This is a genomic window from Patulibacter sp. (assembly GCF_030655195.1).
Lineage (GTDB): Bacteria > Actinomycetota > Thermoleophilia > Solirubrobacterales > Solirubrobacteraceae > Patulibacter.
Map to the genome: position 1 here is coordinate 1 of NZ_JAURWA010000006.1, position 54,006 is coordinate 54,006.

Below are 54,006 nucleotides of genomic sequence, written 5' to 3' on the forward strand. Positions count from 1 at the left end.
CGCTGGGCCGAGCTGCCGCTGTGGGACGGCGACCCGCCGGCCGCGCGGGCCGCACAGCGCGAGGCGCTGGCGGCCGGCGACGCCGACGGACTGGCGGCCGCGCTACGCGGTCTGGGTGCGGGCGCGGTACCCGCGGTGGGGCCGCGCCTGGGGGCGCTTGCGGCTCCGCTGACGGTCGTCGTCGGTGCTCGCGACGATCGTTACCGGGCGATCGGCGCGCGGCTCCTGCGACTTGCGGCGCAGCCGGCGGGCGAGGTCGTTGTTGCCGACGCCGGCCATGGCCTGCTGCGCGAGGCGCCTGCCGCGGTGGCCGCGGCGCTGTCGTCCTGCGGGTGAGAGCTCGGTCTGCTGTTGGCTCATTGGGGGATCCTTCGGTGGGGGACTGTCGATCCTGTACCCAGGAGCTCGTCGGCCGTCACCGCGTCGACGAGACCGTCGGCGCGGAGGCCGCGGGCGGCCTGCCAGCGGGCGACCGCGGCACCCGTCCGCGCGTCGTAGGCCCCCGACGCGTCCGACGCGTCGAGGTACCCGTCGGCGACCAGCCGGTGCTGCACGCGCTCGGCGGCTGCGGCCGGCGCGGCCGACAGCCCGATGCTCGACAGGGCCACGACGCCGGCGACGGCGATCGGGGTGGCGGCGGCACGCACGCGACCTGATGCGCGGCGGACGGGATGGCGGGCGGGGTTCTGGCTGGAGGACACCGATGACTCCTGGGGAGGGAATCGATCTGCGTCCATCCTGCCCCCGGGACATGAAGCGGACCTATGCGTTGCCGGTCGGGCCCGTGAATGTTTCCGGGACGCGGCGTCCCGCGTCGGTGCTCAGGCCAGACCGCGGGCCGCGCGGCCCTGCTCGCGCAGCCGCTTCGCGATCTCCATGTCGGCGATCTCCGGCGCCTTGCCCTCCACGCCGGGCCCCTCGAAGATCACGGGCATGCCCGCGAACCGCGGCTCGCTCAGCAGGGCGGCGATGCCGTCCTCGCCGATCTCGCCGGTGCCGAGCGGGGCGTGCCGGTCCTTGTTGGATCCCAGCGGCGTCTGCGAGTCGTTGACGTGCATGCAGCGCAGCCGGTCCAGCCCGAACGCCGCGTCGGCCTCCGCGAGCACCCCGTCGACCGCCTCGCGCGTCGTCACGTCGTAGCCCGAGGCCAGGAGGTGGCAGGAGTCGAGGCAGAAGCCGATCCGCTCGTGGCCGCCGGAGACCTCGAGCAGCGTCCGCAGCTGCTCGAACGAGCGCCCCAGGGTGCCGCCCGCACCGGCGGTGTCCTCGAGCAGCAGCGGGCAGTCCTCGGACTCCGCCAGGGCCTCCTTGAAGACGTCGCCGCAGCGGTCCAGCGCCTCGCCGACGTGGCCGTCCTTGGCGGACCCGGGGTGCAGGACGACCCCGACGGCGCCGATCTGCGCGCCGACCCGGAGCGAGTGCGTGATCGCGGTGAGCGACTTCGCGCGCAGCTCGGGATCGTCGGTGCCCGCGTTGGAGAGGTACAGCGCGTGGATGACGACGCACTCGATCGTCGAGGCCGCCAGGTCCTCGCGGAACTGCGCGATCGACTCGTCGCTGTGCTTCGTGGGCGCCCACTGCCGCGGGCTCTGGGTGAAGATCTGGATGCTCTCGCAGCCGCGTTGCACCCCGCGCTCGACGGCTTTGGGCAGGCCGCCGGCGGGCGAGACGTGGAGACCGAGGAGGGGGAGGGCGGCGGTGTCGGACATCGCGCGGGCACGTTAGCGAGACGGCCCAGGCACGGCGGGGCCCGGTCCCCCTCCGTCCGGCGTCAGACGAGGCCGGGGGTGCGCGGGACGCTGATCGTCCCGTCGCGCGCGGTGAGCCGGGCGGCCAGGTCGCCGAGGCTCTGGTCGCCGACGCCGACGGCGTCCAGCGCGGCGGGCTCGAACATCGTCAGCGTCGCCAGTCCCGAGGCGTCGCGCAGCCGCAGCGCCGCGGCGGCGTGGACCGCACCCGCCACCGCGAGCGGGCCGTCCCACGCCGAGGCGAGGATGACGTCCGCCCGCGTGGACCGGGCGAGGGTGGCGCGGGCGAGCAGGCCGCCGATGCCGCCGGAGCGACCGATCTTCAGGACGACGGCGTCCGCGGCGCCCGAGGCGATCGCGCCCGGGACGTCGGCGGTCTCGTCCATCGCCACGCGGACCGGCAGGCGGTCGCGGACGGTGCGGATCCGCTCGATGCCGTGGACGGGCTCCTCGACGAGCTCGACGCCGTAGGGCGAGAGGGTGGCGATCGCCGCGATCGCCTCGTTGACGCTCCAGGCGCCGTTGGCGTCCAGGCGCAGCGCGACGTCGGGGCCGATGGCCTCGCGCACGGCCCCGACCCGCGCCTCGTCGTCGGGCAGCCCGACCTTCAGCTTCACGGTCTCGAAGCCCGCGTCGGCGCACTCGCGGGCGAGCTCCGCGGCCTCCTCGGGCTCGAGGCCGCCGATCGTCGCGTTGACGGGCACCCACCGGAAGGGGTCCTCGGTGAGCATGGACGCGACGGACCGGCCCTCGCGGCGGGACGCGCGGTCCCAGAGCGCCAGGTCGATCGCCGCCAGGGCGTGCGGGGAGTCGGCGACGGAGCGCGTCAGCTCGAGCGCCTCGGCCCCGGTGATGCCGCGGGTGTCGCGCAGGGCGTCGCGGCAGATCTCCAGGGCGTCGCGGACGTCGGACAGCGGGACGCCGTCGTAGGGCTCCAGCGGCGACGCCTCGCCGTAGCCGACGAGTCCGTCGTCGTCCTCGAGGGCGACGAGCAGCAGGCGCCGCTCCGTCATCTCGCCCCACGCGGCGCGCATCGGCTGGGCGAGCCGGAGCGCGACCTCCTCGATGCGCAGATCCACGTCGGGCAGCGTATTCGGCCCGCGCGGGACGGGTCGTCCGGGGGCGGGGCGACCGGGCGCCGGGCGCCCCGGTCAGGACAGCAGGATGCCGACGGAGAGCAGCACGCAGAAGACGAGCTCGAGCCGGCCGGTGCCCGCGAGGGCGCCGTTGAGCGTCGGGCCGTCGGTGTGCGTCGCGACGGTCCGGGCGAGCTGCACCGACAGCGGGATCCCGAGCAGCGAGATCAGCAGCCACAGCGTGAGGTCGGCGTCGATCGCGCCGATCAGCGCGGTCACGACGTAGGCGGCGACGTGCATCCCGGCGTAGAGCTGCCGGGTGCGCTGGCGCCCCAGGCGCACCGCGAGGGTGTTCTTGTTCGCCCGGCGGTCCGTGTCGATGTCGCGCACGTTGTTGACGACGAGGACGGCGGCGGCCATCAGCCCGACGGGGACGGCGAGCGCCAGCGCGGTCCCGTCGAACTCCTCGGTGAGGCAGTAGTGCGTCCCGGTGACGGCGACGAGCCCGAAGAAGAGGAAGACGAAGAGCTCGCCGAGTCCCGCGTAGCCGTACGGACGGGGCCCGCCGGTGTAGAGCAGCCCGGCGACGATCGACGCCGCGCCGATCGCGAGGATGACCCAGCCGGCGACGGCGATGAGGTAGATCCCGCAGAGCACCGCGACGCCGAAGGTCAGGTACGTGGCGAGCAGGACCTGCCGCGGCGGCACGAGGTCGCCGGCGGTCACGCGCAGCGGGCCCAGCCGGTCGTCGGAGTCCGCGCCGCGTCGCGCGTCGGAGTAGTCGTTGGCGAGATTCGCCCCGACCTGGATGAAGAGCGCGCCGAGCAGCGCGGCGAGGAACGGCAGGAACCGGAACGCGTCCTGCTGGATCGCCAGGGCGGTGCCGACGAGCACGGGCGCCAGGCCGACCGGCAGCGTCTTGGGGCGCGCCGCCAGGAACCAGATGCGCATCGGGCTGGGGCGGGATCCGCCGCCTCCGGCGTCGGCGGCGTACTCGGCGTGGGTGCTCATGCGGGGCTCGTGGCGATCGGTGAGGGTGGGCGGAGGGCCTGCGAGGGATCAGGCCCGGCGCGGGAACTTCGAGAAGTCGGGAGTGCGCTTCTGCTTGTACGCGTCGCGGCCCTCCTGCGCCTCCTCCGAGCCGTAGAAGAGCAGGTTGGTGTCGTGCGCCAGCTGCTGCAGCCCGGCGTACCCGTCCTCGGCGGCGTTGAAGCTCGCCTTGAGCAGGCGCAGCGCGAACGGCGAGTTGGCGAGCATCTCGTCGCACCACTGCACCGTCTCCTCCTCGAGCCGCTCGAGCGGGACGACGGTGTTGACGAGGCCCATGTCCAGCGCCTCCTTCGCGGAGTACTGGCGGCAGAGGAACCAGATCTCCTTCGCCTTCTTCGGCCCGACGAGGTCGGAGAGGACGCTCGCGCCGAAGCCGCCGTCGAACGAGCCGACCTTCGGGCCGGTCTGGCCGAAGCGGGCGTTGTCGGCCGCGATCGAGAGGTCGCAGAGGAGGTGCAGGACGTGGCCGCCGCCGATGGCGTACCCGGCGATCATCGCGACGATCGGCTTGGGCGTCCGGCGCATCTGGACCTGCAGGTCGGTGACGTGGAAGCGCCCGACGGACGAGCCGGACGGCTGACGGTCCGGGTTGTCGGGGTCCGTCAGGTAGCCGGAGTCACCGCGCACCTGCTGGTCGCCGCCGGAGCAGAAGGCGAGCGGCCCCTCGCCGGTCAGGACGATCACGCCGACCGCCGGGTCCTCGCGGGCCACGTCCATCGCCCGGGAGATCTCGATGATCGTCTGCGGGCGGAACGCGTTGCGCACCTGCGGCCGGTCGATCGTGATCTTCGCGATGCCGCCCCGGTCGGACGGGCTGTCGCCGTCCCCCGAGGAGATCTCGTAGCGGATGTCGGTGTAGTCGCTGCCCGCGGGGGCGTTCCAGGTGACGGTCACGGTGCTCCTCGGTTCTCCGGTACGGCCGCCCGGAAGGCTAGTGCCGCGCTCGTCCCTACGGCGGGTGGGGTGCGGGCGGACGCGCGGCGGACCGACGTCACGCGCGGGGCGCGGGCATGGGGGATCCGCCGAGGCCGGTCGCCGGCTGCCGGCTCCGGTCGTCCGGGCATGGCAGGCGTGCGTCGTGCGGCAGAGCCGTCCGACGTCCGGCGGACGTGACGGTTCGGGCACGCCGTCCCGGCGCACGATCCGACGTCCGTGGCCGGCCGGATAGCCTCGGCGGGTGTCCGTCGTCGAGTCCTGGCTCCTGCGCGCGGCCCGTCGCCGGCCCGACCACGAGGCCCTCGTCGGGACGTCGTACGCGGCGCTGCTGCGCGAGGTCGACGACGTCGCCGCGCGCCTCTGGGCCACCGGGGTCCGGCCCGGCGAGCCCGCCGGGCTGCAGCTCGGTCCGGGGCGTCCGTTCGTCCTGGCCCTCCACGCCCTGCTGCGGATCGGTGCGCTCGTCGTGCCGCTGGACCCGCGCCTGGCCCCGGCCGAGCGCGACCGGCGGCTGACGGGGGTGGCCGACGCGGCCGGCACCGGGTCGTCGCCGGGCGCGGCGCCCGGGCGCCCGGGACCGGCTCCGGGAAGGACCGTCCCGGTGCTCGACGAGGCCGCGTGGTCGTCGCTGCCCGCACCGTCCGCGGACGCGCGCCTGCGCGACGAGCACGAGCTCGACGACGTCGCCATCGTCGTCCACACCAGCGGCACGAGCGGCCCCGCGAAGGCCGTCCCGCTGACCTACGGCAACTGGCTCTGGAGCGCGCTGGGGTCGGCCGCGACGCTCGACTGCCCGCCCGGGGAGCGGTGGCTCTGCGCCCTGCCGCTGAACCACGTCGGCGGCCTCAGCGTGCTGCTGCGCAGCGCGATCGCCGGGACCACGGCCGTCGTGCACGAGGGCTGGGACACCGACCGCGTCCTGGCCTCCCTGACGGGCCGGCTCCCCGAGGAGGGGCCGCCGCCGACCGTCGTCTCGGTCGTCCCGACGACGCTGCGGCGCCTGCTCGACGCCGGCCTGCGCCGGACCGACGCGATGGCGCTGCGCTGGGTGCTGCTCGGCGGGGCGTCGATCCCGGCCGGGATGCTCGAGGAGGCCCGCGCAGCGGGGATCCCGGTCGCCCCGACCTACGGCATGAGCGAGACGACCAGCCAGATCGCGACGCTCGGGCCGCCGCTGTTCTGCACGACGGTCGAGATCGCCGGGGCCGACGGCTCCCCGACGACCGAGGCGGGCGTCGTGGGGGAGGTCCTCGTCCACGGCCCGACGGTCAGCCGCGCCGTCCTGGCCGCCGACGGCCGGCTGCACACCGGCGACCTCGGCGTCCTCGACGACCGCGGCCACCTGACGATCGTCGGGCGCAGCTCGGACACGATCATCACCGGGGGCGAGAACGTGCTGCCGCTCGAGGTCGAGCGCGTGCTGGAGGCCGACCCCACCGTGGCCGAGGCCGCGGTCTTCGGTCGGCCGGACCGCGAGTGGGGCGAGCGCGTCTGCGCCCGGATCGTCCCGGCGGCCGGTGCGACCGTCGACCTCGACGCGCTGCGGCGCGCGGCGGCGGCCGGGCTGCTGCGCCACCAGGTGCCGCGCGAGATCGAGGTCGCCGACGAGCTGCCCCGGACGGCGTCGGGCAAGCTGCTGCGCCGCGCGCTGACCTGACCGGCGGCCTCGCCGCGACCTGTGGCCCCGGGTCGCGCCGCGCCCACCGCTCGGCCGTCGGTGACCCACAGCGGCACGACCCGCCGGCCGCCGCCGGCGACCGTGCTCCGGTGCCTGCGACCATGGGCGGGTGAGCGACGTCCCCGATCCCGCCCCGACCCCCGACGACCTGCGGGCGCGGTCCCGCGAGCGCTGGGAGCGGCAGGCCGAGATCTGGGAGCGCCGTCGCGACTGGTTCCAGGCGGCCGTCGCCCCGGTCTCCCACGCGATGATCGAGGCGCTGAACCCGCAGCCCGGCCATGTCGTCCTCGAGGCCGCCGCCGGCCTGGGGGACACGGGCCTGCTCGCCGCCGAGCTCGTGCACCCCGGCGGCAAGGTGATCATCAGCGACGGCGCCGAGGGCATGGTCGAGGCGGCCAAGCGCCACGCCGCCGAGCGGGGCATCGTCAACGTCGAGGTGACGCCGATGGAGCTCGAGTGGCTCGATATGAGCGCCGCGTCGGTCGACGGCATCCTCGTGCGGTTCGGCTACATGCTCGTCCCCGACCCCGAGACGGCGCTGCGCGACGCGCGGCGCGTGCTGCGGCCGGGTGGGCGCATCGCGCTGGCGGTCTGGGACCGCGTCGAGGACAACCCGTGGCTCGGCCTGGGGACCGGGGTCCTCGCCGACCGCGGCCTGACGGAGCGCTTCTCGCCCGAGAACGTCGAGCCCGGTCCGTTCTCCCTGGCCTCGGCCGACCAGGTCGTCGAGCTGCTCGGGTCGACCGGCTTCGTTCTGCCCGAGGTCGCCCGGGTCGACGTCGCGTTCCGCTCGCCGAGCGCCCAGGACGCGCGGAGGAACTTCCTCGAGTTCTCCGACCGCGCGACGACCGCGCTGAAGGACGTCGAGCCCGAGCTGCGGGACGAGATCCACGCGGAGATCGAGTCGGCCTTCGCCGCGCACCCCGATCCCGAAGGGCCCGAGGGCGCGATCGCGCTGCCGGGCGCGGTGCTCGTCGCCGCCGCGGACGCCTGAGCGCCCGGCCGGCCCGGCCCGGGCTCGGCCTGCCCCGGAGCGACGGCGCCGCCCCGGCGTCAGGGCACCGCCGGAGACGCCCTCGGCGACCGGGATACGGCACGCCCGGAAGGGATGCCGTACGGACGGTCGTCACAGCGGCCGTCCGGGCGGACCGCGCCGGGCGTCGGGCCCGGCGTAGTATCCGCCCTCATGTTTTACGACGACGACGCAGACCTGACGCTGCTCGACGGCAAGACCGTCGCCATCATCGGGTTCGGCTCCCAGGGCCACGCCCACGCCCAGAACCTCAAGGACTCCGGGGTCTCGGTCGTCGTGGGTCTCCGCGAGGGCTCCTCGTCGGTCCAGAAGGCCAAGGACGCCGGCCTCGAGGTCCTCTCGATCGCCGACGCGGCCTCGAAGGGCGACGTCGTCCAGTTCCTCGTCCCCGACGAGCTGCACCGCGACGTGTGGGCCGAGGCCAAGGACGGTGTCGCCGCCGGCAACCTCGTCCTCTTCGGTCACGGCTTCTCGATCCTCTACGGCGAGGTCGAGCCCCCGGCCGACGTCGACGTCGCGCTCGCGGCCCCGAAGGGCCCGGGCCACCTCGTCCGCCGTCAGTACCTCGAGGGCTCCGGCGTCCCCGGCCTCATCGCCGTGCACCAGGACGCGACGGGCAACGCCCGCGACCTGACCCTGGCCTACGCCAAGGGCATCGGCTGCACCCGCGGCGGCGTCATCGAGACGACGTTCAAGGACGAGACCGAGACCGACCTGTTCGGCGAGCAGGCCGTCCTCTGCGGCGGCACCTCCGCCCTCGTGCAGACCGGGTTCGAGGTCCTCACCGAGGCCGGCTACTCGCCCGAGATGGCCTACTTCGAGGTCCTCCACGAGCTGAAGCTCATCGTCGACCTGATGTACGAGAAGGGGCTGGCCGGCATGCGCTACTCCATCTCGAACACCGCCGAGTACGGCGACCTGACCCGTGGTCCGCGCGTCGTCAACGCGGAGACCAAGAAGGAGATGCAGAAGATCCTGGGCGAGATCCAGGACGGCACCTTCGCCCGCGAGTTCATCGCCGAGCACCGCGCCGGCAACGAGAACTTCGACCGCCTCCGCAAGGAGCAGGCGGCGTTGCAGATCGAGAAGACCGGCAAGGAGCTCCGCTCCAAGATGGACTGGATCGACGACTCGGGCTTCGCCCAGGGCTGAGGGCGCCGCCCGAGGCACCCGGCGCCGTCCGGGCCCGCCGCCCGAAGGCCCCGCCACGGCGGGGCCTTCGTCGTTCAGCGGACCGCGTCCACGAGGGCCGCCAGGACGACGACCAGCGCCGCCCGCGCGTCACGGTCGACCGCGACGCCGTCCACGACGTCCGCCCGGTGCACCGGGACCGCGACGCACGCGGCGTCGACGAGCCGGGCGTCCGTGTAGGACAGGACCGTGCGCAGCTCCTCGTGCGCGCCGGTCGCCCCGCCCGGTCGGCCCGAGGCGTTGACCCACCCGAACGGCTTGCCGCTCGTCTCCGTCCCGCCCACGGTCCAGTCGAGCAGGTTCTTGAACGACCCCGGCAGGGCGCCCGCGTACTCGGGCGTGCAGACGAGCACCGCGTCGGCCTGCGCGATCGCCGCCCGCATCCGCGCGACCGGCGCGGGGAGGGGATCGACGTCGTCGTCGGGATCGAAGTGCGGCAGCTCCGTCAGGCCGGCCCACAGCGTCGCGCGGACGTCCTCCGGGGCGACCTCGGCGGCGGCGCGCAGGAGCGCCGTGTTCGTCGAGGCCGCCCGCGTGCTCCCCGTGAGCAGCAGGATCCGTACGTCGCTCACAGGTCGTAGAGCGCGCCGTACTTGTCGTTCAGGTACCGCAGCAGCGGCACCGGGTCCAGGCCGCCGCCGGTGACGTCGCGCAGGATCTCATCACCGGTCCTCGTCCGCCCGTGGCGGTGGACGTGCTCGCGCAGCCACTCGCGCAGGGTGGCCAGGTCGCCGTCGGCGATCCGGGTGTCGAGGTCGGGGATCGCGACGTGCGCGGCCTCCCACAGCTGGGCGGCGATCATCGTGCCCAGCGCATAGGTCGGGAAGTAGCCGAAGACGCCGTGGGCCCAATGGATGTCCTGCAGCACGCCGTCGGCGTCGGACGGCACGGTGACGCCCAGGTACTCCTCCATGCGCGCGTTCCAGGCGGCGGGGAGGTCGTCGACCTCGAGCTCTCCCTCGAACAGCGCGACCTCCAGCTCGAAGCGCAGCAGCACGTGCAGGCAGTAGGTCGCCTCGTCGGCGTCGACCCGGATCAGCGACGGCCGCACCGCGTTGATGCGGCGCAGGACCTCGTCGACCTCGAGCCCGTCGAGCGGCACCGGGAAGAGCTCCTTGGCGCGCGGCAGCCAGCGCGACCACTGCGCGCGGGACCGGCCGACCATGTTCTCCCACAGCCGGCTCTGGGACTCGTGCACGCCCAGCGACGTGCCGGTGCCGACGGTCGTGCGGTCCCATCGCGGGTCGATCCCCGCCTCGTACAGACCGTGGCCGGTCTCGTGGAGGACGCCGAAGAGGCCGATGGCCAGGGTCGACTCCTCCTCCTCCTTCGTGGTGATCCGCACGTCCTCGCGGCCCATGTTGGCCATGAACGGGTGGGCCGCCTCGTCGATCCGCCAGGCGGCGTCGTCGTACCCCATGGTCCGGGCGATCTCGAGCGCCAGGGTGCGCTGGTCGGCGGTCGGGAACGGCCCGGTCAGGTCGCCCGGGTCGGGCTTGGCCGCGATCGCGGCGATGAGCGGGACGAGTCCCTCGCGCAGCTGCGCGAACGCGGCGCGGACGCTCGCGGTGGTCGCGCCCGGCTCGTACCGCTGCATCAGGGCGTCGTAGGGGTGCTCGGCCTCGGGGAAGCAGGCGGCGTAGCGGCGGCAGAGGTCCACGTGCCGGCGCAGGAACGGCGCGAACGCCGCGAAGTCGGACGCGGCGCGCGCGGCCTCCCAGGCCCCCTGGGCCTCGGCCGCGACCTCGGCCATCTCGCCGACCAGCTCCGCCGGGACGCGGGCGGCCTGCGCGTGGTCCTCGCGCACCGCCCGGACCAGCCCCGGGTCCTCGCCGGCGGCCTCGGCCGCGTCGAGCAGGTCGGCCAGTACGGGGTCGGCGATCCGCTCGTGCGCGAGGCGCTCCAGGGTCCCTCCGGCCTGCCCGCGCGCCTGCGCGCCGCGGGCGGGCATGTGGGTCTGCTGGTCCCAGTGCAGGAGCATCCCGGCGTGGCCGAGGTCCGAGACCACCGCCAGGTGCTCGCGGAGGGCGTGGATCGCGTCGTCGGTCACCGGGGCATCCTCCCGCGCCCGGCGGACCGACCCTCCACGCGGGCGTCGTGGCCGACGCGTGGGGGTCGGGGCCCGCGTCGTGACCGGTCGGTGAAGCCGACGCGCCGCACGGGGGCGCCGCCGGTCCTCTTGTAGACTCGGCCGCGCCGTCGCGACTGGCGTTGCACCAGGTGGAACTGACCACCGGGGAGCGATGGCGTATACCGCCGCGCGCCTGGGCACCGACCGTCTTCCGACTCCGAGGAGCAGCATGACCGGACCCAGCAGCACGACCATCGAGATCCCCGACGACCTGAAGCCGGTCGACGGCCGCTTCGGCGCCGGGCCGTCGAAGGTCCGCCCGGAGCAGGTCGAGGCCCTCGCCGGCGCGCGCACCGCCTCCGGCGCCCACATCATCGGGACGTCGCACCGCCAGGCACCCGTCAAGGACACCGTCGCCCGCGTCCGCAGCGGCCTGGCCCAGCTGTTCCAGCTCCCCGACGGGTACGAGGTCCTGCTCTCCAACGGTGGCACCACCGCGTTCTGGGACGCCGCGACGTTCGGGCTCGTCGACCAGCGCGCCGCCGCGCTGGTCAACGGCGAGTTCTCCTCCAAGTTCGCCAAGGCGAACAAGGACGCCCCGTTCCTCGAGGACCCCCTGGTCATCGACGCCGCGCCCGGCACGACCGCGAGCGCCGCGGAGATCGACGCCGCGCTCGACGGCCAGGAGTTCGACGTCGTCGGCTGGGCCCACAACGAGACCTCCACCGGCGTGCAGACCCGCGTGGCCCGCCCGCAGAACGCGGGCGACGCGCTCGTCCTGATCGACGCGACCTCTGCCGCCGGCGGCCTGCCCGTCGACGTCGCCGAGTCCGACGTCTACTACTTCGCGCCCCAGAAGTGCTTCGCCGCGGACGGCGGCATCTGGTTCGGCCTGTTCTCGCCCGCGGCGATCGAGCGGGTCGAGCGGATCGCGAAGTCGGACCGCTGGGTCCCCGCGTTCTTCGACCTCGGGACCGTCCTCGACAACTCGCGCAAGGAGCAGACGTACAACACGCCCGCCCTCGCGACGCTGCTGATGATGGCCGAGCAGATCGACTGGTTCAACGAGCACGGCGGCCTCGACTGGGCCGCGGGCCGCAGCGCCGCGTCCTCGGGCCACCTGTACTCGTGGGCCGAGGCGTCGAGCTACGCCACTCCCTACGTCGTGGACGCGGAGCACCGCTCCGGCGTGATCGCGACCATCGACTTCGACGACGCGGTCGACGCCGCGCAGGTCGCCAAGACGCTGCGCGCGAACGGCATCGTCGACGTCGAGCCCTACCGCAAGCTGGGCCGCAACCAGCTGCGCGTCGCGACCTTCCCGGCGATCGAGACCTCCGACGTCGAGCGCCTCACACAGGCCATCGATTACGTCGTCGAGCGCCAGACCGCCTGAGACCCGAAGGAACAGAGCAGATGAGCATCACACCGAAGGTCCTGGTCAAGGAGAAGGTCGGTCCGTCCGGCATCGAGGCGCTGCAGGAGGCCGGCTTCGAGGTCGACCTCGGCCTGGACTGGGACGACGAGACGTTCCTGGAGCGACTGCCCGAGTACGACGGCGTCCTGATCCGGTCCGCGACGACGTTCACGCCCGAGCTGATCGAGCGCGCGACGAACCTCAAGGTCATCGGTCGCGCCGGGGTCGGCGTCGACAACGTCGACATCGCCGCCGCGACGAAGCGCGGCATCATCGTCGTCAACGCGCCGCAGTCCAACGTCGTCACGGCGGCGGAGCACACCGTCGCGCTGATGATGTCGCTGGCCCGCAACATCCCGCGCGCCAACGAGGGCATGCACGCCGGCCGCTGGGAGCGCTCCAAGCTCTCCGGCGTCGAGCTCTACGGCAAGACGCTCGGCGTCATCGGCTTCGGTCGCATCGGCCAGCTCGTGGCCGAGCGGGCCAAGGGCCTGGCGATGAACGTCATCGCGTACGACCCCTACGTCTCCGCAGAGCGGTACCGCGAGATGGGCGTCGAGAAGGCCGCGGACTCCGACGGCGTCTACGCCGTCGCGGACTTCATCACGATCCACCTTCCGAAGACGCCGGAGACCGCCGGCTGGCTCGGCACCGAGGCCTTCACGAAGACGAAGAAGGGCGTCCGCGTCCTCAACGTCGCGCGTGGCGGGCTGATCGACGAGGAGGCGCTGAAGGTCGCCCTCGACGACGGCCGGGTCGGCGGCGCCGCGCTGGACGTGTTCGCGTCGGAGCCCGAGACGAACCACATCCTCCGCGGCTACGACAACGTCATCCTCACGCCGCACCTCGGCGCGTCGACCGCCGAGGCCAACGACCGCGCAGGGTTCCAGGCGGCCGAGCAGATCGTCGCCGCCCTCTCCGGCGGCACGGTGACCACCGCGGTCAACGCCCCCGCCGTCGGCAAGGAGGACCTCGAGGTCCTGGCGCCGTTCGTCCCGTTGGCCACCAGCCTCGGGCGGATCGCCGTGGAGCTCGCCGGCGGCTCGTCCGTCGAGCGGATCGAGGTCGAGGCGCTCGGCCGCATCGGCGACCGCGACGTCCGTCCCCTGTCGCTCGCCGTCCTGCGCGGGGTGCTCTCCGGGCGCACCGAGGAGGCCGTCAACGACGTCAACGCGCCGGGCATCGCGAAGGAGCGGGGGATCGAGATCTCCGAGACCACGCGCACCCAGGCCCGCGACTTCATGGACCTGGTGCGGGTCACCGTCGTCTCCGGCGGCGAGCGCCATCGCGTCGTCGGCACGACGCTGGGTCGCCAGGACCGCCCGTACCTGCTCGAGGCGTGGGGCCAGCGGTTCAACCTGCAGCTCGAGGGCAACCTGCTGATCCTGCGGTACGTCGACCAGCCCGGCATGGTCGGCCGGATCGGGCAGTTCCTGGGGGAGAAGGGCGTCAACATCGAGCAGGCGGCCGTCGGCTACCATCAGGACGCCGAGGGCACCCGTGGCGGCCACGCGGTGATGTTGATCACCACGGACCAGCCGGTCTGGGCCGACACGCTGCAGCAGATCCTCGCCCTGGACGGCGTCCAGGACGGGCGCACCGTCACGCTCTGAGACGCACGGGCACGCTCGTCCCGGGGCCGGTGGAGGACGTCCCGCCCCGGGCGCCGGCGCCGGGCCGCGCGGCGGTCGCCCGCCGGGTCGCGGGCGTCGGCCGTCGGCCCGTCCTCGGTCCTCGTGAGCGAGCGTCCTTGGGCGGCAGTGGGACGCCTAGTCCCGACGTGTCCCACGTTCGTCGTGCGGTGGAGACATGCCGGTCGCCGGCGGTCAGGATCGCGCGATGAGCACGCCGCCCTTCGTGTGCGGGTCGGTCCGGGGTCCGCTCAGACGGTCGTGACGACCTCGTCGTGCTCGAGCCGGGGGAGGCGGTCCATCCAGGCGTCCGGGCCCGGGTGGCCGATGTTCACCACGAGGAGCGACTTCACGGTGCCCTCGGGGAAGAACTCGGCGTCGACGCCGGCCTTGTCGAACCCGGCCATCGGCCCGGCGGCCAGGCCGGCCGCGCGCACCCCCAGGAGGAAGTACCCGGCCTGCAGCGCACCGTTGAAGCGCGCCATGCCCTCGGCGTCCGGCGAGCCCTCGAAGGAGGCGCCGCCGCCCTTCTTGTACGGCAGGAGGCGGTCCCAGTGGTCGAAGAAGCGGGTGTCGGCGGCGAGGATGGCGGTGACGGGCGCCGCCGCGGTCTTCTCGCGGTTGCCGCCGCTCATGAGGGGCAGGAGCCGCGCCTTCGCCTCGCTCGAGCGGACGACCACGATGCGCAGCGGCTGCGTGTTGGCCGCGGACGGCGCCCACCGCACGAGGTCCCAGATCGCCCGGATCTGGTCGTCGGTGACCGGCTCGTCGGTGAAGGTGTTCGCGGTCCGCGCCTCGCGGAAGAGGAGGGACTGGGCGTCGGGGGCGAGCGCCAGATGGGCGGGGGTGGGGTCGGGACCGGTCATGGCCCCAGGCTACCGAAGCGGACCTGGGTCCGCTTAAAGCGCCTTCCGCAAACTCTCACGATTGCGGGAGTTTCGTCGGAAGTGCCGCGGGTAGGGTCTCCAGGGAGACCGTCGGATGCGCGTAGCAGCGCGCCCCGACCTTCCGCCGGGGGGAGCCTCGGCGCGGTGGACCGGGATCGCGGCGGCGGAATCGTCGTCGCGGTGCATCCGATCCGATACCCGCGTCGTTTCCACCCACGAGAACCCCGGGAGCCGCGTCGCGGCGCCCGAGTACCAACCGATTCTCAGGAGCACACCTGTGTCGCAGCAGATCAACCTCGACAAGCTCGACGTGAACGGCGACGTTCGCGAGAACGCCGAGGCCGCGGGCTTCGACCGCAGCACCTTCCTCAAGACCGGTGCTGTCGGCGCCGTCGGTGTCGCCGGCGTGTTCGGCCTCCCGTCGCTGGCCAACGCGGCCATCTCGACGAAGCGCCCCTCGGCGAAGAACGACGTCAAGATCCTCCAGTACGCGCTGACGCTGGAGTACCTGGAGGCCGCGTTCTACGCCGCCGCCGTCAAGCAGGACAACTTCGCGTCGCCGGAGCTCAAGCAGTTCGCCCAGGTCACGGCGAACCACGAGGCCCAGCACGTCAAGGACCTCAAGAAGGCCATCGGCCGCTCCGCGGTCAAGTCCCCGACGCTCGACTCGACCGCCGTCGCGGCGATCATCGCCCCCGACGCGTTCGGCCCCACCGCCGCGCTCCTCGAGGACACGGGCGTCTCGGCCTACGCCGGCCAGGGCCCGAACCTGAAGCAGCGCGCGGTCGTCCAGGTCGCCCTGGCGATCCACTCGGTCGAGGCCCGTCACGCGGCCTGGATCCGGTACATCCTCGGCGGCGGCGCCGTCGGCGCGAAGGCCTCCTCGTACCCCGCCCCGCGCGCGTACGACAAGGCCAAGACGCAGGGCCAGATCCTGAAGGCCGTCACCGGCCTCAAGGGCGGCGGCAAGACCCTCATCACGAAGGCCGACACCTCCAAGTTCTAGGAGGCCCTTCGACCCGGCCGCGCAGCGGTCGGGTCACCGGGACCTGACGGGCCCCGATCGCTCCGGCGATCGGGGCCCGTCGTCGTTCCGGGGGCCGGGCGTCGTAGCCTTCGCGGGAGGACCCGCCACCGGTCGAGCCCCTCGGGCGCCGGAGCGGGGAGTCGACCCCCACCCGCGCAGCACGCAGAGGACCCCCGATGGACCGCTTCTTCCGGATCTCCGAGCGCGGCAGCACCGTCCGCACCGAGATCCTCGCCGGACTCGCGACCTTCGCGACGATGGCCTACATCCTGGCCGTCAACCCATCGATCCTCGGCGCGGTCGCCGACGGGACGGGGTTGAAGCTCGACCAGGCCGAGCTCGTCACCGCCACCGCGCTGGTCGCCGGCGTCCTGACGATCGCGATGGGCCTCTTCGCCAACGTGCCGATGGCGCTGGCCGCCGGCCTGGGCATCAACGCCTTCGTCACCTACACGCTCGTCGCGGGGCGCGGCCTGGACTGGTCCGACGCGATGGGCGTGATCGTGATCGAGGGCGTGATCATGCTCGTCCTCGTGCTCGCGGGGCTGCGCGAGGCGATCATGAACGCGATCCCCGACGCGCTCAAACGCTCGATCGGGGCGGGCATCGGCCTGTTCATCGCCCTGATCGGCCTCGTCAGCGCGGGCATCGTCCAGCACCCCGAGGACGGTGGCACGATCGTGGCACTGAACGGGGACGTCACCACGTGGAACACCCTGGTGTTCGTCGTCGGTCTCGTCGCGATCGGCGCGCTCGTCGCCCGCCGCGTCCCCGCCGCGCTGCTGCTCGGGATCCTGCTGGCCACCGTGCTGGGCATCGTGATCAACGCCCTGTCGGGGGGCACCCCGGTCCCCGGGGCCGAGCTGCCCGACTCCGTCACCGCGACTCCCGACTTCGGCCTGGTCGGCGACGTCTCGTTCAACGTCTTCGACGTCCTCGGCGTCGGCGCGGCGATCGCGGTGGTGGTGGCGGTCCTGATGGCGAACTTCTTCGACGCGATGGGCACCGCGCTGGCCGTGGGCCGCAAGGCCGAGCTCCTCGACGAGGACGGACGGCTGCCGATGCTCCGCCGCGTGCTCCTCGTCGAGTCCGCCGGCGCGATCGCGGGCGGCGCCGCCTCCGCGTCCTCGAACACGATCTTCGTCGAGAGCACCGCCGGGGCCGCGCAGGGCGCCAGGACGGGTCTGGCGAACGTCACGACGGGCGTGCTCTTCCTGCTCTGCATGTTCGTCGCGCCGCTGGCGGCGGTCATCCCGTCCGCCGCGACGGGCCCCGCGCTCGTCGTCGTCGGGGCGCTCATGCTCGGGCAGATCGCCGGGATCGACTGGGATGACATCGGCGTGGCGCTCCCGGCCTTCGCGACCGTCGCGCTCATGCCGTTCACGTACTCGATCGCCAACGGCGTGGGGGCAGGGGTCGTGCTCTACGTCCTCATCGCCGTCCTGCGGGGTCGCTGGCGCGACGTGCACCCGCTCCTCGGCGGTGTGGCGGCCGTGTTCGTCTGGTACTTCTCCTACGGCACCGTCTGACCCGCTCCGTGATCCCGCGCCCCCACCGCCCGTCGTCGCCCGTCCGGGCCCTCCTCGCACCCGCCCTCGTCGCCGTGGCGATCGGTCTGACGGCGTGTGGCGGTGGTGGCGACGCGGGCGACGGCGCGACGGCACGGACGACGGCGCCGGCCACCACGACGGAGGCCGCCGACGCCCCGCGCCTGGGCACCGGCGACGCGAAGGAGGCGGCCGGCACGGTCAGCGTCTGCGGCGCGACGTCGGAGATGCGTCTCCTGCAGCCCGCCATCCGGCGGTTCGACGGCGTCTCCGAGCGGCTGCAGGCCTCGACGCTCGGCTTCCCCGACGGTGACGGTCGACCGCTCCGCGCGTTCCAGGCGCGGCAGCGGGCGGAGTCCCGGGACTGCGACGTCTACGTCGCGGCCGGCTCGGACGAGATCCCGGCGCTCGGGGCGGACGGCGACCTCTACGACCTCGCACCGGCGCTCGAGGGGTGGACGGCCGCGCCCGGTGCGCAGCCGCTGGCGCCGGTCCTCGACGGCGAGCGGGCGTTCGGGCTGCCCGTGCGGGCCGACGACGCCTCCGGCGTGATGGTCCTCTCCGTCCACGGCCGCAACCCCGGTGGTGCGCTCGAGCTGCTGCGCGCGCTGGCGGACGCCCGCCTCCGCGACGACTGACTGCTCTTCGCGCGGCGAGCCCCCCCGCGCCACACCGCCAACGATTGTCCGGTTGACGGGACACGCGTCCGTGATACGGTACGACCCATGGTGACGGTGGCCACGGGGACCGAGATCCCCGACAGCGAGCGGGAGCGGATCCAGATCGGGCCGCGCGTCCGAGCGCTGCGCGACAACATGGGCCTGTCGTTGCGCGACCTGGCCGAGCGCTGCGGCGTCTCCGCCACCACCCTGAGCCAGGTCGAGCGGGGCGAGAGCTCCCCGACGCTGCAGGTCGCCGCCCGCATCGCCGCGGGCCTGGACCTGACGCTGAGCCAGCTGCTGCGCCTGGACGAGGGCGGCTCCGTCACGGTCGTCCGGGCCGCCGAGCGTCGCAGGGGCGGCTCGCCGAAGCGCGGGCACGTCGTGGAGATCCTCACCGCGCCGCTGCCCGGCCAGCGCAGCGAGCTGACCCGCCACGAGCTGCGCGACGGCGCGCGGACGGGCAACGCGGGGGATCCCCCGATGCACGAGCCCGGCACGCGCGAGATCGCGCTCGTCGAGCAGGGGCGCGTCGTCCTGCACTGCGACGGTGTCGACCACCCGCTCCAGCAGGGCGACTGCGTCACCTTCGACGCAGACCTGCCGCACCACTTCGAGAACCCCGGCCCCGGGGCCGCGGTCCTCCTGGCCGTCGTCAGCGCGGGGCTCCGCCGCAGCTGAGAGCGCGACCCCGCGTCACCGCCGTCCTGCGTCCCCTCGGGCGCACGGCGGCGCACGAAGATTCCTCACACCCACCACCCTCACGAGAACGCCATGCCGAAGACGCTGTTCGACAAGATCTGGGAGACCCACGAGGTCGGCGAAGGCCTGATCTACATCGACCTCCACATGGTCCACGAGGTCACGAGCCCGCAGGCCTTCGACGGCCTGCGCCTGGCCGGTCGCCCCGTGCGCCGCCCGGACAAGACGCTCGCCACCGCGGACCACAACGTCCCGACGGACGGCACGCCCGTCGCGGCGCGGATCAAGGACGCCCTCTCGCGGGTGCAGGTGGAGACGCTGGAGAACAACTGCGCCGAGTTCGGCGTCCCGGTCTTCTCGCTGGGCTCCGACCGCCAGGGCATCGTGCACGTCGTCGGTCCCGAGCAGGGCATGACGCAGCCCGGCATGACGATGGTCTGCGGCGACTCCCACACCGCCACGCACGGCGCGTTCGGCTCCCTGGCCTTCGGCATCGGCACCTCCGAGGTCGAGCACGTGCTCGCCACGCAGTGCCTGGTGCAGAAGAAGCCGAAGTCGATGCGCATCAACTTCGTCGGCGACCTGCCCTTCGGCGTCACCGCCAAGGACATGATCCTCGGCGCGATCGGCCAGATGGGCGTCGACGGCGCCGTCGGTCACGTCGTCGAGTTCGCCGGTCCCGCCGTCGAGGCGCTCTCCATGGAGGGCCGCATGACGATCTGCAACATGACCATCGAGGGCGGCGGCCGCGCGGGGATGATCGCGCCGGACCAGACCACGTTCGACTACGTCCAGGGCAAGCCCGCCGCCCCGACCGGTGCGGCGTGGGACGCCGCCGTGGAGACGTGGAAGCAGCTCTACACCGACGAGGGGGCGACCTTCGACCGCGAGATCGACGTGGACGTCACGTCCCTGTCGCCGCGCGTCACCTGGGGCACGACCCCGGACATGGTCGTCGGCGTGGACGGCACCGTGCCGACGCCCGAGTCGTTCGACGACCCGGCCGAGCGCGGCCAGGCGGAGCGCGCCCTGGAGTACATGGGGCTGAAGGGCGGCGAGCGGATCGAGGACATCTCGATCGAGCGCGTCTTCCTCGGCTCCTGCACCAACGGCCGCCTGGCCGACCTGCAGGCCGCCGCCGACGTCATCAAGGGCCGCAAGGTCGCCAACGGCGTCTACGCGATGGTCGTCCCGGGCTCCGTCCAGGTGAAGATCGCGGCCGAGGAGCTCGGCCTGGACAAGGTCTTCTCCGACGCCGGCTTCGACTGGCGCGGCGCGGGCTGCTCGATGTGCCTGGGCATGAACCCCGACGTGCTCTCGCCCGGCGAGCGCTGCGCCTCGACCTCCAACCGCAACTTCCAGGGCCGTCAGGGCAAGGGCGGGCGCACGCACCTCGTCTCGCCGCAGATGGCCGCCGCCGCAGCGATCGCGGGCCACTTCGTGGACGTCCGCACGTTCGACCCGGCCGAGACCCGCGAGCCCGCCGCCGTCTAGGCGCCCGGCTCCCCCGAACTTCGAGAGCGAGGACCAGACATGGATCCCATCAGCATCATCGAGGGCAAGGTCTCCGACCTGCCGCGCGACGACGTCGACACCGACCAGATCATCCCGGCGCGCTTCATGAAGCGCGTGGAGCGGACCGGCTTCGGCGAGTACCTCTTCCACGACGCGAAGGAGGCCCCGGACTTCCAGGTGGAGATCGGCAACCCGATCCTCTGCTCCGGCGCCAACTTCGGCTCCGGCTCCAGCCGCGAGCACGCCCCGTGGGCGCTCGAGGACGCCGGCTTCCGCGCGATCATCGCCACGTCGCTGGCCGACATCTTCGCGTCGAACTGCACGAAGGTCGGTCTGCTGCCGATCGAGCTGCCCGAGGACCAGGTGCGCAAGATCGCCGCGGCCGGCGAGGCGCGCATCGAGCTCGACGCCCAGACCGTCGTCGCAGGCGGCGAGAGCTTCCCGTTCGAGATCAACGGCGAGATCAAGCACCGGCTGCTCAACGGGCTGGACGACATCGGCCTGACGCTGAACGACGAGGCCGCGATCACCCGCTACGAGGAGGCGCGCGCCGCGTCGCCCTTCCCCGGCCCGAGCTCCCTGTCGCTGCCCCCGCAGGGCCCCGACGGCAAGACCATCCAGTCGACGCCCGTCGCCTGAGCGGACGGGCCACCCCGCCGATGTCGCGCACGCCCTCCCACCGCCTCTCCGGCGCCGGCCCCCGATGAGCACCGACGGGCCGCGCGACTGGGAGGCCTCGACCTACGACCGCGTCTCGACGCCCCACCGGGCGTGGGGCGCGGACGTCCTCGGCCGGCTGTCGCTGCGCGGCGACGAGCGGGCGCTCGACGCCGGGTGCGGCACCGGGCGCGTCACGGCGGAGCTGCTGAAGCTCGTGCCCGACGGCCACGTCGTCGGCGTCGACGGCTCGCCGGCCATGATCGCCCAGGCCGGACGCGTCCTCCCGCGCGAGGTCGAGCTGCTGGTCCAGGACCTCACGGCGCTCGTCCTCGACGCCCCGGTCGACGTGATCGTCTCGACGGCCACGTTCCACTGGATCGCCGACCACGACGTGCTCTTCGCGCGGCTGGCCGAGGCGCTCGTCGCCGGCGGTCGGCTCGAGGCGCAGTGCGGCGGGGCGGGCAACATCGCCTCCGTCGTGGCGGCGATCGACCGGCTGCGCGAGCGGTCGCCCTGGGGGGACGCGTTCCACGGCTGGGTCGACGACTGGAACTTCGCCGGTCCGGAGGAGACCGAGACGCGCCTGCGCGCCGCCGGCTTCGTCGACGTCCGGGCCTGGCTGGAGCCGCGACCGGTCGTCCTCGACGACGCCCACGCCTTCCTGCGCACGGTCGTCCTGGGCAGCTACCTCGAGCGGCTGCCGGAGGAGGCGCACGACGACTTCGTCGAGGCGGTCCGCGCCGAGCTCGAGGTCGACGGCGTCGTGACGCTCGACTACGTGCGTCTGAACCTCGGCGGCACGCGGGCGGCTGACGGCGCGGCCCCGGTGGCCCTGCCGGGCGAGGCCGTGCCCGAGTCGCCCGAGGACCTCGCCACGCGCCTGCGCGCCTGAGCCGGGCGCGGAGCCGGCGCTCCCGGGCCCTCGGGACGGGGGACATTCGTGCGTGCGGTGTCGCTCTGTGCGCCGGAGCACCTCCGCAGTGCACGGACGTCCACCGCTGTGATGTTGCGCACGCAATAACCCGGCTTGAGGAACCGCCGATAGCTTGGGCCGCCGATGAGCGCCCAGCTGACCCGCCGCGTCCCCGGCTTCTTCTCCATCACCCGGTTCCGGCTCCGGCATCTGGCGGGGGAGAGCATGTGGCTCATCCCCTTCGGCTACGTGCTGCTCGCCCTGCTGCTCGTGGTGGTCGTCGAGGTCATGCCGACCATCGACGTGCTCAGCGCACCGCAGGTCGACGCGACGCTCCTGACCTCGATCGCCGGGGGCATGCTGGCGCTGGCCGGCTTCGTCATCACGATCTCGTTCATCACCGTCGAGTTCGCCTCCATCGCGATGTCGCCCCGCCTCGTGGGCATCCTGCGGCGCGACCGCATGGTCAAGCGCGCCCTGGGCCTGGCGTTCGGGGCGTTCACGTTCTCGACGGTCGGCGCCCTCCTCGTCAAGCCCGAGGAGAACCCGGTCGACGACCTCTTCGGCATCGTCTCGACGCTCTGGTCGATCGTCGCCGCGGTGATGTTCGTGGTCATGCTCGACCGCATCTCGAACCTGCTGCGCGCCGGCAACGCGGTGGCGGCCGTCGGGGACAAGGCCCGGAAGGAGCTCGAGGCCGTCCACCCCGTCGCCTACGGCGTCGAGTCCGACTCGCCGCTGGCGGGCGCGACGCCCGAGGCCGCTCTGCACGCGCCGGACGACACCACGATCGAGGTGCACGAGACCCCCGAGGCGGAGTGGTGGGACGGCGACCGCGGGGCGCCCCCGACCCGGCGGTTCCTCGGCGACGGTCCCGGGACGCTGCACCACGACGGGCAGCCCGGCGTGCTCGTCGCCGTCGACCTGGTCCGCCTGGGCCGCCTGGCCGCCGAGCACGACACGCGGATCGACCTCAGCGTCCCGGTGGGCCGCTTCGTCCCGGTCCACACCGCCGTCATGTCCCTGGCGGACGGCGACGCCGAGGCCCTGGGCGACGAGCTGCGCTCGACCCTGGCGTGGGCCAACGAGCCGACGCTGGCCTCGGACCCCCGCCACGCGTTCCGCGTCCTCGTCGACATCGGCCTGAAGGGCCTGGCCCCGGGCGTCAATGACCCGACGACGGCCGTCCAGGCGATCGACCAGATGCACGACCTGCTGCGCCGCCTGGCGTGGCGGCAGCTCGGCGAGCTGCGCGTCCGGGACGCCGAGGGCGCGGTGCGGGTGACGATGCCGGCGCCGACCTGGGGGCACTACCTGCGGCTGGCGTGCGAGGAGCTCGCGGACTTCGGGGCCCGTCACGCCCAGGTCCGGCGCCACCTGCGCGTCATGCTCGACGACCTGTCGCAGTGGGCACCCGAGGAGCGCCGCGAGGCCGCCCTGCTGCAGCGCGAGCGCACCGAGGACGCGATCGGGGCGCTGCGGGCGAGCTGACCGCGGCGGTGGCGCCGTGTCGTCGGCGGTCGCTCCGGACGCGTTCGGTCGCCGACGGGCTGCGCCGTGGTCCGAGGAGCTCACGGGTGTCGGTGTCCCGGAAGCCGCACGTCCGTCCGTAGTTCCGCGGGTCGGGCGGCGGCGGACGAAGCGTCCCGCATATGCTCGGAAGCCATGTCGCACGCCATCGCAGTCCTGCCCGGCGACGGGATCGGCCCGGAGATCACCGCGCCGACCCTCGAGATCCTCAGCGAGCTCGGGGACTTCACGTTCACCGAGCACCCGTTCGGCGGCGCGTCGATCGATGCGCACGGCACGGCGCTCACCGACGAGACGACGGCGGCCTGCAAGGCGTCGGACTCCGTGCTGCTCGCCGCGGTCGGCGGCCCGAAGTGGGACACGACGGACCCGGACGCGCCGCGCCCGGAGCAGGGCCTGCTCGGCCTGCGCAAGGAGCTCGGCCTGTTCTCCAACCTGCGCCCGGTCCGGCCGGTCCCGGCGCTCTACGACGCCTCGGCGCTCAAGCGCGACGTGCTCGACGGCACCGACCTGCTCGTCGTCCGCGAGCTGACCGGCGGCATCTACTTCGGCGAGAAGACCCGCACCGCCACCGACGCGTCGGACCTCTGCCACTACACCGTCGCCGAGGTCGAGCGCATCGCCCGCTCCGCCTTCGAGACCGCCCGCAAGCGCCGCAACCTCGTCCACTCGGTCGACAAGGCCAACGTCATGGAGACGTCGCGTCAGTGGCGCGAGGTCGTCCACCGCATCCACGCCGACGAGTACGGCGACGTCGAGCTGCGCGACCAGCTCGTCGACTCGTGCGCGATGGAGCTCATCGCCCGTCCGACGCAGTTCGACGTGATCGTCACGGAGAACCTCTTCGGCGACATCCTCTCCGACGCCGCCGCGATGCTCTCCGGCTCGCTCGGCATGCTGCCCTCCGCCTCGATCGGCGACCCGTCGCAGCCCGGCATGTTCGAGCCCGTCCACGGCTCCGCGCCCGACATCGCCGGCAAGGGGATCGCCAACCCGCTGGCGATGTTCCTCTCCGCCGCGATGATGCTCCGCTACGACTTCGGCCTCGAGGCCGAGGCCACCGCGCTGGAGACCGCCGTCGACGGTGCACTGGGCGACGGGCTGCGCACCGGCGACCTGGGCGGCTCGGCGACGACCGCCGAGGCGCTGCAGGCCGTTCGCTCGCGCCTGGGGTAGCGGGCCGCGCCCCGGCCCGGACGGCGCGGTCCGTCGGGCCGTCGCATCGCGGACCCGGGATGTCCGCGATGCGACGGCCCCGGGGTCATCGCGGACCAAGGCTGTCCGCATGCCGGGGGAGGCTCGTCCCATGAGCACGACCGAGAACCCCACCGGCCACGACCTGCCGCCGGTCCCCCCGATCCGCGCGCTGGACTTCGTCACCATCCCGACCCAGGACGTCGAGCGCGCCCGCCGGTTCTACGGCGAGACGCTCGGCCTGCGGCGCGACGAGCACGCCGAGTACGAGTTCTGGCTCGGCTCGACCTGCCTGGCGATCTGGGACCCGACCTCGGCCGGCCGGGAGTTCGCGCCGCAGAAGAACGGCCACCTGGCCCTGCAGGTCGACGACGTCGCCGCGACGAAGGCCGCGCTGGAGGCCCGCGGCGTCGAGTTCGCGAGCGAGCCGTTCGACACCGGCGTCTGCCACATGGTCATGTTCACCGACCCCGACGGCAACGATCTGCTCCTGCACCACCGCCACGCGCCGGCGCGCGGCTGACGCGGGCGGCGGCCGGACGCCGGGGCGGGTCCTGGGTCCCCGGTCGCGGTGCCCGGGTCCGGGGACCCGGGCGGGCATGCGCCGACGCGCCCGCCCGCGTCGACGGCTCAGCGCCCGACGCGCCGCGCGGCCGCCTCGATCGTCCGCCGTCGCACGTCCCGGCCGAGGCCGACGACCCAGCGGCGCTCCGCCGCGAGCTGCGCGCGCGGGCCGAGGTACGGGTCGGCGAGGAGCCACGGGTTCGCCGGCGCCGCGCCGCCGTGGCCGTGCAGGCCGTCGGCGAGCAGCAGCTCGACCGCCCGGGCCGCCATCTCGACCTGGCCCGGCGCGGTGGGGTGCACGACGTCCGGCAGCACCATCCGGCGGCCGCCGAAGTCGGAGAGATCCAGGACGAGCGCCCCGTGCGCGGCCGCCACGTCGCGGACCAGCGACGAGGCCTGGGTCGACTTCGGTGCGGAGGACGGCCGGCCGAGGTCGTCGGGCAGGGTCGCGACGACGACGCGGTCGGCGTGCGTCGACGCCAGGCCCACGAGCGCGTCCATCGTCAGGCGGTAGTCGTCCGGCCGCCACGTCTCCTGCCGCACGTCGTTGACGCCGGCGTAGACCAGCGCGACGTCGTAGCGGCCGTGCATCCGCGGGGCCAGCTCCTCGAGGATCTCCTTCGCCGTCGCGCCGTTGCGCGCCAGCTTGTGGAACGGCACGTCGAACGCCTCCGCGACCCAGGCGGCCCACGACTGCATGGAGACGCCGAGCAGCGGCTCGCCCTCCCCGACGGTGATCGAGTCGCCCAGCGCGACGACGCCGCGGCGGCTGGCGGATCCCTCGGGCGGCAGGACGTCGGGCGCCTCGCCGGTGACCGCCGAGAACGGGCTCACCGTCCGGCCCCCACCGTCAGCGCCCTCAGCCGCGCGGCGTGCTCCGCCGTCAGCTGCCCCGACTCCAGGCGGTAGCCCCACGACCCGCCCTGCTCGCCGGGCACGTTCATGCGGTGCTCGCCGCCGAGACCGAGCAGGTCCTGCACCTGCATCATGCAGAGCGACGCCCGGGAGGACTGCGCCAGGGCGATCAGCGACCACCACGGCTCCTCCTCGCGGACGCCGGCGGCGTCGATCGCGGCGTCCGTCTCCGCCCGCCGGGCCTCGGGGATCGAGTCCCACCAGCCGCGCAGCGTGTCGTTGTCGTGCGTGCCGGTGTAGAGGACCTGGTTCTCCCGGTGGTTCTCCGGCCGGTGGGGGCCGTGCGGGTCGTCGGGGTCGAAGGCGAACTGCAGCACGACCATGCCCGGGAGTCCGAGCCCGTCGCGCAGCCGCTCGACCGCGGGGGTGATCACGCCGAGGTCCTCGGCGATCAGCGGCAGCGGCGACGGACCGTCGGCGGCCGTGGCCCCGGCGTCGTCCCCCGGAGCGGCGTCGGTGTCGGGCCGCAGCTCCCGCGCCGCGGCGTCGAAGACCGCCCGGCCCGGTCCGCGCGCCCACCGGCCGTAGGAGGCGTCGGGGGCGTCCTCGGGGACCGCCCAGTACGAGACGAAGCCGCGGAAGTGGTCGATCCGCGCCAGGTCGAAGAGGTCGAAGGTCCGCCGGAACCGCTCCGTCCACCAGCGGTAGCGGCGTCGGGACAGCGCGGGCCAGTCGTAGACGGGGTTGGCCCAGAACTGGCCCTTGTCGGAGTACGCGTCCGGCGGCGCGCCCGAGACGACGCCCTTGCGGAAGAGCTCGGGGTGCGCCCGGTGGTCCGCGCCGTCCGGGGCGACGTAGATCGGCACGTCGCCGATCATGCGGACGCCGCGCTCGGCCGCGTAGGCGCGCAGGGCGGCCCACTCGCGCTCGAAGCGCACCTGGTCGGCGACGGCGCCGTCGCCGGCGTAGGCCTCCCAGTCGGTCACCCAGAAGCCGTGACGTGCCCGGAAGCCGTCCTCCTCGTCACGGGACACCGGGGCGTCGGGATGCTCGAGGAACCCGTTCCACGCCGCGAAGGCCGAGGCGGACTTGTAGGGCGAGCGGTACTCGTCCGGCGGGCCGAGGGGCAGCGTCTGCCACCACGACTGGCCCGCGGCCTGCAGCCAGTCCACGAACGCGTAGGCCTCCGGACCCAGGCGGCCGCCCGGCAGGGAGGTGAGGTGCAGCTGTACGCCACTCGATCGGGGTATGGCCATCCGTTTAACGTTTCCTGTCCCGCGGTGCTGGATAGTGGCTCGGACACGTGCCCGGTGCCACATCCTCGCAATCCCCGCCACCCCGCATCCGCGTCGAACGACCGGATCCGGCCGTCGACGGAGGGCGCTATCCGGTCAAACGCACGGCAGCCGACGTCCTCGACGTCTCCGCCGACGTGTTCCGGGACGGCCACGACACCTTGCGGGCCGTCGCCCGGTTCCGCCCCGAGGGCACAGGGGCCTGGCGGGAGAGCCCCCTGCGCCCGATCGACGCCCACGAGGACGGGGTCCGGTGGGCCGGGACGATCGAGCTCGACGCCACCCTCGGCCTGTGGGAGTGGCAGGTCCTGGCGTGGGTCGACCGCTTCGCGACGTGGCGGCACGAGATCGACCGCAAGCACGCGGCGGGCCAGGAGGACCTGACCGGCGAGCTGTCCGAGGGCGTCCTGATCCTCCGCGACGCCGCGGCGAACGCCGAGGGCGCGGCACGTGCCCGCATCCTCGAGGCCGCCGACGCGCTCGACGGGCCCGGTGCCACGCCGCAGGTCGCCCTGGATCCCGACCTGGCGGCGATCCTCGCCGCGCATCCAGACCGCGCCGAGCAGGCGACGGGCGAGACGCTCGGCATCCAGGTGGACCCCGAGCTGGCGCGGTTCGGCTCGTGGTACGAGCTCTTCCCGCGGTCGTGGGGCGGTCTGAAGGGGGCCGCGGAGCAGGTCCCGCGACTGGCGGAGCTGGGCTTCGACGTCCTCTACTTCCCGCCGATCCACCCGATCGGACTGAAGAACCGCAAGGGGCGCAACAACAGCCTGACGGCCGGCGCCGACGACCCGGGCAGCCCGTACGCGATCGGCTCGGCGGACGGCGACCACACCGCCGTGCACCCCGAGCTCGGCACGATCGAGGACGTCGACCACCTCGTGTCGGTGCTCGACGAGCACGGGATGAAGCTCGCGCTGGACTTCGCCATCCAGTGCTCCGCGGACCACCCGTGGCTGACGGAGCACCCCGAGTGGTTCAACCGTCGCCCGGACGGCACGCTGAAGTACGCGGAGAACCCGCCCAAGAAGTACCAGGACATCTACAACGTCGACTTCGCCTGCGAGGACTGGCGGGGCCTCTGGCAGGCGCTGCTGGACGTCGTGCGGTTCTGGATCGACCACGGGGTCCGGGTCTTCCGCGTCGACAACCCGCACACCAAGCCGCTGCCCTTCTGGGAGTGGATGCTGGCGGAGGTCCGCAGGACCGACCCCGACGTCGTCTTCCTCGCCGAGGCGTTCACCCGTCGCCGCGTGATGCAGGCGCTGGCGAAGGTCGGCTACCAGCAGTCGTACACGTACTTCACGTGGAAGAACGCGTCCTGGGAGCTGCGCGAGTACTTCACCGAGCTCGCCCACTCGGGCGAGCAGGAGTACTTCCGCCCCAACGCCTTCGTCAACACGCCGGACATCCTGCCCGAGTACCTGCAGCACGGGGGAGCGCACGCGTTCCCGGTGCGGGCGATCCTCGCCGCGACGCTGTCGCCGAGCTGGGGCGTCTACTCCGGGTTCGAGAACCTCGAGCACACCGCCGTCAAGGCGCACAGCGAGGAGTACCTCGACTCGGAGAAGTACGAGGCCCACGAGCGCCGGCTCGACGGCGAGCTGCTGCCGCTGATCGGCACGCTCAATCGCGCGCGTCGTGACAACGTGGCCCTGCAGCACCTCGGCGACCTGCGGTTCCTCGACACCCACAACGAGGCGCTGGTCGCCTACGTCAAGCGGCGCGGCGACAACGTCGTGATCACCGTCGTCAACGTCGATCCAGAACACCCCCAGGAGGGCCTCGTGGAGATCCCGCACGACCTCGGACTGCCCGGGTCCTACACCGTCACCGACCTCCTCAGCGTCGAGCGCTTCGACTGGCACCAGGGCGGCAACTACGTCCGACTGGTCCCCGGTGAACGCGCCGGCCACGTGCTGCGGGTGGACACCCGATGAGCGGCGAGCTGCCCACGCCCGGCGGCCCGGACGCCGCGAGCCTGCCCGAGCCCCGCGACCCCCACGGCGCGACGACCGGCGGGTCCGGCGACACCACCACGTTGCCGACCCCCGGCTCGGGCGGCAGCGGTGCCCGCGAGGTGCCGGCGCCCAACCACCCCAACGCGTGGTTCGAGAGCGACCCGCTGTGGTTCAAGACCGCGGTCTTCTACGAGATCCACCTGCGCGGGTTCTTCGACGGCAACAACGACGGCTCCGGCGACATCCGCGGGCTGACCGAGAAGCTCGACTACCTGCAGTGGCTCGGCGTCGACTGCATCTGGCTGCTGCCGATGTACGCCTCGCCGCTGAAGGACGGCGGCTACGACATCGCCGACTTCTACGCCGTGCACGAGGACTACGGCACGATCGACGACATCCGCGCGTTGATCGAGGCGGCCCACGAGCGCGGGATCCGGATCATCGCCGACCTCGTGATGAACCACACCTCGAGCGACCACGAGTGGTTCCAGAAGGCGCGGAGCGCGCCGAAGGGCTCGCCGGAGCGCGACTGGTACGTCTGGAACGACGACGACGAGCTGTACTCCGAGGCCCGGATCATCTTCGTCGACACCGAGCCGTCCAACTGGACCTGGGACCCCGTCGCGGGCCAGTACTACTGGCACCGCTTCTTCGCCCACCAGCCGGACCTCAACTACGACAACCCGGACGTCCAGGAGGCGATGCTGGAGGCCCTGCGCTTCTGGCTGGACCTCGGCCTCGACGGCTTCCGCCTCGACGCCGTGCCGTACCTCTTCGAGCGCCCCGGCACCAACGGCGAGAACCTCCCCGAGACCCACGAGTTCCTCAAGCGGGTCCGCAAGGAGGTCGACGAGGGCTACCAGGACCGCGTGCTGCTGGCCGAGGCCAACCAGTGGCCCGCCGACGTCGTCGAGTACTTCGGCGACGGCGACGAGTGCCACATGGCGTTCCACTTCCCGGTGATGCCGCGCATGTTCATGTCGCTGCGCCGCGAGGACGCGACGCCGATGTACGAGATCCTCGAGCAGACGCCCGACATCCCCGAGAACTGCCAGTGGGGCATCTTCCTCCGCAACCACGACGAGCTGACGCTCGAGATGGTCACGGACGAGGAGCGGGACTACATGTACGGCGAGTACGCCAAGGACCCGCGGATGAAGCTCAACGTCGGCATCCGCCGGCGCCTCGCCCCGCTGCTCGACAACGGGCGCGACGAGATCGAGCTGATGAACGCGATCATGTTCTCGCTCCCCGGCTCCCCGGTCCTCTACTACGGCGACGAGATCGGGATGGGCGACAACGTCTACCTCGGCGACCGCGACGGCGTCCGCACGCCGATGCAGTGGACGGGCGACCGCAACGGCGGCTTCTCGAAGGCCGACTTCGCGCAGCTCTACGCCCCGCCGCTGATGGACCCGGTCTACAGCTACCAGGCGGTCAACGTCGAGGCCCAGCTGCGGACCCCGACGTCGCTGCTGCGCTGGATGAAGCGGTTCATCCAGCTGCGCAAGGAGCACCCGGTCTTCGGCGTCGGCACCTACGAGCCGCTCTCGCCGTCGAACTCGAAGGTCTTCGCGCACGTCCGCCGCTACGAGGACGACGTCGTCCTCTGCGTCCACAACATGGCCCGCAGCGCCCAGGCGGTCGAGCTCGACCTCTCGGCGTTCGAGGGGCGGTGCCCCGAGGAGATGTTCGGCCGCACGCTGTTCCCGCGGATCGGCGAGCTGCCGTACCTGCTCACCCTGGCCCCGCGGGGGTTCTTCTGGTTCCTCCTGCGCAACACCGACGACGGCCCGGTGCTCGAGCCGGTCCCCGCCGAGAAGGAGCCCACCGATGTCGCCTGATCTGACCGGACTGGACGAGACCACCCTGGCCGAGTGGCTCGCGGAGCAGCGCTGGTTCGGGGCCAAGTCCCGCGAGCTCGCGCAGGTCCACGTCCTCGACGTCGTCGTGCTGAGCGACGATCCCGCGCTCGGCCTGGCCGTCGCGGTCGTCGAGGCCCGCTTCCCCGGTGGCACGCACGAGCTCTACCAGCTGCCGCTCGCCGTCCGGCCCGCGGGCGACGGGTGGGACACGGCCGTCGTGCAGCAGCTCGACGGGCACACCGTCTACGACGCGCTGACGGACCCCCGCGCGGCGGCGGTCATCGCCGGCATGCTGCGCGACCGTGCGGTCGCCGGCGACGATCCCCGCATCGAGTTCCACTGGGTCGACGCGGTGCTGCCGCCCGCCGAGCAGCCCGTGGTCCGGCCGATGGGCGCGGAGCAGTCCAACTCGTCCGTCGTGATCGACGACGCCCTCGTCATGAAGGCGTTCCGTCGGCTGGAGCCGGGGGAGAACCCCGAGCTCGAGATGACCCGCTTCCTCTCGGCCCGCGGGTTCCCGCACATCGCGGAGCTCGGCGGCTGGTACGCCTACGGCGGCGAGATCATGGAGGGCACCTTCGGCGTCGTGCAGCGCTTCGTCGAGGGCGGGCGGGACGGCTGGGAGCTCGTCCTGGACGAGCTCGCCACCGACCCCGAGGGCCTCCTGCCGCAGATCGCCGCGCTCGGCGTGGTCGTCGCACGGATGCACAACGTGCTCGCGTCGGACTTCAACGACCCGGCGTTCGCACCGGAGGAGCCGACCGACGAGGCGCTCGCGATCATGACCGCGACGATCGACGAGCAGATCGAGCGGCTGTTCGTGGACCTGCCCGAGGACGACGAGCGGCTCGCCGCCATCGCCGGCCGCGGCGAGGAGGCCCGGGACCGCCTGCGCCTCGTGTCGAACATCGGCGGGGCCGGGCGACTGATCCGGCACCACGGCGACTTCCACCTGGGGCAGACCCTCCGCGTGGCCGACGGCGACGCGGGTCCGTCCTGGATCATCCTCGACTTCGAGGGCGAGCCCGCCCGGGCGCTCCTGGACCGGCGCCGCAAGCGCTCGCCGCTGCGCGACGTCGCGGGGCTGCTGCGCTCGCTCGCCTACGCGGTCTCCGCCTGTCGCCTGCAGCGCGACTTCGAGCCGCCCGCCGACTGGGAGGAGCGCGCCCGCGCGGCGTTCCTCGACGACTACCTCGCCGAGATCGAGCCGTCGCTCATGCCCCCGACGCCGTCGGCGACGCGGACCCTGCTGTCGGTGCTCGAGCTCGAGAAGGCGGTCTACGAGCTGCGCTACGAGCTCGACCACCGCCCGGACTGGGTGCCGATCCCCGCCGCCGCCATCGCCCGCCTGCTCGAGGAGCCGATCGCATGAGCCCCAAGGACCGCACCCCGTCGAAGGGGTCGGCCGGCAAGGCCGCCGGCCCGAAGGCCAAGAAGCTGAAGGCGCCGGCGACCGCCGGAGACGGCTCGGTCGCCGCCACGGCCCCGTCCGGCGCGATCTCGACGCCCCAGGACCCGGCGTCGGAGGCCCAGCTCGCCGCCGTCGCCCCACAGGAGACCCCGGTCGCCGCCGATCCCGAGACGCTGCGCCGGGACATCGACGCACTGGTCGCCCGCGACCTGGCGAACCCCCACGGACTGCTCGGTGCGCACCCCACCGGAGTCGGCGACGGCGACGGCGTGGTCGTCCGCGCCTGGCGCCCCGACGCGTTCGCGGTCACCGTCCACCCGGAGGGCGCCGCGCCCGTCGAGGCGGAGCGCATCCACGACGCCGGCCTGTTCGAGGCCCGGATCCCCGGCGCGGGTCTGCCCCTGCGCTACCACCTGGGCGTCGACTACGGCCAGCACGGCAGCTTCGACGTCCAGGACCCCTACCGTCACGCGCCGACCGTCGGCGAGCTCGACCTGCACCTGATGGGCGAGGGTCGGCACGAGGCGCTGTGGGAGAAGCTCGGCGCCCACGTGACGGAGCTCGACGGCGAGCGCGGCACGTCCTTCGCGGTCTGGGCGCCCAACGCCCGCTCGGTCTCCGTCGTCGGCGAGTTCGACGGATGGGACGGCCGCCTGCACCCGATGCGCTCGCTCGGTGCGTCCGGCGTCTGGGAGCTGTTCGTCCCCGGCGTCGGCGACGGTCAGCCCTACAAGTACGAGATCCGCACGCAGGACGGGACGCTGAAGCTCAACGCGGACCCCTTCGCGTTCGCGACCCAGGTCCCGCCGGAGACGGACTCCGTCGTCCACCAGTCCACCTACACGTGGCGGGACGACGAGTGGACGGCGCGGCGCAACGCCACCGACCACCTCGCCGGGCCGATGTCGGTCTACGAGGTCCACCTGCCGTCGTGGCGCCGCGGTGACGGCGACGAGCTCCTCAGCTACGCCGAGCTCGCCGACCAGCTCGCCGACTACGCGGCGGAGATGGGCTTCACGCACGTCGAGCTCCTGCCCGTCATGGGCCACCCGTTCCCGGGCTCCTGGGGCTACCAGGTGACCTCCTACTTCGCCCCGACGCCGCGCCACGGCTCGCCGGACGACTTCCGGGCGTTCGTCGACCGGATGCACGAGCGGGGCGTCGGCGTCCTCCTCGACTGGGTCCCCGCCCACTTCCCCCGCGACTCGTGGGCGCTGGCGGAGTTCGACGGCACCGCGCTGTACGAGCACGCCGACCCGCGCCGGGGCTCGCACCCCGACTGGGGCACGCTGATCTTCAACTTCGGCCGCAACGAGGTCCGCAACTTCCTGCTGGCCTCCGCGCTCTACTGGGTCAAGGAGTTCCACGTGGACGGGCTGCGCGTCGACGCGGTCGCGTCGATGCTCTATCTCGACTACTCCCGCAAGGAGGGCGAGTGGGTGCCCAACGTCCACGGGGGCCGCGAGGACCTCGAGGCTGTCGAGTTCCTGAAGGAGATGAACGAGGTCGTCTACGCCCGCGAGCCGGGCACCATCACCGCCGCCGAGGAGTCGACCTCGTGGCCGGGCGTCTCGCGCCCGACCTACGTCGGGGGCCTGGGCTTCGGCTTCAAGTGGAACATGGGCTGGATGCACGACACGCTGGAGTACTTCCAGCAGGACCCCGTCAACCGCCGGTACCACCACCACGCGCTGACGTTCTCGCTGCACTACGCGTTCTCCGAGAACTTCGTCCTGCCGCTGAGCCACGACGAGGTCGTGCACGGCAAGGGCTCGCTGATCGAGAAGATGCCCGGCGACCGCTGGCAGCAGCTGGCGAACCTCCGTGCGCTCTACGCCTACATGTGGGCGCACCCGGGCAAGAACCTGCTGTTCATGGGCCAGGAGTTCGCCCAGGAGCGCGAGTGGAGCCACGAGCGCTCGCTCGACTGGCACCTGCTCGACGAGCGCCACGACCCGGCGGCCGTCCCGACCCACTCGGGCGTCCAGTCCGTCGTGCGCGACCTCAACCACGTGATGGCCGAGCATCCCGCGCTGTGGGAGCAGGACGCGAATCCCGAGGGCTTCTGGTGGCTGGAGCCCAACGACGCCGACCACAACGTCGTGGCCTTCTGCCGCGGCGCGAAGGTCGACCCCGACGACGCGACGAGCCTCGACACGCGGGACCTCGTGGTGTGCGTGGCGAACCTGTCGCCCGTCCCGCGCGAGGCCTATCGCGTGGGCCTGCCCAGGCGCGGCGCCTGGCGCGAGGCGGTCAACACGGACGCCGCCGTCTACGGCGGGTCGGGTGCCGGCAACGGCGGCACGGTCGTCCCGGACGACACGCCGTGGCACGGGCAGCCCGTCTCGGCCGAGCTGACGCTGCCGCCCCTGGGCGTGCTGTGGCTCGTGCCGGACGGTGAGGCCTCGTGACCGGCCCCGCGGTGCTGGGCTCCGGCCTGCCGTGGGAGCGGCCCCACGGCGCCACCCCGACGGGCGACGGCCGCACGAGCTTCCGCACCTGGGCCCCGCGTGCCCAGCAGGTCGCCCTCGAGGTCGACGGACGACTGCAGCCGATGACGGACGAGGGCTTCGGCGTCCACGAGGTCACGGTCGACGTCGGCCACGGCGCCGACTACCGCTTCGTCCTCGACGGCGAGGCGCTGCCGGACCCGTCGTCGCGGTGGCAGCCCGAGGGCATCCGCGGCCCCTCGCGGGTCGTCGACCCCGCGGCCTTCGCCTGGACCGACGAGGACTGGCGCGGCGTCGACCGCGAGCACGCCGTCCTGTACGAGCTGCACGTCGGCACGTTCACGGCCCAGGGCACGTTCGACGCCGCGATCGAGCATCTCGCGGGCCTCGCCGAACTGGGCGTCACCGCGATCGAGATCATGCCGGTGGCCGAGTTCCCCGGTGCCCGCGGCTGGGGCTACGACGGGGTCTTTCTGTCGGCGGCGCAGTCCACCTACGGCGGCCCCGAGGGCCTCGCCCGCCTCGTCGACGCCGCCCACGCCGTCGGTCTCGGCGTCGTGCTGGACGTCGTCTACAACCACCTCGGGGCGTCGGGCGTTCAGGCGATCGAGGCCTTCGGGCCGTACCTCACCGACGCGCACGAGACGTTCTGGGGCAAGGCCGTCAACTACGACGCGGAGGACTGCGACCCCGTCCGCGAGTGGGTGCTGCAGAGCGCCGAGGGCTGGATCCGCGACCTGCACCTCGACGGCCTGCGGCTGGACGCGATCCACTCGATCTACGACGGCTCCGCACGGCCGCTGGTGGGCGAGGTCTCGCGTCGCGCGCACGCCGCCGGCGAGGCTGCCGGCCGCGAGGTCCTCGTCGTCGCCGAGAGCGGCCTGAACGACCCGAAGGTGATCCGCCCGCTCGACCAGAACGGCCTGGGCTGCGACGCCGTGTGGGCCGACGACTTCCACCACGCGATCCGCGTGCTGCTGACGGGCGAGAAGGAGGGCTACTACGCGGAGTTCGGCGCGCTGGCCGACCTCGCCAAGGCGTTCCGCCGCCCCGTGCTGCCCGACGGCGGCTACTCCACGCTGCGCCGCAAGCGCTTCGGGGCGCCGCACGACGACCGCCCGGCGCACCAGTTCATCGTCTTCGACATGAACCACGACCAGGTCGGCAACCGGGCCGTCGGGGACCGCCTGCCGCGCGAGATCCGGCCGCTCGCCGCGTTCCTGACGCTGCTCTCGCCGTTCACGCCGATGCTGTTCCAGGGCGAGGAGTACGGCGAGGACGCCCCGTTCCTCTTCTTCACCGACCACATCGACGAGGAGATCGCCACCGCCACCCGCGAGGGCCGGCGCCGCGAGTTCGCCGGCTTCGCCGCGTTCGCGGGGGAGGAGGTCCCCGACCCGCAGGCCGAGGACACGTTCCTGCGCTCCAAGCTGACCCGCGAGGGGGACCCCGTGCTCGGTGCGCTGTACCGCGACCTGCTGCGGGTCCGTCGCGAGATCGCGCCGGGCGACGCGACGCTCGTGGAGCACGACGAGGACGCCGGCCTCCTGCGCGTGGAGCGGGGCGCCCACACGATCGTCGCCAACCTCGGGGACGCGCCGGTGGTCGTCTCCGTGGACGGCGTCGAGGTCGTCCTGGAGACCCCGGGTGCGACCGAGCCCACAGAGGCGGGCGTTTCCCTGGCCCCCCACGCGGGGATACTCCTCCGATGACCGTCACCGTCTGGCCCGGCCGACCCTTCCCGCTCGGGGCCACCTGGAACGGGGATGGCGTCAACTTCTCCCTCTACTCCCTGAACGCCGAGCGCGTCGAGCTGTGCCTCTTCGACGAGGAGGACAACGAGACGCGGATAGCGGTCGAGCAGCGCACCGCCCACCAGTGGCACTGCTTCCTCCCCGAGGCGCGACCGGGCGACCGCTACGGCTACCGCGTGCACGGGCCCTACGACCCCGAGGGCGGGCACCGCTTCAACCCGGCGAAGCTCCTGATCGACCCCTACGCGAAGGCGATCGACGGGGCCGTCGACTGGGACGCGGCCAACACGCTGCCCTACGTCCCCGGCGGGGCGGACACCCCCGACGACGCCGACCTCGAGATCGACGACGACGACTCCGCCGCCGCGATCCCCAAGTCGGTCGTGGTCGACGAGTCCTTCGACTGGGAGGGCGACGTCCGCCTCGAGCGGCCGTGGAACGAGACCGTCATCTACGAGACCCACGTCAAGGGCTTCACCAAGACGCACCCCGACGTCCGCGAGGACCTCCGCGGCACGTACGCCGGTCTGGCCTCCGACGCGGCGCTCGGGTACCTGAAGGACCTGGGCGTGACGGCGGTCGAGCTGCTGCCCGTCCACCACATCGCGGACGAGTCGTTCCTGCACGACATGGGCCTCAGCAACTACTGGGGCTACGCGTCGATCGGCTACCTCGCTCCGCACGCCGGCTACTCGGCGTCGGGCACCCGCGGCGAGCAGGTCGCGGAGTTCAAGGGCATGGTCAAGGCCCTGCACAAGGCCGGGATCGAGGTGATCCTCGACGTCGTCTACAACCACACGGCCGAGGGCAACCACCTCGGGCCGATGCTCTCGATGAAGGGCGTCGACAACAAGACGTACTACCGCCTGGTCCCCGACGACCTGCACCACTACATGGACTACACGGGCACGGGCAACACGCTCGACGCCCGGCAGCCGGCCGTGCTGCGGATGATCATGGACTCGCTGCGGTACTTCGTCATCGAGTGCCACGTCGACGGCTTCCGCTTCGACCTCGCCTCCGCGCTGGCCCGCGAGCTCTACGACGTCGACCGCCTGTCTGCGTTCTTCGACACGATCCACCAGGACCCCGTCCTGTCGCAGGTCAAGCTGATCGCGGAGCCGTGGGACGTCGGTCCCGGCGGCTACCAGGTGGGCAACTTCCCGGTCCTGTGGAGCGAGTGGAACGGCATCTACCGCGACCAGATCCGGGACTTCTGGCGCGGCGCCGCCGGGGCCGCGGACTTCGCCGACCGCTTCTCCGGCTCGGCCGACCTCTACGAGGACGACGGCCGCGACCCGTTCGCGTCGATCAACTTCGTCACGGCGCACGACGGCTTCACGATGCGCGACCTCGTCACGTACAACGACAAGCACAACGAGGCCAACCAGGAGGGCGGGCGCGACGGCACCGACGACAACCGCTCCTGGAACTGCGGCGTCGAGGGCGAGACGGACGACCCCGAGATCAACGCGCTGCGCCGCCGGCAGCAGCGCAACATGCTGACCACCCTGATCCTCTCGCAGGGCACGCCGATGCTGCTGGGCGGCGACGAGATCGGGCGCACGCAGCACGGGTCCAACAACGCGTGGTGCCAGGACAACGAGATCTCCTGGTACTCGTGGACGCAGGAGGAGGACCAGCCCGAGCAGCTGACCTTCACCAAGCGCCTGATCGCGCTGCGCAAGGAGCACCCCGTGTTCCGCCGCCAGGAGTTCCTCCGCGGCCGCGACCCCGAGGGCGACGCCCTGCCCGACGTCTGGTGGTTCCGCCCCGACGGCCACCGCATGACCAAGCGCGAGTGGGACGACGCGGAGTGCCACGTCCTGGGCGTGTTCCTCAACGGGGACGCGATCACCGACCGCACCCGCGAGGGCGAGCCCCTGCAGGACGACTCGTTCGTGCTGCTGATCAACGCCCACCACGAGGACGCGACGTTCACGCTGCCCTCCGCCGCCTACGGCGAGACGTGGACCCAGGACCTGTGCACCGTCGACGCGGAGCTGCAGCCCGGGACGGGGGAGTACGCCGCCCGCAGCGAGTTCCACGTGAGCGCCCGCGCCATCTCGATCCTCCGCCGCGTCGCGTGAGCGTCCCCCGCGCGACCTACCGGATCCAGCTGACGCCGGACCAGGACTTCGCCGCGGTCCGCGAGCTCGTCCCGTACCTGCGGGACCTCGGGATCTCGCACCTCTACCTGTCGCCGTCGCTGACGGCGCGGTCGGGCTCGACGCACGGCTACGACGTCGTCGACCCGACGACGGTGAGCGCGGCCCTGGGCGGCGAGGACGGCCTGCGGGCGCTCGCCGCCGAGGGCCTCGGGGTCGTGCTGGACATCGTCCCCAACCACATGGGCGTGGGCGACGAGAACCGCTGGTGGTCGGACGAGGACGAGCGGGTGCGCGTCTTCGACTACGACCCCGAGGACGGCTGGTACCGCCGCTTCTTCGACATCGACGACCTCGCCGGTGTCCGCGTCGAGGACCCCGAGGTCTTCGCGCTGACCCACGACAAGGTGCTCGAGCTCGTCCGGGACGGCGTCGTCGACGGCCTGCGGATCGACCATCCCGACGGCCTGGCCGATCCCGCCGGCTACCTGCGACGCCTGCGCGAAGCGGGCGTCGCCCACGTGTGGGTCGAGAAGATCCTCAGCGCGAGCCACCCCGTCGAGCAGCTGCCCGACTGGCCCGTCGAGGGCACCGTCGGCTACGAGTTCCTCGGCGACGCCACGGCGCTGTTCGTCGACCCGGCCGGCGAGGGCGTCCTGACGCACCTCTTCGCCGACCTGACGGGGGAGACCCGGGCGTTCCCCGAGGTCGCACTGGAGACCCAGATCGCCCAGGCGACGACGACGTTCGCCCGCGAGGTCGCCCGGCTGCGCACGCTGCTCGACGTCCCGGGCATCGCCGACGCCCTCGCGGCGATCCCGGTCTACCGCACCTACGCCGACCCGGCAGAGGGGCCGACGTCGCTCTCCGAGGCCGACCTGGCGGCGATCGCCGCGACCGACGCGTCGGAGGAGCTGCAGCGGGTGCTGCGGTTGGAGGAGCCCGGCCACGAGTCGTTCGTGACGAAGTTCCAGCAGACCTCCCCGCCGGTCACCGCCAAGGGGGTCGAGGACACCGCCTTCTACCGCTACGTCCGCCTGCTGGCCCTGAACGAGGTGGGTCACGAGCCCGACCGCTTCTCGCTGTCGGTCGGCGACTTCCACGCCCGCAACCTGCATCGCTCGGAGCACCAGCCCCACGGCATGCTCACGACGCAGACCCACGACACGAAGCGCTCCGGCGACGTCCGGGCCCGCATCGGTGCGCTCGCGTCGGTGCCGGAGGAGTGGCGCGACGCCGTGACCCGGTGGCGCGGCATCACCGCGGGGCTGCGGCCCGACGGGGTGCCCGACGGCGGCGAGGAGCTGACGATCTACCAGACGCTCCTGGGCGCCTGGCCGATCACCGCCGAGCGGCTCGAGGGGTTCCTGGAGAAGGCCCTGCGCGAGGCCAAGCAGCACACGACGTGGGCCGAGCCGGACGAGGTCTACGAGGGGAAGGTCCAGGCGTTCGCCACGGCGCTCCTCGAGCACCGGCCGTTCCTCGACGACTTCGTGCCCTTCGCGGCCCGGATGGCGGCCGAGGGTCGGCGCTCCTCGCTCGCCCAGACGCTGCTGAAGCTGACGGTGCCGGGCGTGCCCGACCTCTACCAGGGCGACGAGCTCGAGACGCTGAGCCTCGTGGACCCCGACAACCGCCGTCCCGTCGACTGGGAGCGCCGTCGGACGCTGCTCACCGAGGTCGTCGGTGGCGCCGGTGCGCCGGAGGTCGACGCGGCGGCCGACCCGTTCTCCGCGGGCGGGACGGCGGCGTTCGACCGTCGGAAGCTCGCGCTGGTGCACGCCGCCCTCGGGCTGCGCGCCGAGCTCGAGCCGGTGTTCGCCGACGGGGCCTACCGCCCGCTGGACGCGGGGGAGGGCACCGTCGCCTTCCTGCGCGGCGACGACGTGCTCGTCGTCGTCGGCGTGCGCGACTGGCGGGACGCCACGATCGAGCTGCCCTCGGACGGCGCGGGACGCTGGAGCAGCGTGCTGGACGGCGCCGACGTCGAGGTGCCGACGGACGGCGGCGGCCCGCCGCGGCTCCCGGTGGCCGACGTCGTCGACCGCGACGGTCTCGCGCTCCTGCGGCGGCACCCCGAAGCGCAGTGACGGCGCCCGCGGTCCTCACGCTCTCCTGGGAGTACCCGCCCGTCGTCGAGGGGGGCCTCGCGCGACACGTGGCGGGCCTCTCGGCGGGACTGGTGCGCCGCGGCACGGACGTGCGCGTCCTGACCCGCGGCGCCGACGCCGTGCCGGCCCACGCCGAGGACGACGGGGTGAACGTGCAGCGCGTGCAGCGAGCCTCGCCGCCTTCGGGCCTCGACGCGTTCCTGACGTGGGTCGACGAGCTCGGCGACGATCTCCTGGCGGCGGGCACCGCCGCGGCCGAGGACCGCCGGCCCGACGTCGTCCACGGCCACGACTGGCTCGTCGCCGCGCCCGCCGCCGCCCTTGCCGACGCCCTCGGCGTCCCGTACGTCACGACCGTCCACGCCACCGAGCACGGGCGCCACCGCGGCTGGGTGCACGAGCACCCGCAGTCCCACGTCCACGGCGTCGAGGCGGAGATGATCGACCGCGCCGACGCGGTCCTCGTCTGCTCGTCGTTCATGCGCCGCCACGTGCTCGACGTCTTCGACCCCGAGCCCGACGACGTGGCGGTGGTGCGCAACGGCATCGACCCCGTCGCGCCGGTGGACCCCTCGGACGTCCGGGGCCTGCGCCGGCGGCTCGCCCCGGACGGCGAGCTCCTGGTGCTCTGCGCGGGGCGCCTCGTCTACGAGAAGGGCTTCCAGGTCGCCCTGTCGGCCTTCGACCGCGTGGTCCGCGCGACCGGACCGGCCGCCCCGCCGGCCCGCCTCGTGGTCGCCGGGTCCGGCCCGCACGAGGCCGAGCTGCGCGCCCAGGCCCACGCGCTGGACCTGGGCGACCGGGTCCGGTTCCTCGGGTGGACCGACGACGCCACGCTGCCGGCGCTCTACCGCGCCGCCGACGTCTGCCTGGTCCCGTCGCTCTACGAGCCGTTCGGCCTGGTGGCGCTCGAGGCGATGCGCGGCGGATGCGCCGTGGTCGCGGCGGCGACGGGCGGCCTGCGCGAGGTCGTCCCGGAGGGCACGGGCGTCCGCGTCCCGCCCGACGACGTCCGGGCCCTGGCCGCGGCGCTCCGCCGACTGCTCGACGACGCGGCCCTGCGGTCCCGGCTCGTGCAGATCGGAGCGACCCACGCCGCGCGCTTCTCGTGGGACGACGCGGCGGCCCGGACGCTCGAGGTCTACGCCCGTCTGGGCGTCCGCGTCTGACCCGGGGCGTGGGACGGCCGGAGCGGCGCGGCCGACGTCCGGCTCGGGCCGCACGCCGTCGGCCCCCGCCGGCTGCGAGCTCGGCCGGCGGTGCGGTGCCGGTGGCCGCTCAGCCCGTGTAGAACGGGTTGGGCAGCTTGAACGCCCGCTCGGCGTGGCCGCCGGCGAGGTCGCTCTCCTGGTCCCCGACGTTCGCCACGACCGTGAAGCCCCGGGCCTCGATGGCGGCGCGCTCGCCCGCCTTGTAGGTGGCCGAGCTCCCCGCGGGGTTGGCCTTCAGCGACAGGCCGGCGTACCCGGTGTACCCGGCGGCGGCCAGGTTGCGCACCGTGGTCTCACGCAGTCCCGGCAGCGGGGCGGGACGCGCGGTGATCAGGAAGATCGAGAAGCCGCGTCGCTTGGCCAGCTCGTACGCGTCCGAGACGCCGGGCATGCGCGTCCCGGTGCCGCTGAGGGCGCCGGGGAACTGGCCGGCCGAGCCGGTCTCGGGATCGGAGCCCGGGACGCCGATGTAGTTCGACAGCAGCGTCTCGTCGATGTCGAAGACCACCGCGGGGCGGATGGCGCCGCGGCAGTCCGAGGCCGCGGGACGGGCGACTGCGGGGGTGATCGTGGCCTGGGCGACCCGGGCGGCGCGCGCGGCGACGCGGGCGCGCCTGGCGAGCACGCGGGCCCGTGCACGGGCCTTGCGGCGGACGGTCGCCGACGTCCCGGCCTTCCTCGCGAGTCGCCGGCTCCTCGCCGTGGCCGTGCGGGAGCGGCGGGCGGCCCGGGTAGACGCACGGGCGGTGCTGCGCGCCCGGGCGACCTGGGCGGCGGTCGGCTCGGCGATCGTCGGGGCGGTCGGCTTGCCGGCGGCCCCGACGGGCAGGCCGTAGGCCCGGCAGGCACCGGTCAGCGCGTCGAGCTGGTCGGCGCGCTGCTCGATCCAGGCGGACGCGGGCGCGGCGGCGGCCACGACGTCGCGGGCGTAGTCGCCGCTCTGCAGGTAGGCGGTCTTCGACTGCCCGGGCGCCTGGTCGGCGTGGGCGGCGGCAGGCGCTCCGAACCCGGCGACGGCGAGCAGGACGACGGCGGATGAACGGCCTCGGCGCATCGGGTCATCCTCCCGGATCCGTCGGCTGCGGTGGTGACAGACCCGTCAACTCGCGGACGCACGACGGGCCCGACCGGTGGCCGGGCCCGTCGAGGGCGGGTCGATGGTCGACCCAGGAGGTCCCGCCGCCACGGGCGGGACCGGGAGGAGGTGCTAGGCGGCGGCGGGGCGGCCGTCGGTGACGGTCGCCTGGACCGAGACGCGGCAGTGGCCGAGCGCGTCGGCGTGGATCGCATCCGGCGCGTGGCCGTCGTCGACGAAGACGTCGTCGAGCCGGCCGGTCTGCTGCGCGAGGGTGTCGCGGACGCGGCGGTCGCGGGTGGTGGTGTCGATCGTGCTGGTGCTCATGATCCTCCGTGCGCCGGGAGTTCGACGGCCGGTGCGGGCACCGGATCCGGCATCTGCACCTGACGGTAGGCGCCTCGCGCCGTCGCGGCTACGTCTCGCGCGGGACCGTGCGACGGATGGGGGGGTGTCCTCGCCGTCGTCCCCGACCGGCGTCGCCGGACCGGCCGCGGGCACCGTCGACGGGGACCGCCCCGGTAGAGTCCGCCGTTCCGCCCGCGGCCCGATCGCGGGCGCCGGTCCATCGACGAGGAGCGCGCGGTGCCCCAGGGCGACTACATCTGGAAGAACGGCGAGCTCGTCCCCTGGGCCGACGCGAAGGTCCACGTCCTCACCCACGCGCTGCACTACGGCACGGGCGTCTTCGAGGGCGTCCGGTGCTACGACACCGCCTCGCACGGTCCGGCGGTCTTCCGGCACCGCGACCACGTCGACCGGCTCTTCAAGTCGTCCGAGCTCTTCTACATGCCGGTCCCGTTCTCGCAGGAGGAGATCCGGCAGGCGACGCTCGAGACGATCGCGGCCAACGGGCTGCGCTCGTGCTACATCCGCCCGCTCGTGTTCCGCGGCGAGGGTCCCATGGGCCTCAGCCCGCTGGACTCGCCCGTCGACGTGATCGTGGCGTGCTGGGAGTGGGGCTCCTACCTCGGCGACGAGGGCAAGGCCAAGGGCGTCCGCGCCAAGGTCTCGTCGTGGCGCCGGCTGTCGCCGTCGGGGCTGATCCCGCACGCCAAGGCGTCCGGCCAGTACCTGAACTCGGTGCTCGCCAAGATCGAGATCACGAAGGCCGGCTACGAGGAGGCCATCCTCCTCGACGACCGCGGCATGGTCTGCGAGGGGTCGGGCGAGAACATCTTCGTCGTCCGTGACGGCGTCATCGCGACCCCGCCGCAGTCCGCGTCGATCCTCGACGGCATCAACCGCCGCTCGGTCATGACGATCGCCAAGGACCTCGGCTACGAGCTCGTCGAGCGCGACCTCGGCCGCGCCGAGCTCTACCTGGCCGACGAGATCTTCCTCACCGGGACCGCCGCCGAGCTCACGCCCGTGCGCGAGGTCGACGACCACACCATCGGCGCCGGCGGCATGGGCCCGATCACCGCCGAGCTCCAGCGCGTGTTCGAGGACGCCCTGCACGGCCGCGACGAGCGGTACGCGGACTGGCTGGACCCGGTCGACGCCCGCGAGCAGGCCCGCTGAGCGACATGGGGCTGTTCGCGCACATCGCCGGACGGCGAATTCCCTAGGGGCACCGGCCGCGCAGAGCGGACGGGCGCCCCACGCCACCGTCCGCACCCACCCCGCGACCGGTCCCGGCCGCGGCCCACACGAACTGCACCCGACATGACCCGCACGACCACCACCCGCCCCTTCGAGCTCTACGACGCCACCCTGCGCGACGGCATGCAGGGCGAGGGGATGACGCTGTCGGCCGACGAGAAGCTCCGCGTCGCCCTGAAGCTCGACGACCTCGGCGTCCACCTGATCGAGGCCGGCTTCCCGTCGAGCAACCCGAAGGAGCTCGAGGTCTTCGACCTCCTCTCCCGCGAGACCTGGCGCCACGCGACGATCGCCGCCTTCGGGATGACGCGCCGCCGCGACGTCGCCGCCGACGCCGACCCGGCGCTCCGGACGCTCGTGGACTCGTTCTGCCCCGTCACCACGATCGTCGGCAAGACGTGGGGCCTGCACCTCGAGAAGGTCGTCCGCGTGGACCCGGAGGAGAACCTCCGGCTGATCGCCGACTCCGTCGCGTTCCTGCGGGGCGAGGGCAAGCGCGTGATCTACGACGCGGAGCACTTCTTCGACGCGTGGCGCGACGACGAGGCCTACGCCCTGCGCTGCCTGCGCGCCGCGGTCGAGGCGGGCGCGGACACGCTCTCGCTCTGCGACACCAACGGCTCGTCGCTCCCGCTGCAGGTCCACGCGGCCGTCGCGAAGGTCGTCGCCGAGCTCGGCGAGCACGCCCGCGTCGCGATCCACGCCCACGACGACGCCGGCTGCGGCGTGGCCAACTCGCTGCTGGCCGTCGAGGCCGGGGCGACGCAGGTCCAGGGCACGATGAACGGCATCGGGGAGCGCACCGGCAACGCGAACCTGACGACGATCACCGCCGACCTCGAGCTGAAGATGGGGATCGACTCGCTGCCCGAGGGCGGGCTGGCCCGGCTGACGGAGACCTCGCACTTCGTCGACGAGCTGCTCAACCGCACCCCGCGGGCGACGCAGCCCTACGTCGGGCGCAACGCGTTCGCCCACAAGGGCGGCCTGCACATCGCGGGGATGCGCGCCGACGCGCGGACCTTCGAGCACGTCGATCCGGTCGCGGTCGGCAACGCGCGCGAGATCGTCGTCTCCGAGCTGGCCGGCAAGGGCACCGTCATCGAGAAGGCGGCCGCGGCCGGCGTCGAGGTCGACGGCGACCAGGCCGCGAAGATCATCGAGCGCGTCAAGGAGCTCGAGCACCACGGGTACCAGTTCGAGGCCGCCGACGGGTCGTTCGAGCTCCTGATGCGGCGCGAGACCGGCACCTACGAGCCGCTGTTCGAGCTGGAGAGCTGGCGGGTCATCGTCGAGCAGCGGGCCGGCGGCCGGGTGGAGACCGAGGCGACGATCAAGATCTGGATCGGGGGCGAGCGGTTCGTCCGCACCGCCGAGGGCAACGGCCCGGTCCACGCGCTCGACGCCGCGCTCCGCTCCGCGATCGGGCAGGTGCACCCGCACCTGGCGGACATCGAGCTGGCGGACTTCAAGGTGCGCATCCTCGACTCGACGAAGGGGACCGGCGCCACGACGCGCGTCCTGATCGACGCCACCGACGGCCACGAGACGTGGGGCTCCATCGGCGTCGACGAGAACCTCATCGCCGCGTCGTGGGAGGCGCTGGTGGACTCCCTGGCCCGCAGCGAGCAGTCGGGCCGTCGCGCGACGGCCGCGGCCCCCGCGGGAGGCGTCACGGCGTGAGCCCCGCAGGCGACGCCGTCCCCGTGTCGGCCTCCGACGTGGAGGCCGCCACGGCGGACACCGCCGGCACCCCCTCGGCCCCCGGGGACGCGCGCCCGCCGGTGCCCCTGGCCCGTCCCGTCATCGGCGAGGCCGAGGAGCGGGCGGTCCTCGAGGTCCTGCGCTCCCGGCACCTGTCGCTCGGCCCGCGGGTCCCCGAGTTCGAGCGGCGGTTCGCGCAGCGCGTCGGTGCCGCCCACGGCTGCGCCGTCTCCTCGGGCACCGCGGGCCTGCACCTGGCCCTGCGAGCCGTCGGCGTCGAGGACTGCGCGAAGGAGGACGAGGTCGTCACGTCCCCGTTCTCGTTCATCGCGACGGCCAACGCGGTCCTGTTCGAGGGCGCCACCCCGGTCTTCGTCGACGTCGATCCCGAGACGCTGAACGTCACCCCCGACGCCGTCGCCTCCGCGGTGACCGACCGGACGAGGGCACTGCTCCCCGTCCACATCTTCGGCTACCCCGCCGACGTGCCGGCGATGGAGCGCCTGGGCCTGCCGATCGTCGAGGACGGCGCCCAGGCCCTCGGTGCGGTGCACGCCGACGGCGTCCCGGTCGGCGGGCACGGCCACTCGACGATCTTCGCCTTCTACGCGAACAAGCAGCTGACGACCGGGGAGGGCGGCCTCGTCACGACGGGCGACGCCGCGGTCAAGCAGCGGATCGACTCGGAGCGCAACCAGGGCCGCGCGCCCGACATGCAGTGGCTGGACCACGACCGCCTGGGCTTCAACTACCGCCTGTCGGACCTGCACTGCGCGCTGGGCCTCGCCCAGCTGGACCGCCTTGACGACATGCTCGAGGGCCGCGACCGCGTCGCCGCCTGGTACCGCGAGGCGCTCGCCCCGCTGGTGGCCCGGACGGGTCTCGAGCTGCTCTGCGAGGACCGCGGCGGCAACCGCCGATCGTGGTTCGTCTACGTCGTCCGGGTCCCGCACGGCGTCGACCGCGACCGCACGATCCGCGCGCTGGCGGACCGGGGGATCCAGACCCGCCCGTACCTGCCGGCGATCCACCTCTTCGCGTTCTACCGCGAGCGCTTCGGCTTCCGCGAGGGGCAGTTCCCGGTCGCCGAGGACGCGGCCGCACGTGGCCTGTCGCTGCCGTTCTTCCCGGAGATGACGCAGGCGCAGGTGCAGCGCGTGGTCGAGGACCTCACCGCCGTCCTCGCTCCCTGAGGGCGCCGGTCGGGCGAGCGCGCCCTCGTCCTCCGGGCGACCGTCGACCGGCCGGGGCAGACCGGGGCCGCGGTCCGCGGCTCCATAGACTGCGGCCGGTATGTCGCGATTCTCCCAGCCGCAGGACCCGGTCTTCCGGGAGATGAACACGAGCCTGGGCTACGACCAGCGCATGTGGCCGCAGGACATCCGCGGCTCCCGCGCGCACGCCCGGATGCTCGCCTCCCGCGGCATCATCGGCGAGGACGACCTCACCGCCATCCTCTCGGGCTTCGAGACGATCGAGGCGAAGCTCGCCGACGGCACGTTCCCGTTCGGTGCGGAGGACGAGGACATCCACATGGCGATCGAGCGCCACCTGACGGAGCTCGTCGGCGACCCCGGCGCCCGCCTTCACACGGCACGCTCGCGCAACGACCAGGTCGCCACCGACTTCGCGCTCTGGACCGGCGAGGCCGCCGGTCGGGCGGTCGAGGCGATCGAGGGCCTGATGCGGACCCTGATCGACGTGGCGACCGCGCACGCCGACTGGCCGATGCCGGCCTACACCCATCTCCAGCGCGCGCAGCCGGTCTACCTGGCCCACCACCTGCTCGCCTACGTGTGGATGCTGGAGCGCGACCGCGCCCGCTTCCGCTTCACCCAGGAGCAGGCGCTGCGCCGCATGCCGCTGGGCGCCGGTGCGCTCGCCGGCGTCAACTTCGACACCGACCGCGGGATGACGGCGGCCGAGCTCGGCTTCGGCGCGCCCCACCCCAACTCCATCGACGCGGTCTCCAACCGCGACTTCGCCCTGGACTACCTCGGGGCCGCCGCCACCTGCGCGACGCACCTCTCGCGGCTGGGTCAGGAGATCGTCCAGTGGGCGAGCGAGGAGTTCGGCTTCCTCACGCTCCCCGACGCCTGGTCGTCTGGCAGCTCGCTCATGCCGCAGAAGAAGAACCCCGACTGCGCCGAGCTGCTGCGCGCGAAGGCCCCGCGGATCGTCGGGCACCTCTCGGCGCTGCACGGCGTGATCCACGCGTTGCCGCTGACCTACAACAAGGACCTGCAGGAGGACAAGGAGCACGTCTTCGACGCCGCCGACACCCTCGAGCAGGCCCTCGCCGCCGCCGGCGGCATGATCGGCGGCGCCGCCTTCCGCGCCGATCGGATGGCCGCCGCCGCGGCGGACGAGCTGCTGGCCGCCACGGACCTGGCCGACGAGCTGGTCAAGCGCGGCGTCCCGTTCCGCCAGTGCCACGCGATCGTCGGTGGCCTGGTGCGCGAGGCGGTGGACTCGAAGCGGACGCTGTCGGAGCTCTCCGACGACGAGCTCGCCGCCCAGAGCGAGCACCTCGGTCCGTGGATCCGCGACCTCCTCGAGCCGCTGTCGCTCCTGGAGCGCAAGCAGAGCCAGGGCGGCACGTCCCAGGCGCGGGTCCAGGAGCAGCTCGTGCTGGCGCGCGAGCTCCTCGCCTGAGCGGGACCCGTGCAGGACGACGGCGACCCGGGGGAGGACCGGGCGGCGGCCGCGCCCCTGCCCGTGGCGTTCTACGACCGTCCCGTCGTCGAGGTCGCCCGCGACCTGCTCGGCTGCGTCGTCGTCCACGGCGCGACCGCCGGGCGGATCGTGGAGACCGAGGCGTACCACGAGACCGAGGGCGCCTGCCACGCGTGGCGGCCGCCACCCGCGGGGCCCCGCCGGACGGCACGGACCGCCGCGCTCTTCGGACCGCCGGGCCGGGCGTACGTCTACCGCTCCTACGGCATCCACGCCATGCTCAACGCGGTCTGCGAGCCGGAGGGCACGGCCGCCGCGGTCCTCGTCCGCGCCGTGGAGCCCGTCGCCGGCGTCGCGCTCATGCGCGAGCGCCGGCCGGGGCGGCCGGACCGCGAGCTGGTGGCGGGTCCCGGGCGGCTGACCCTGGCGCTCGACGTCCGCCTGGCCGACGACGGCACCGACCTGACCTCCGGCGACCTGCGCATCGTGGCGGCAGCGCCGGGCGCCCGGCCCGTCGTGGAGGTCGCGGGGCCGCGCATCGGGATCACGCGCGCGACGGAGCTGCCGTGGCGCTTCGCGGACGCGTCCAGCCCCGACGTCTCCCGGCCGTGGCCGCCGGGGATGACGCGCGGCCGCCGGGGCCGCTGACCCGGACTACTCGAGGGGGACGGCGCCGCCGCTGCCCGAGCCGGTCCCGGCGGAGCCGCCCGTGCCGGCCCCGGAACCGCTGCCGGATCCCGTGCCCGACGTGCCGCCGGCCCCGCCGGTCCCGGAGGAGCCGGTGCCGCTGCCCGAGCCCGTGCCGGACGGCGGCGTGGCGGGGGTCGCCGGCGCCGGGTCGGGCGTGCTCCCCCCGCCGGAGCCGGTGCTCGGCTCCGCGGTGGTCGCGCCGCCGGTCCCGGCCGAGCCGGTGTCCCCGTCGTCGCCGGCCCCCGAGTCGCCACCCGAGCCCGAGGGCGCTGCGCTGACGGAGGGCTCCTTGCCCTCCTTGGGCAGGTCCTCGTCGTTCTTCGTCCGCTTGTCGCGGTCCGGGTCGCGGGCGTCGAGGATCGTCTTCGCACGGCCCATGAAGTCGCCCCAGATGGCGGCCGGGAAGGTGCCGCCCTCGACGGGCTCGCCCTGCCACTCCGTCTGCATCGGCTTTCCGGAGTCGGGATAGCCGACCCAGACCACGACGGTCAGGTCGCGGCTGAAGCCGGCGAACCAGGCGTCCACGTTGTTCTCGGTCGTGCCGGTCTTGCCCGCCGCGAAGCCGCCGTACTGCGCACGGTGGCCGGTGCCCTTCGAGACGACCGTCCGCATGATCGACGTTGCCGTGTCGGCGACGTCGGTCGAGATGACGCGCTCGGCGCGGCGCTTGTTGACCCGCGTCTTGCGCCCGGGCTCCTGGATCTCCTTGATGCCGACCGCGCCGCCACCGGGGCCGCCGAGGGTCCCGTTGATGCGCAGGCCGCGCGTCGCGAAGGTCTCGTACGCGTGGGCCAGGTCGAGCACCGTGACGCCTCGGCGCGGGGCGCCGAGGGCGAGCGCCGCGTTCTTCGACACCGGGGTCCGGACGCCCATCCTGGTGATCAGGCGGGCGACCTTCGGGATCCCGACGTCCTGCCCCAGCTGGGCGTAGACCGAGTTGTCGGAGAACGTCAGCGCGCGCGAGATCGTCGAGCGGCCGGAGTAGGCGCTCTCGTCGTTCGTGACGACGAACTTCTCCTTCCGACCGTTCTCGTCCCGCACGTTCAGCGTCTGCTTCTTCGACGAGTAGACCTTCTGCGGCGAGATGCCCTCGCGCAGCGCCTGGGTCAGGACGAACGGCTTGAACGACGATCCCGGCTGGCGCTGGCCCTGCGTGGCCAGGTTGTACGGCTTCGTCGCGTAGTCGCGGCCGCCGACCATCGCCCGGACCTCGCCGGTCTTGTTGTCGATGACCACCATCGACGCCTGCGGTCCGGTGGGGCGCGTCAGGTACGCCTTGATGCTCGCCTCCGCGGCCTTCTGCAGTCCGGCGTCCAGGGTCGTCGTGACCTTCAGGCCGCCCTCGTACGTGCGTTGCGCGCCGACCTTGTCGATCAGCTGGGCGCTCACCCACGAGGCGAAGTAGGGGTTGGTCGCGTCGAGCGTCGGCGGCTGGACCTGGTCGCGCGTGGGCAGCGGCTCGTTCTTCGCCAGCTCGTAGTCTTCCTGCGAGAGCTTGCCCTGCTGCTGCATCTTCAGGAGCACCGTGTTGCGCCGACGCAGCGCGGCCTCGGGCTCGGTCAGCGGATCGAAGCGGCTGGGCGAGGCGATGACGGCGGTGAGCAGCGCGGCCTCGGCCGGGGTCAGCTCGGCGGCGCAGGGGTCGCCCGGCGGCTGGCACCCGTCGTGGGCGGACCCGAAGTACGTGCGGGCCGCCGACTCCACCCCGTACGCACCGTTGCCGAAGTAGATCCGGTTGAGGTACGTCGTGAGGATCTTGGCCTTCGACCACTGCTTGGTCATGTGGTACGCCAGCGCCGCCTCGCGCAGCTTCTGGAAGACCGTGCGCTGGTCCTCGGCCTCGAGCGAGACCTTCACGAGCTGCTGGGTGATCGTCGACGCGCCCTGGGCGGCGCTCTGCGACACCACGTCCTGGACGACGGCGCGGCCGATGCCCTTCAGGTCGACGCCGCTGTTCTTGTAGAAGCGCTCGTCCTCCATCGCGACGACCGCGTCCTTCATCGGCGTGCTGATCTGGTCGGACGCGACGATGTAGCGCGACGAGTCGGCGAGGACGCCGATCGGTCGGCCGTTGCGGTCCATGAGGACGGAGTTCTTCGCGGTCTGGAACTCCTTCGCGGTGTCCAGGTCCGGCAGGTCCGTCGAGACCGCCATCATCATCCCGAACACGGTGGAGACCACGGCGAGGGCCCCGAGAGGGACCAGCAGCAGCAGCAGCCGCACCCACCGGAAGCGCAGGCGGGGCCGCGGGGGCCCGTGGTCGCCCGCGCCCGAGCCGCCGCCTCCGGTCGGCGGGAGGCCGGCACCGCCGTCGTCCCCGCCACCGCCGCCGGCGAGCGCGACGGCCCCGGGGACGGGAGCCGAGGGGATCCTCGCGGCGGGCGGCACCGGCACCGCGGGCGGGCCGGCGGACGGCCCGGGGACGGCGGAGACGCCCGCCCCACCGTCGGTCGAGGGGGCGGCGGGCGCCGCGGCGCGGCGCACCGGATCGACGGGTGCCGCGGCCGTCGCGTCGCCGGCGCCCCACCAGGGCGCGTGCGGGTCGACGACCGGCGGCGCCGCTGTGGCGCCGGGAACGGGGCGGGCGGCGGAGGGCCGCGCACCGGGCTGTCCGGACGGTTCGATCATGGGTGTACGCGGGCGGGTCGGGCGGTACGGCGGCGGGGCCCGACCCTCGGCTCGCGGAACGAGAGTCCGCATATCCTAACATCGGCCGCATGGCAGACCCCCGCACCGACGCCGCGTTCCTGACCCGCAACGCGGCGGCCGCCCAGCCCGCGGGGGCGTTGGCGGAGCGCATGGCCGTCGCCGAGAGGGAGGGACGCCCGCTCCGGGTGAAGCTCGGGATCGATCCGACGGCGCCCGACGTGCACCTGGGCCACGTGGTCGTGCTGCAGAAGCTGCGGGAGTTCCAGGACCTCGGCCACCGGGTCGTCCTGATCATCGGCGACTACACCGCGCGCGTCGGGGACCCGAGCGGCCGGTCCGCCACCCGGCCGGTGTTGACGACGGAGGACATCGACCGCAACGCCCGGACCTACCAGGACCAGGCGCTCCGGGTGCTCCGGGACGAGCCCGAGCTCCTGGAGATCCGACGCAACGGGGAGTGGCTCGACATGGGGATGGACGCGTTCCTCACGCTCGCGCGGATCCCGAAGGTCGCCCAGCTGCTCGAGCGCGACGATTTCGCCAAGCGCTACGCGGGCGGGGTCACGATCAGCCTGCTTGAGTTCGTCTACCCCCTGCTGCAGGGCTACGACTCCGTGGCCATCGAGGCCGACGTCGAGATCGGGGGCACGGACCAGACCTTCAACCTCTACTTCGGGAGGGACGTCCAGCGGGCGGAGGGCCGGCCCGAGCAGTCGGTCATCACCATGCCGCTGCTCGTGGGGACGGACGGCGAGAAGAAGATGTCCAAGTCGCTGGGCAACCACATCGGGATCACGGAGCCGGCGGAGGAGATCTTCGGCCGGACGATGCGGATCCCCGACGAGCTGATCGCCTCGTGGACGGACCTCTTGGGTGTGGACCTGGGTGGGGCGGCGGCCGACGACCCGCGTGCGCGCAAGCGGGCGCTGGCGCGCGCGCTGTGCGACCGGTTCGCGGGGCAGGGGGAGGGGGACCGGGCGCAGGAGGCGTTCGATCGGCTCTTCAAGGACCGGGCCATCCCGGACGACGTCGCCGAGCACGTCGTGGCCGACTCCGGGGAGGTGCACCTGCCGGCGGTCATCGCCTCGGCGTTCGGGGTGTCGCGCTCCGAGGGCCGACGGGCGATCACGCAGGGAGGTGTGCGCATCGACGGCGAGCCCTGGCCGCAGGACGTCCTGGACGCGGAGGCGTCGGAGCTCCACGGGTCCGTCCTGCAGCTGGGGAAGCGGCGGTTCGCGCGTCTCGTGGCGGGACAGACCGCCTGACCGCGGAGGCCGTCGGGACGGCCTGACGAAGGTCGCGACGCACGGTTCTCGAAAAGCTGTATCTTTCTCGAGCCGCTGGAAACACGGCGCGGCGCCGAGCCGGACACCGGAGACGGGAAGTCCCAAGCTCCAGGCGATCGTGCTAGTGTCTCCAGCCCGCACCGGACATCGGTCTGGTGTGCGCCTCCAGAGTTTGAACACCTGGTCCGTAGGGCGTGGCGGTCTTTGAAAACGCAACAGCATGCGCATGTCTCGCGGAAGCGGGGTGTGCGTCCAGGTTCGATGGCCGAAC

General features: G+C 73.3%; 42 protein-coding genes, 1 pseudogene and 1 riboswitch. Of the genes and pseudogenes, 30 read left to right on the plus strand and 13 right to left on the minus strand.

Annotation, left to right across the window (positions count from 1 at the left end):
• Positions 1-336 (plus strand): annotated as a pseudogene (locus Q7T67_RS00345) (hypothetical protein); the annotation flags it as partial.
• Between the two features lie 20 nt (positions 337-356).
• On the opposite strand, the gene Q7T67_RS00350 reads toward Q7T67_RS00345, so the two are convergent.
• From Q7T67_RS00350 to menB, 5 genes are all read right to left on the minus strand, one after another.
• Positions 357-701 carry a peptidoglycan-binding protein gene (locus Q7T67_RS00350; protein WP_304785333.1) on the minus strand — a complete coding sequence of 115 codons (345 nt, stop codon included), beginning with the start codon at positions 699-701 and terminating at the stop codon, positions 357-359.
• A 120-nt stretch (positions 702-821) separates the two neighbouring features.
• Positions 822-1,709 carry a deoxyribonuclease IV gene (locus Q7T67_RS00355; RefSeq protein ID WP_304785334.1) on the minus strand — a complete coding sequence of 296 codons (888 nt, stop codon included), beginning with the start codon at positions 1,707-1,709 and terminating at the stop codon, positions 822-824.
• A 62-nt stretch (positions 1,710-1,771) separates the two neighbouring features.
• A complete protein-coding gene (locus Q7T67_RS00360; RefSeq protein WP_304785335.1) occupies positions 1,772-2,827 on the minus strand; it encodes a mandelate racemase/muconate lactonizing enzyme family protein in 1,056 nt (351 codons plus the stop codon).
• Between the two features lie 72 nt (positions 2,828-2,899).
• Complete coding sequence (locus Q7T67_RS00365) at positions 2,900-3,835, minus strand: 1,4-dihydroxy-2-naphthoate polyprenyltransferase (protein ID WP_304785336.1); 936 nt, start codon at positions 3,833-3,835, stop codon at positions 2,900-2,902.
• 48 nt (positions 3,836-3,883) lie between these two features.
• A complete protein-coding gene (gene menB / locus Q7T67_RS00370; RefSeq protein ID WP_304785337.1) occupies positions 3,884-4,768 on the minus strand; it encodes a 1,4-dihydroxy-2-naphthoyl-CoA synthase in 885 nt (294 codons plus the stop codon).
• A gap of 283 nt (positions 4,769-5,051) precedes the next feature.
• Between menB and Q7T67_RS00375 the strand changes: the two genes are divergently transcribed.
• From Q7T67_RS00375 to ilvC, 3 genes are all read left to right on the plus strand, one after another.
• Positions 5,052-6,467: a class I adenylate-forming enzyme family protein gene (locus tag Q7T67_RS00375; RefSeq protein WP_304785338.1), complete on the plus strand. Its 1,416-nt coding sequence runs from the start codon at positions 5,052-5,054 to the stop codon at positions 6,465-6,467.
• 130 nt (positions 6,468-6,597) lie between these two features.
• A complete protein-coding gene (locus Q7T67_RS00380) occupies positions 6,598-7,482 on the plus strand; it encodes a class I SAM-dependent methyltransferase (RefSeq protein ID WP_304785339.1) in 885 nt (294 codons plus the stop codon).
• 192 nt (positions 7,483-7,674) lie between these two features.
• Complete coding sequence (ilvC, locus tag Q7T67_RS00385) at positions 7,675-8,673, plus strand: ketol-acid reductoisomerase (RefSeq protein ID WP_304785340.1); 999 nt, start codon at positions 7,675-7,677, stop codon at positions 8,671-8,673.
• Between the two features lie 74 nt (positions 8,674-8,747).
• Here the strand turns inward: ilvC and Q7T67_RS00390 are convergent, their stop codons facing one another.
• Positions 8,748-9,284 carry an NADPH-dependent FMN reductase gene (locus tag Q7T67_RS00390; protein ID WP_304785341.1) on the minus strand — a complete coding sequence of 179 codons (537 nt, stop codon included), beginning with the start codon at positions 9,282-9,284 and terminating at the stop codon, positions 8,748-8,750.
• On the minus strand, positions 9,281-10,762 hold the full coding sequence (locus tag Q7T67_RS00395; RefSeq protein WP_304785342.1) for a carboxypeptidase M32: 1,482 nt from the start codon (positions 10,760-10,762) through the stop codon (positions 9,281-9,283). The genes Q7T67_RS00390 and Q7T67_RS00395 overlap by 4 nt, the downstream gene beginning before the upstream one ends.
• A 141-nt stretch (positions 10,763-10,903) precedes the next feature.
• Positions 10,904-10,989: riboswitch (ZMP/ZTP riboswitch) on the plus strand.
• 23 nt (positions 10,990-11,012) lie between these two features.
• Here Q7T67_RS00395 and serC point away from each other — a divergent pair.
• Both serC and serA read left to right on the plus strand, forming a co-directional pair.
• Positions 11,013-12,179: a phosphoserine transaminase gene (gene serC / locus Q7T67_RS00400; RefSeq protein WP_304785343.1), complete on the plus strand. Its 1,167-nt coding sequence runs from the start codon at positions 11,013-11,015 to the stop codon at positions 12,177-12,179.
• Positions 12,180-12,199: 20 nt separating this feature from the next.
• On the plus strand, positions 12,200-13,813 hold the full coding sequence (serA, locus tag Q7T67_RS00405) for a phosphoglycerate dehydrogenase (RefSeq protein ID WP_304785344.1): 1,614 nt from the start codon (positions 12,200-12,202) through the stop codon (positions 13,811-13,813).
• 269 nt (positions 13,814-14,082) lie between these two features.
• Here serA and Q7T67_RS00410 read toward each other — a convergent pair whose 3' ends face one another.
• A complete protein-coding gene (locus tag Q7T67_RS00410) occupies positions 14,083-14,697 on the minus strand; it encodes a malonic semialdehyde reductase (protein ID WP_304785345.1) in 615 nt (204 codons plus the stop codon).
• Between the two features lie 298 nt (positions 14,698-14,995).
• Between Q7T67_RS00410 and Q7T67_RS00415 the strand changes: the two genes are divergently transcribed.
• The 10 genes from Q7T67_RS00415 to Q7T67_RS00460 all read left to right on the plus strand — a co-directional run bounded on the left by Q7T67_RS00415 (position 14,996) and on the right by Q7T67_RS00460 (position 24,988).
• A complete protein-coding gene (locus Q7T67_RS00415) occupies positions 14,996-15,724 on the plus strand; it encodes a ferritin-like domain-containing protein (RefSeq protein WP_304785346.1) in 729 nt (242 codons plus the stop codon).
• 197 nt (positions 15,725-15,921) lie between these two features.
• The gene (locus Q7T67_RS00420; RefSeq protein WP_304785347.1) at positions 15,922-17,274 is read left to right on the plus strand and encodes an NCS2 family permease; all 1,353 of its coding nucleotides are present in this window, start codon (positions 15,922-15,924) and stop codon (positions 17,272-17,274) included.
• 8 nt (positions 17,275-17,282) lie between these two features.
• Complete coding sequence (locus Q7T67_RS00425; RefSeq protein ID WP_304785348.1) at positions 17,283-17,930, plus strand: hypothetical protein; 648 nt, start codon at positions 17,283-17,285, stop codon at positions 17,928-17,930.
• 87 nt (positions 17,931-18,017) lie between these two features.
• The gene (locus Q7T67_RS00430) at positions 18,018-18,632 is read left to right on the plus strand and encodes a helix-turn-helix domain-containing protein (RefSeq protein ID WP_304785349.1); all 615 of its coding nucleotides are present in this window, start codon (positions 18,018-18,020) and stop codon (positions 18,630-18,632) included.
• Between the two features lie 93 nt (positions 18,633-18,725).
• On the plus strand, positions 18,726-20,147 hold the full coding sequence (leuC, locus tag Q7T67_RS00435) for a 3-isopropylmalate dehydratase large subunit (protein ID WP_304785350.1): 1,422 nt from the start codon (positions 18,726-18,728) through the stop codon (positions 20,145-20,147).
• A 39-nt stretch (positions 20,148-20,186) separates the two neighbouring features.
• The gene (gene leuD, locus Q7T67_RS00440) at positions 20,187-20,807 is read left to right on the plus strand and encodes a 3-isopropylmalate dehydratase small subunit (RefSeq protein WP_304785351.1); all 621 of its coding nucleotides are present in this window, start codon (positions 20,187-20,189) and stop codon (positions 20,805-20,807) included.
• A 64-nt stretch (positions 20,808-20,871) separates the two neighbouring features.
• Positions 20,872-21,720 (plus strand): methyltransferase domain-containing protein, encoded by an 849-nt coding sequence (locus Q7T67_RS00445; RefSeq protein WP_304785352.1) that lies wholly within the window; start codon positions 20,872-20,874, stop codon positions 21,718-21,720.
• A 165-nt stretch (positions 21,721-21,885) separates the two neighbouring features.
• Complete coding sequence (locus Q7T67_RS00450) at positions 21,886-23,232, plus strand: DUF2254 family protein (RefSeq protein ID WP_304785353.1); 1,347 nt, start codon at positions 21,886-21,888, stop codon at positions 23,230-23,232.
• Positions 23,233-23,406: 174 nt separating this feature from the next.
• The gene (gene leuB, locus Q7T67_RS00455; protein ID WP_304785354.1) at positions 23,407-24,447 is read left to right on the plus strand and encodes a 3-isopropylmalate dehydrogenase; all 1,041 of its coding nucleotides are present in this window, start codon (positions 23,407-23,409) and stop codon (positions 24,445-24,447) included.
• Positions 24,448-24,577: 130 nt separating this feature from the next.
• Positions 24,578-24,988 (plus strand): VOC family protein, encoded by a 411-nt coding sequence (locus Q7T67_RS00460; protein WP_304785355.1) that lies wholly within the window; start codon positions 24,578-24,580, stop codon positions 24,986-24,988.
• 107 nt (positions 24,989-25,095) lie between these two features.
• On the opposite strand, the gene Q7T67_RS00465 is transcribed toward Q7T67_RS00460, so the two are convergent.
• Positions 25,096-25,863 carry a GDSL-type esterase/lipase family protein gene (locus tag Q7T67_RS00465; RefSeq protein WP_304785356.1) on the minus strand — a complete coding sequence of 256 codons (768 nt, stop codon included), beginning with the start codon at positions 25,861-25,863 and terminating at the stop codon, positions 25,096-25,098.
• On the minus strand, positions 25,860-27,140 hold the full coding sequence (locus Q7T67_RS00470; protein ID WP_304785357.1) for a 4-alpha-glucanotransferase: 1,281 nt from the start codon (positions 27,138-27,140) through the stop codon (positions 25,860-25,862). Before Q7T67_RS00470 ends, Q7T67_RS00465 begins: the two co-directional genes overlap by 4 nt.
• Before the next feature lie 47 nt (positions 27,141-27,187).
• On the opposite strand from Q7T67_RS00470, the gene Q7T67_RS00475 reads away from it, so the two are divergent.
• From Q7T67_RS00475 to Q7T67_RS00510, 8 genes are read left to right on the plus strand one after another with little or no spacing between them, the layout of a single operon-like run.
• Positions 27,188-29,119, plus strand: a complete 1,932-nt coding sequence (locus Q7T67_RS00475) for an alpha-1,4-glucan--maltose-1-phosphate maltosyltransferase (protein WP_304785358.1) — start codon at positions 27,188-27,190, stop codon at positions 29,117-29,119.
• Positions 29,116-30,984 (plus strand): maltose alpha-D-glucosyltransferase, encoded by a 1,869-nt coding sequence (gene treS / locus Q7T67_RS00480; RefSeq protein ID WP_304785359.1) that lies wholly within the window; start codon positions 29,116-29,118, stop codon positions 30,982-30,984. Before Q7T67_RS00475 ends, treS begins: the two co-directional genes overlap by 4 nt.
• Entirely contained in the window at positions 30,974-32,377 is a 1,404-nt protein-coding gene (locus tag Q7T67_RS00485) for a hypothetical protein (RefSeq protein ID WP_304785360.1), read from the plus strand. Before treS ends, Q7T67_RS00485 begins: the two co-directional genes overlap by 11 nt.
• The gene (glgB, locus tag Q7T67_RS00490) at positions 32,374-34,827 is read left to right on the plus strand and encodes a 1,4-alpha-glucan branching protein GlgB (protein ID WP_304785361.1); all 2,454 of its coding nucleotides are present in this window, start codon (positions 32,374-32,376) and stop codon (positions 34,825-34,827) included. Before Q7T67_RS00485 ends, glgB begins: the two co-directional genes overlap by 4 nt.
• Positions 34,824-36,578, plus strand: a complete 1,755-nt coding sequence (gene treZ, locus Q7T67_RS00495; RefSeq protein WP_304785362.1) for a malto-oligosyltrehalose trehalohydrolase — start codon at positions 34,824-34,826, stop codon at positions 36,576-36,578. Before glgB ends, treZ begins: the two co-directional genes overlap by 4 nt.
• The gene (glgX, locus tag Q7T67_RS00500) at positions 36,575-38,710 is read left to right on the plus strand and encodes a glycogen debranching protein GlgX (protein ID WP_304785363.1); all 2,136 of its coding nucleotides are present in this window, start codon (positions 36,575-36,577) and stop codon (positions 38,708-38,710) included. Before treZ ends, glgX begins: the two co-directional genes overlap by 4 nt.
• Positions 38,707-40,818, plus strand: a complete 2,112-nt coding sequence (gene treY / locus Q7T67_RS00505; protein ID WP_304785364.1) for a malto-oligosyltrehalose synthase — start codon at positions 38,707-38,709, stop codon at positions 40,816-40,818. The genes glgX and treY overlap by 4 nt, the downstream gene beginning before the upstream one ends.
• The gene (locus Q7T67_RS00510) at positions 40,815-42,008 is read left to right on the plus strand and encodes a glycosyltransferase family 4 protein (protein ID WP_304785365.1); all 1,194 of its coding nucleotides are present in this window, start codon (positions 40,815-40,817) and stop codon (positions 42,006-42,008) included. The genes treY and Q7T67_RS00510 overlap by 4 nt, the downstream gene beginning before the upstream one ends.
• Before the next feature lie 109 nt (positions 42,009-42,117).
• Here Q7T67_RS00510 and Q7T67_RS00515 read toward each other — a convergent pair whose 3' ends face one another.
• Both Q7T67_RS00515 and Q7T67_RS00520 read right to left on the minus strand, forming a co-directional pair.
• Complete coding sequence (locus tag Q7T67_RS00515; protein ID WP_304785366.1) at positions 42,118-43,104, minus strand: HAD family acid phosphatase; 987 nt, start codon at positions 43,102-43,104, stop codon at positions 42,118-42,120.
• Between the two features lie 153 nt (positions 43,105-43,257).
• Positions 43,258-43,452 carry a hypothetical protein gene (locus Q7T67_RS00520; protein ID WP_304785367.1) on the minus strand — a complete coding sequence of 65 codons (195 nt, stop codon included), beginning with the start codon at positions 43,450-43,452 and terminating at the stop codon, positions 43,258-43,260.
• Positions 43,453-43,710: 258 nt separating this feature from the next.
• On the opposite strand from Q7T67_RS00520, the gene Q7T67_RS00525 reads away from it, so the two are divergent.
• The 5 genes from Q7T67_RS00525 (at position 43,711) to Q7T67_RS00545 (ending at position 49,758) form a co-directional block, all read left to right on the plus strand.
• Entirely contained in the window at positions 43,711-44,649 is a 939-nt protein-coding gene (locus tag Q7T67_RS00525) for a branched-chain amino acid transaminase (RefSeq protein ID WP_304785368.1), read from the plus strand.
• A gap of 144 nt (positions 44,650-44,793) precedes the next feature.
• Positions 44,794-46,413, plus strand: a complete 1,620-nt coding sequence (gene cimA, locus Q7T67_RS00530; RefSeq protein ID WP_304785369.1) for a citramalate synthase — start codon at positions 44,794-44,796, stop codon at positions 46,411-46,413.
• Positions 46,410-47,627, plus strand: a complete 1,218-nt coding sequence (locus Q7T67_RS00535; protein ID WP_304785370.1) for a DegT/DnrJ/EryC1/StrS aminotransferase family protein — start codon at positions 46,410-46,412, stop codon at positions 47,625-47,627. Before cimA ends, Q7T67_RS00535 begins: the two co-directional genes overlap by 4 nt.
• A 100-nt stretch (positions 47,628-47,727) precedes the next feature.
• Complete coding sequence (gene argH, locus Q7T67_RS00540) at positions 47,728-49,089, plus strand: argininosuccinate lyase (protein ID WP_304785371.1); 1,362 nt, start codon at positions 47,728-47,730, stop codon at positions 49,087-49,089.
• Between the two features lie 9 nt (positions 49,090-49,098).
• Positions 49,099-49,758: a DNA-3-methyladenine glycosylase gene (locus tag Q7T67_RS00545; RefSeq protein ID WP_304785372.1), complete on the plus strand. Its 660-nt coding sequence runs from the start codon at positions 49,099-49,101 to the stop codon at positions 49,756-49,758.
• A gap of 6 nt (positions 49,759-49,764) precedes the next feature.
• Here the strand turns inward: Q7T67_RS00545 and Q7T67_RS00550 are convergent, their stop codons facing one another.
• Positions 49,765-52,428, minus strand: coding sequence for a transglycosylase domain-containing protein (locus Q7T67_RS00550; RefSeq protein WP_304785373.1), 2,664 nt, complete (start codon positions 52,426-52,428; stop codon positions 49,765-49,767).
• 89 nt (positions 52,429-52,517) lie between these two features.
• Here Q7T67_RS00550 and tyrS point away from each other — a divergent pair, with 89 nt between their 5' ends.
• Complete coding sequence (gene tyrS / locus Q7T67_RS00555) at positions 52,518-53,714, plus strand: tyrosine--tRNA ligase (RefSeq protein ID WP_304785374.1); 1,197 nt, start codon at positions 52,518-52,520, stop codon at positions 53,712-53,714.
• The last annotated feature ends 292 nt before the right edge of the window (positions 53,715-54,006 follow it).

What these genes read in the sequence shown, in the direction of transcription:
- Q7T67_RS00355 (WP_304785334.1), bottom strand. Translation starts at nt 1,709, where the DNA reads ATGTCCGACACCGCCGCCCTCCCCCTCCTCGGTCTCCACGTCTCGCCC.
- Q7T67_RS00365 (WP_304785336.1), bottom strand. Translation starts at nt 3,835, where the DNA reads ATGAGCACCCACGCCGAGTACGCCGCCGACGCCGGAGGCGGCGGATCC.
- ilvC (WP_304785340.1), top strand. Translation starts at nt 7,675, where the DNA reads ATGTTTTACGACGACGACGCAGACCTGACGCTGCTCGACGGCAAGACC.
- serC (WP_304785343.1), top strand. Translation starts at nt 11,013, where the DNA reads ATGACCGGACCCAGCAGCACGACCATCGAGATCCCCGACGACCTGAAG.
- serA (WP_304785344.1), top strand. Translation starts at nt 12,200, where the DNA reads ATGAGCATCACACCGAAGGTCCTGGTCAAGGAGAAGGTCGGTCCGTCC.
- Q7T67_RS00410 (WP_304785345.1), bottom strand. Translation starts at nt 14,697, where the DNA reads ATGACCGGTCCCGACCCCACCCCCGCCCATCTGGCGCTCGCCCCCGAC.
- Q7T67_RS00420 (WP_304785347.1), top strand. Translation starts at nt 15,922, where the DNA reads ATGGACCGCTTCTTCCGGATCTCCGAGCGCGGCAGCACCGTCCGCACC.
- Q7T67_RS00430 (WP_304785349.1), top strand. Translation starts at nt 18,018, where the DNA reads ATGGTGACGGTGGCCACGGGGACCGAGATCCCCGACAGCGAGCGGGAG.
- leuC (WP_304785350.1), top strand. Translation starts at nt 18,726, where the DNA reads ATGCCGAAGACGCTGTTCGACAAGATCTGGGAGACCCACGAGGTCGGC.
- leuD (WP_304785351.1), top strand. Translation starts at nt 20,187, where the DNA reads ATGGATCCCATCAGCATCATCGAGGGCAAGGTCTCCGACCTGCCGCGC.
- Q7T67_RS00445 (WP_304785352.1), top strand. Translation starts at nt 20,872, where the DNA reads ATGAGCACCGACGGGCCGCGCGACTGGGAGGCCTCGACCTACGACCGC.
- Q7T67_RS00450 (WP_304785353.1), top strand. Translation starts at nt 21,886, where the DNA reads ATGAGCGCCCAGCTGACCCGCCGCGTCCCCGGCTTCTTCTCCATCACC.
- leuB (WP_304785354.1), top strand. Translation starts at nt 23,407, where the DNA reads ATGTCGCACGCCATCGCAGTCCTGCCCGGCGACGGGATCGGCCCGGAG.
- Q7T67_RS00460 (WP_304785355.1), top strand. Translation starts at nt 24,578, where the DNA reads ATGAGCACGACCGAGAACCCCACCGGCCACGACCTGCCGCCGGTCCCC.
- Q7T67_RS00470 (WP_304785357.1), bottom strand. Translation starts at nt 27,140, where the DNA reads ATGGCCATACCCCGATCGAGTGGCGTACAGCTGCACCTCACCTCCCTG.
- treS (WP_304785359.1), top strand. Translation starts at nt 29,116, where the DNA reads ATGAGCGGCGAGCTGCCCACGCCCGGCGGCCCGGACGCCGCGAGCCTG.
- Q7T67_RS00485 (WP_304785360.1), top strand. Translation starts at nt 30,974, where the DNA reads ATGTCGCCTGATCTGACCGGACTGGACGAGACCACCCTGGCCGAGTGG.
- glgB (WP_304785361.1), top strand. Translation starts at nt 32,374, where the DNA reads ATGAGCCCCAAGGACCGCACCCCGTCGAAGGGGTCGGCCGGCAAGGCC.
- glgX (WP_304785363.1), top strand. Translation starts at nt 36,575, where the DNA reads ATGACCGTCACCGTCTGGCCCGGCCGACCCTTCCCGCTCGGGGCCACC.
- Q7T67_RS00515 (WP_304785366.1), bottom strand. Translation starts at nt 43,104, where the DNA reads ATGCGCCGAGGCCGTTCATCCGCCGTCGTCCTGCTCGCCGTCGCCGGG.
- Q7T67_RS00520 (WP_304785367.1), bottom strand. Translation starts at nt 43,452, where the DNA reads ATGAGCACCAGCACGATCGACACCACCACCCGCGACCGCCGCGTCCGC.
- cimA (WP_304785369.1), top strand. Translation starts at nt 44,794, where the DNA reads ATGACCCGCACGACCACCACCCGCCCCTTCGAGCTCTACGACGCCACC.
- argH (WP_304785371.1), top strand. Translation starts at nt 47,728, where the DNA reads ATGTCGCGATTCTCCCAGCCGCAGGACCCGGTCTTCCGGGAGATGAAC.
- Q7T67_RS00550 (WP_304785373.1), bottom strand. Translation starts at nt 52,428, where the DNA reads ATGATCGAACCGTCCGGACAGCCCGGTGCGCGGCCCTCCGCCGCCCGC.
- tyrS (WP_304785374.1), top strand. Translation starts at nt 52,518, where the DNA reads ATGGCAGACCCCCGCACCGACGCCGCGTTCCTGACCCGCAACGCGGCG.